Source organism: Methylobacterium sp. UNC300MFChir4.1, assembly GCF_900110155.1.
Lineage (GTDB): Bacteria > Pseudomonadota > Alphaproteobacteria > Rhizobiales > Beijerinckiaceae > Methylobacterium.
The window spans coordinates 54,607-111,194 of the sequence record NZ_FOCS01000003.1 but is presented as its reverse complement, the minus strand read 5'-3'; the positions used below and the strand labels follow the sequence as shown (position 1 = coordinate 111,194).

50 protein-coding genes (2 of these 50 only partly in view) are annotated in these 56,588 nt (G+C 71.4%); 25 read left to right on the top strand and 25 right to left on the bottom strand.

Annotation, left to right across the window (positions count from 1 at the left end; translation table 11 throughout):
- Together BMY19_RS06140 and ureG are read left to right on the top strand one after the other, a co-directional pair.
- On the top strand, positions 1–584 hold the 3' portion of the coding sequence (locus tag BMY19_RS06140) for an urease accessory protein UreF (RefSeq protein WP_244534850.1). The gene continues 127 nt to the left of window position 1, outside the view; 584 of the gene's 711 nt are visible here — the last part of the coding sequence; its start codon lies beyond the left edge, outside the window; its stop codon occupies positions 582–584.
- 9 nt (positions 585–593) lie between these two features.
- Positions 594–1,211 (top strand): urease accessory protein UreG, encoded by a 618-nt coding sequence (gene ureG / locus BMY19_RS06135; protein ID WP_020091939.1) that lies wholly within the window; start codon positions 594–596, stop codon positions 1,209–1,211.
- 39 nt (positions 1,212–1,250) lie between these two features.
- Here the strand turns inward: ureG and BMY19_RS06130 are convergent, their stop codons facing one another.
- A complete protein-coding gene (locus BMY19_RS06130) occupies positions 1,251–1,481 on the bottom strand; it encodes a hypothetical protein (RefSeq protein ID WP_056528533.1) in 231 nt (76 codons plus the stop codon).
- A 198-nt stretch (positions 1,482–1,679) separates the two neighbouring features.
- On the opposite strand from BMY19_RS06130, the gene BMY19_RS06125 reads away from it, so the two are divergent.
- Positions 1,680–1,883 (top strand): DUF3311 domain-containing protein, encoded by a 204-nt coding sequence (locus BMY19_RS06125; protein ID WP_042673517.1) that lies wholly within the window; start codon positions 1,680–1,682, stop codon positions 1,881–1,883.
- Positions 1,880–3,340, top strand: coding sequence for a sodium:solute symporter family protein (locus BMY19_RS06120; RefSeq protein WP_100251184.1), 1,461 nt, complete (start codon positions 1,880–1,882; stop codon positions 3,338–3,340). The genes BMY19_RS06125 and BMY19_RS06120 overlap by 4 nt, the downstream gene beginning before the upstream one ends.
- Positions 3,341–3,347: 7 nt before the next feature.
- Here BMY19_RS06120 and BMY19_RS06115 read toward each other — a convergent pair whose 3' ends face one another.
- From BMY19_RS06115 to BMY19_RS06100, 4 genes are read right to left on the bottom strand one after another with little or no spacing between them, the layout of a single operon-like run.
- The gene (locus BMY19_RS06115; protein ID WP_042673520.1) at positions 3,348–4,121 is read right to left on the bottom strand and encodes an ABC transporter permease subunit; all 774 of its coding nucleotides are present in this window, start codon (positions 4,119–4,121) and stop codon (positions 3,348–3,350) included.
- Positions 4,118–5,089, bottom strand: coding sequence for an ABC transporter permease (locus tag BMY19_RS06110; RefSeq protein WP_042673521.1), 972 nt, complete (start codon positions 5,087–5,089; stop codon positions 4,118–4,120). The genes BMY19_RS06115 and BMY19_RS06110 overlap by 4 nt, the downstream gene beginning before the upstream one ends.
- Entirely contained in the window at positions 5,086–6,144 is a 1,059-nt protein-coding gene (locus BMY19_RS06105) for an ABC transporter ATP-binding protein (protein ID WP_091926614.1), read from the bottom strand. The genes BMY19_RS06110 and BMY19_RS06105 overlap by 4 nt, the downstream gene beginning before the upstream one ends.
- Positions 6,145–6,148: 4 nt before the next feature.
- Positions 6,149–6,835, bottom strand: coding sequence for a Crp/Fnr family transcriptional regulator (locus BMY19_RS06100; RefSeq protein WP_026604752.1), 687 nt, complete (start codon positions 6,833–6,835; stop codon positions 6,149–6,151).
- A gap of 244 nt (positions 6,836–7,079) precedes the next feature.
- Between BMY19_RS06100 and BMY19_RS06095 the strand changes: the two genes are divergently transcribed.
- A complete protein-coding gene (locus tag BMY19_RS06095; RefSeq protein WP_100251183.1) occupies positions 7,080–7,982 on the top strand; it encodes a UDP-3-O-acyl N-acetylglycosamine deacetylase in 903 nt (300 codons plus the stop codon).
- Positions 7,983–7,991: 9 nt separating this feature from the next.
- On the opposite strand, the gene BMY19_RS06090 is transcribed toward BMY19_RS06095, so the two are convergent.
- The gene (locus BMY19_RS06090) at positions 7,992–9,056 is read right to left on the bottom strand and encodes an HD-GYP domain-containing protein (protein ID WP_091677041.1); all 1,065 of its coding nucleotides are present in this window, start codon (positions 9,054–9,056) and stop codon (positions 7,992–7,994) included.
- Positions 9,057–9,321: 265 nt separating this feature from the next.
- Between BMY19_RS06090 and BMY19_RS06085 the strand changes: the two genes are divergently transcribed.
- Positions 9,322–11,187 (top strand): ABC-F family ATP-binding cassette domain-containing protein, encoded by a 1,866-nt coding sequence (locus BMY19_RS06085; protein WP_100251182.1) that lies wholly within the window; start codon positions 9,322–9,324, stop codon positions 11,185–11,187.
- Between the two features lie 10 nt (positions 11,188–11,197).
- Here the strand turns inward: BMY19_RS06085 and BMY19_RS06080 are convergent, their stop codons facing one another.
- Positions 11,198–12,502 carry an aspartate aminotransferase family protein gene (locus tag BMY19_RS06080; RefSeq protein ID WP_100251181.1) on the bottom strand — a complete coding sequence of 435 codons (1,305 nt, stop codon included), beginning with the start codon at positions 12,500–12,502 and terminating at the stop codon, positions 11,198–11,200.
- 92 nt (positions 12,503–12,594) lie between these two features.
- Here BMY19_RS06080 and BMY19_RS06075 point away from each other — a divergent pair, with 92 nt between their 5' ends.
- Positions 12,595–13,449, top strand: coding sequence for a LysR substrate-binding domain-containing protein (locus BMY19_RS06075; protein ID WP_020091927.1), 855 nt, complete (start codon positions 12,595–12,597; stop codon positions 13,447–13,449).
- A gap of 90 nt (positions 13,450–13,539) precedes the next feature.
- Here the strand turns inward: BMY19_RS06075 and BMY19_RS06070 are convergent, their stop codons facing one another.
- Entirely contained in the window at positions 13,540–14,205 is a 666-nt protein-coding gene (locus tag BMY19_RS06070; protein ID WP_244534849.1) for a hypothetical protein, read from the bottom strand.
- A 724-nt stretch (positions 14,206–14,929) separates the two neighbouring features.
- Here BMY19_RS06070 and BMY19_RS06065 point away from each other — a divergent pair.
- From BMY19_RS06065 to BMY19_RS06040, 6 genes are all read left to right on the top strand, one after another.
- The gene (locus BMY19_RS06065; protein ID WP_020091925.1) at positions 14,930–15,994 is read left to right on the top strand and encodes a WcbI family polysaccharide biosynthesis putative acetyltransferase; all 1,065 of its coding nucleotides are present in this window, start codon (positions 14,930–14,932) and stop codon (positions 15,992–15,994) included.
- 80 nt (positions 15,995–16,074) lie between these two features.
- On the top strand, positions 16,075–17,103 hold the full coding sequence (locus BMY19_RS06060) for an alpha/beta fold hydrolase (protein ID WP_100251179.1): 1,029 nt from the start codon (positions 16,075–16,077) through the stop codon (positions 17,101–17,103).
- 185 nt (positions 17,104–17,288) lie between these two features.
- A complete protein-coding gene (locus tag BMY19_RS06055) occupies positions 17,289–17,726 on the top strand; it encodes a GlcG/HbpS family heme-binding protein (protein WP_100251178.1) in 438 nt (145 codons plus the stop codon).
- Positions 17,727–17,728: 2 nt separating this feature from the next.
- Positions 17,729–19,315: a peptide ABC transporter substrate-binding protein gene (locus tag BMY19_RS06050; protein WP_100251177.1), complete on the top strand. Its 1,587-nt coding sequence runs from the start codon at positions 17,729–17,731 to the stop codon at positions 19,313–19,315.
- Positions 19,312–20,235 carry an ABC transporter permease gene (locus BMY19_RS06045; protein ID WP_100251176.1) on the top strand — a complete coding sequence of 308 codons (924 nt, stop codon included), beginning with the start codon at positions 19,312–19,314 and terminating at the stop codon, positions 20,233–20,235. Before BMY19_RS06050 ends, BMY19_RS06045 begins: the two co-directional genes overlap by 4 nt.
- Complete coding sequence (locus BMY19_RS06040) at positions 20,232–21,329, top strand: ABC transporter permease (RefSeq protein WP_100251175.1); 1,098 nt, start codon at positions 20,232–20,234, stop codon at positions 21,327–21,329. The genes BMY19_RS06045 and BMY19_RS06040 overlap by 4 nt, the downstream gene beginning before the upstream one ends.
- Before the next feature lie 26 nt (positions 21,330–21,355).
- On the opposite strand, the gene BMY19_RS06035 is transcribed toward BMY19_RS06040, so the two are convergent.
- From BMY19_RS06035 to ugpC, 6 genes are all read right to left on the bottom strand, one after another.
- Positions 21,356–22,312: a D-2-hydroxyacid dehydrogenase family protein gene (locus BMY19_RS06035; protein ID WP_170855084.1), complete on the bottom strand. Its 957-nt coding sequence runs from the start codon at positions 22,310–22,312 to the stop codon at positions 21,356–21,358.
- A gap of 62 nt (positions 22,313–22,374) precedes the next feature.
- A complete protein-coding gene (locus BMY19_RS06030; RefSeq protein WP_091677066.1) occupies positions 22,375–24,003 on the bottom strand; it encodes a dihydroxyacetone kinase subunit DhaK in 1,629 nt (542 codons plus the stop codon).
- Between the two features lie 199 nt (positions 24,004–24,202).
- Entirely contained in the window at positions 24,203–25,048 is an 846-nt protein-coding gene (locus BMY19_RS06025) for a carbohydrate ABC transporter permease (RefSeq protein ID WP_234082978.1), read from the bottom strand.
- Between the two features lie 89 nt (positions 25,049–25,137).
- Positions 25,138–26,094, bottom strand: a complete 957-nt coding sequence (locus BMY19_RS06020) for a carbohydrate ABC transporter permease (RefSeq protein ID WP_020091916.1) — start codon at positions 26,092–26,094, stop codon at positions 25,138–25,140.
- Positions 26,095–26,117: 23 nt separating this feature from the next.
- A complete protein-coding gene (locus tag BMY19_RS06015) occupies positions 26,118–27,428 on the bottom strand; it encodes an ABC transporter substrate-binding protein (RefSeq protein WP_020091915.1) in 1,311 nt (436 codons plus the stop codon).
- 73 nt (positions 27,429–27,501) lie between these two features.
- Positions 27,502–28,563, bottom strand: a complete 1,062-nt coding sequence (gene ugpC, locus BMY19_RS06010) for an ABC transporter ATP-binding protein (RefSeq protein ID WP_091677069.1) — start codon at positions 28,561–28,563, stop codon at positions 27,502–27,504.
- A 277-nt stretch (positions 28,564–28,840) separates the two neighbouring features.
- Between ugpC and BMY19_RS06005 the strand changes: the two genes are divergently transcribed.
- Genes BMY19_RS06005 through BMY19_RS05995 form a run of 3 tightly spaced genes read left to right on the top strand, consistent with a single transcriptional unit; the run spans position 28,841 to position 31,731 of the window.
- The gene (locus BMY19_RS06005) at positions 28,841–30,034 is read left to right on the top strand and encodes a fumarylacetoacetate hydrolase family protein (protein WP_100251174.1); all 1,194 of its coding nucleotides are present in this window, start codon (positions 28,841–28,843) and stop codon (positions 30,032–30,034) included.
- A 37-nt stretch (positions 30,035–30,071) separates the two neighbouring features.
- Positions 30,072–31,439, top strand: coding sequence for an FAD-binding oxidoreductase (locus tag BMY19_RS06000; RefSeq protein ID WP_244534848.1), 1,368 nt, complete (start codon positions 30,072–30,074; stop codon positions 31,437–31,439).
- A gap of 10 nt (positions 31,440–31,449) precedes the next feature.
- Entirely contained in the window at positions 31,450–31,731 is a 282-nt protein-coding gene (locus BMY19_RS05995) for a DUF167 domain-containing protein (RefSeq protein ID WP_100251172.1), read from the top strand.
- 176 nt (positions 31,732–31,907) lie between these two features.
- On the opposite strand, the gene BMY19_RS05990 is transcribed toward BMY19_RS05995, so the two are convergent.
- From BMY19_RS05990 to BMY19_RS05970, 5 genes are read right to left on the bottom strand one after another with little or no spacing between them, the layout of a single operon-like run.
- Positions 31,908–32,837 carry a 3,5-dioxohexanoate:acetyl-CoA acetone transferase gene (locus BMY19_RS05990; RefSeq protein ID WP_100251171.1) on the bottom strand — a complete coding sequence of 310 codons (930 nt, stop codon included), beginning with the start codon at positions 32,835–32,837 and terminating at the stop codon, positions 31,908–31,910.
- Positions 32,838–32,839: 2 nt separating this feature from the next.
- Positions 32,840–33,763: a 3-hydroxyacyl-CoA dehydrogenase gene (locus tag BMY19_RS05985; protein WP_100251170.1), complete on the bottom strand. Its 924-nt coding sequence runs from the start codon at positions 33,761–33,763 to the stop codon at positions 32,840–32,842.
- Entirely contained in the window at positions 33,760–36,318 is a 2,559-nt protein-coding gene (locus BMY19_RS05980) for a branched-chain amino acid ABC transporter ATP-binding protein/permease (protein ID WP_100251169.1), read from the bottom strand. Before BMY19_RS05980 ends, BMY19_RS05985 begins: the two co-directional genes overlap by 4 nt.
- A gap of 14 nt (positions 36,319–36,332) precedes the next feature.
- Entirely contained in the window at positions 36,333–37,208 is an 876-nt protein-coding gene (locus BMY19_RS05975) for a branched-chain amino acid ABC transporter permease (RefSeq protein WP_056528459.1), read from the bottom strand.
- A 7-nt stretch (positions 37,209–37,215) separates the two neighbouring features.
- On the bottom strand, positions 37,216–38,475 hold the full coding sequence (locus BMY19_RS05970; RefSeq protein WP_100251168.1) for an ABC transporter substrate-binding protein: 1,260 nt from the start codon (positions 38,473–38,475) through the stop codon (positions 37,216–37,218).
- 119 nt (positions 38,476–38,594) lie between these two features.
- On the opposite strand from BMY19_RS05970, the gene BMY19_RS05965 reads away from it, so the two are divergent.
- From BMY19_RS05965 to BMY19_RS05945, 5 genes are all read left to right on the top strand, one after another.
- Complete coding sequence (locus BMY19_RS05965; protein ID WP_100251167.1) at positions 38,595–39,308, top strand: GntR family transcriptional regulator; 714 nt, start codon at positions 38,595–38,597, stop codon at positions 39,306–39,308.
- 2 nt (positions 39,309–39,310) lie between these two features.
- Positions 39,311–40,078 carry an SDR family oxidoreductase gene (locus tag BMY19_RS05960; RefSeq protein WP_091926591.1) on the top strand — a complete coding sequence of 256 codons (768 nt, stop codon included), beginning with the start codon at positions 39,311–39,313 and terminating at the stop codon, positions 40,076–40,078.
- A 156-nt stretch (positions 40,079–40,234) separates the two neighbouring features.
- Positions 40,235–42,040, top strand: coding sequence for an IlvD/Edd family dehydratase (locus tag BMY19_RS05955; RefSeq protein WP_100251166.1), 1,806 nt, complete (start codon positions 40,235–40,237; stop codon positions 42,038–42,040).
- Between the two features lie 208 nt (positions 42,041–42,248).
- Positions 42,249–45,236 (top strand): FAD-binding and (Fe-S)-binding domain-containing protein, encoded by a 2,988-nt coding sequence (locus tag BMY19_RS05950; protein ID WP_100251165.1) that lies wholly within the window; start codon positions 42,249–42,251, stop codon positions 45,234–45,236.
- 21 nt (positions 45,237–45,257) lie between these two features.
- Positions 45,258–45,938, top strand: a complete 681-nt coding sequence (locus tag BMY19_RS05945) for a GntR family transcriptional regulator (RefSeq protein WP_020091901.1) — start codon at positions 45,258–45,260, stop codon at positions 45,936–45,938.
- Between the two features lie 29 nt (positions 45,939–45,967).
- Here BMY19_RS05945 and BMY19_RS05940 read toward each other — a convergent pair whose 3' ends face one another.
- Positions 45,968–46,897, bottom strand: coding sequence for a class I SAM-dependent methyltransferase (locus BMY19_RS05940; RefSeq protein WP_100251164.1), 930 nt, complete (start codon positions 46,895–46,897; stop codon positions 45,968–45,970).
- Between the two features lie 183 nt (positions 46,898–47,080).
- Positions 47,081–47,734 carry a GntR family transcriptional regulator gene (locus BMY19_RS05935; protein ID WP_020091899.1) on the bottom strand — a complete coding sequence of 218 codons (654 nt, stop codon included), beginning with the start codon at positions 47,732–47,734 and terminating at the stop codon, positions 47,081–47,083.
- A 194-nt stretch (positions 47,735–47,928) separates the two neighbouring features.
- Between BMY19_RS05935 and dctP the strand changes: the two genes are divergently transcribed.
- The 4 genes from dctP (at position 47,929) to BMY19_RS05915 (ending at position 51,651) form a co-directional block, all read left to right on the top strand.
- Positions 47,929–48,951 carry a TRAP transporter substrate-binding protein DctP gene (gene dctP, locus BMY19_RS05930; protein ID WP_020091898.1) on the top strand — a complete coding sequence of 341 codons (1,023 nt, stop codon included), beginning with the start codon at positions 47,929–47,931 and terminating at the stop codon, positions 48,949–48,951.
- Positions 48,948–49,640 carry a TRAP transporter small permease gene (locus BMY19_RS05925; protein ID WP_091926587.1) on the top strand — a complete coding sequence of 231 codons (693 nt, stop codon included), beginning with the start codon at positions 48,948–48,950 and terminating at the stop codon, positions 49,638–49,640. Before dctP ends, BMY19_RS05925 begins: the two co-directional genes overlap by 4 nt.
- Positions 49,637–50,989 (top strand): TRAP transporter large permease, encoded by a 1,353-nt coding sequence (locus BMY19_RS05920; RefSeq protein ID WP_020091896.1) that lies wholly within the window; start codon positions 49,637–49,639, stop codon positions 50,987–50,989. Before BMY19_RS05925 ends, BMY19_RS05920 begins: the two co-directional genes overlap by 4 nt.
- A 194-nt stretch (positions 50,990–51,183) precedes the next feature.
- Positions 51,184–51,651: a YbaK/EbsC family protein gene (locus BMY19_RS05915; protein ID WP_100251163.1), complete on the top strand. Its 468-nt coding sequence runs from the start codon at positions 51,184–51,186 to the stop codon at positions 51,649–51,651.
- Between the two features lie 250 nt (positions 51,652–51,901).
- On the opposite strand, the gene BMY19_RS05910 is transcribed toward BMY19_RS05915, so the two are convergent.
- From BMY19_RS05910 to BMY19_RS05895, 4 genes are all read right to left on the bottom strand, one after another.
- On the bottom strand, positions 51,902–52,714 hold the full coding sequence (locus BMY19_RS05910; RefSeq protein ID WP_100251162.1) for an enoyl-CoA hydratase/isomerase family protein: 813 nt from the start codon (positions 52,712–52,714) through the stop codon (positions 51,902–51,904).
- 24 nt (positions 52,715–52,738) lie between these two features.
- A complete protein-coding gene (locus tag BMY19_RS05905; protein ID WP_170862917.1) occupies positions 52,739–53,959 on the bottom strand; it encodes a CaiB/BaiF CoA transferase family protein in 1,221 nt (406 codons plus the stop codon).
- A 6-nt stretch (positions 53,960–53,965) separates the two neighbouring features.
- Positions 53,966–55,258 (bottom strand): MFS transporter, encoded by a 1,293-nt coding sequence (locus BMY19_RS05900; RefSeq protein WP_100251161.1) that lies wholly within the window; start codon positions 55,256–55,258, stop codon positions 53,966–53,968.
- A gap of 225 nt (positions 55,259–55,483) precedes the next feature.
- Positions 55,484–56,588, bottom strand: partial view of a nitrate/nitrite transporter gene (locus BMY19_RS05895; RefSeq protein ID WP_100251160.1) — the 3' portion only. It continues 158 nt past the right edge of the window; 1,105 of the gene's 1,263 nt are visible here — the last part of the coding sequence; its start codon lies beyond the right edge, outside the window; it ends in the stop codon at positions 55,484–55,486.

Below are 56,588 nucleotides of genomic sequence, written 5' to 3'. Positions count from 1 at the left end.
AGGCGGGCGACGTTCGCGACGAGGCGAGCCTGACCGAGTGGCTCCGGGACGTCTGCGAGCGCGGCGCCCTGCGCAACGACCTGATCCTGGCCGCCCATGCCCACGCGGCGGCGCTGTCCGCGGACGGCGCCGCGCTGGTCGCCGTCAACGACCTCGCGCTGGCGCTGGCGCCGTCGCGGGAGCTGCACCTGGAGACGAGCCAGCAGGGCCGCAGCTTCCTCGACGCGACGCGCGGCGCGTGGCCCTGCGACGCCCTCGACGCCCTGGCCGGCAATCTGCCGGGGCCGGTCGCCTACCCGGTCGCGGTCGGCCTCGCGGCCGGCGCGCACGGCATGAATCCGGGGCCCGTGCTCGCCGCCTACGGCCTCGCCTTCCTCCAGAATCTCGTCTCCGCGGCCCTCCGGGCGGCGCCCGTGGGTCAGGCCGCCGGCACGCGGGTCGTGGCAGCGCTCGCGCCGCGCCTCGCCGGGCTCGCCGAGGCAGCCGCCGCGGCGGATCTCGACGCGCTCGGTGCCGCCACCTTCCGCCTGGATCTCGGCTCCTTCCGCCATGAGACCCAGTATTCCCGCATCTTCCGATCCTGAGCCCGCAGCATGACCTCCACGAACGGCCCCCTCCGCGTCGGCATCGGCGGACCTGTCGGTTCCGGCAAGACCGCCCTGATGGAGCAGCTCTGCAAGCGCTTCCGCGACCGCTACGAGATCTGCGCCATCACCAACGACATCTACACGAAGGAGGACGCGCGGATCCTCACCGTCGCGGGCGCCCTGCCGGAGGAGCGCATCCTCGGCGTCGAGACCGGGGGATGCCCGCACACGGCGATCCGGGAGGATGCCTCGATCAATCTCGCCGCCGTCGCCGAGATGAGCCGGCGCTTCCCGAAGCTCGACCTCGTGCTGATCGAGTCCGGCGGCGACAACCTCGCGGCGACGTTCTCGCCGGAACTCGCCGACATCACGCTCTACGTGATCGACGTCGCCGGCGGCGAGAAGATCCCCCGCAAGGGCGGCCCGGGCATCACCCGGTCCGACCTGCTGATCGTCAACAAGACGGACCTCGCGCCGCTCGTCGGCGCCGACCTGTCGGTGATGGAATCCGACACGCAGCGGATGCGCGGCACCCGGCCGTACGTGTTCGCGTCCCTGCGCGAGGGCGCGGGCGCGGACGCGGTGGCGCGTTTCGTGGAGGAGGCGGGCGGCCTCGGCCGCTGAGTCGACGCGCCGGTCCGGGTGGCCGGCGGGTCACGTTTCCTAGCGGCCGGCCTCGGCCGAGCGCGCGCGGACCGACGACCTGCTCGGGGTGCCCATGAGCGCGTCCAGGCGGCTCATCCGCGCGTTGAAATCGTTCAGGACGGTCTGGCGCGCCTTGATCGCGGCGCTGGGCTGCGCCTTGGCGGGGGTGTGCCGCGGGCGGGCCTCCGCCTGGACCGCCGGAACGGCGAGGAGCGCGGCCAGCGCCGCGATGGTCAGAGTGCGGGTCATCGTGAAATCCTTCGGCGCCCGCCGTGTCGGACGGCGCGACGCTGCGCTGAGGATATGCGCGCCCGGAGCGCGGCCGCGTGCGCGAGCGCACAGCACGCAGACGTGATCGGGATGAGCGCCGTTGCGCAATCGCGGCGTTGACAGCGGTCCGTGACTGATTCAACCCGCGATATCGGGGCCTTCTGAACGGTATCGCGCATGCGAAATCTGCGGTGGCTGGCCGCCCTTCCCTTCCTCGGCATCCTGGTCGGCCCGTTCTTCCTGAACCGGGTCGAGCCCTTCGTGTTCGGCTTGCCGCTGCTCCTCGCCTGGCTGGTGTTCTGCGTGATCGGAACCTCGGTCGTGATGGGGGTGATCTACCTGACCGACCCTCAGAACCGCGCGCCGGAGGATCCCCGATGAGCATCGCGCTCGTTATCGTGGCCGCCGGCTTCGCGCTGGCGATCGGCCTCGGACTCTACGCGCGGGTCGGCCGCGAGATGGGGCTGGAGCAGTGGACCGTCGGCGGCCGCGGCTTCGGCACCGCCCTGGTCTTCCTGCTGATGGCCGGGGAGATCTACACGACCTTCACGTTCCTCGGCGGCTCCGGCATCGCCTACGGCAAGGGCGGCCCCGCCTACTACATCCTCTGCTACCTGACGCTCGCCTACGTCACCTCGTACTGGCTGCTGCCCCCGGTCTGGCGCTACGCCAAGCAGCACAACCTCTACACGCAGCCCGACTTCTTCGCGCGCAAGTACGGCAGCCGCGCGCTCGGGATGCTGGTGGCGCTCGTGGGGATCGTCGCCCTCGTTCCCTACCTCGTGCTGCAGTTCAAGGGCCTCGGGATCATCGTCTCGACGGCGTCCTACGGCGCGATCTCGTCGACGACCGCGGTCTGGATCGGCGCGGCCGCGCTCACCGCCTACGTCGTGGTGTCGGGCGTGCACGGCTCCGCCTGGACGGCCGTGATCAAGGACACCAGCATCCTGTTCGTGGTGGTGTTCCTCGGGATCTACCTGCCGGTCCACTATTACGGCGGCTACGAGGGCCTGTTCACGGCGATCGAGGCGGCGAAGCCCGGCTTCCTGGCCCTGCCCGACCGCGGCCAGAGCCCGACCTGGTTCACCACCACGGTCCTGCTGACCGCGCTCGGCGGCTACATGTGGCCCCACACCTTCGCGTCGCTCTACACGGCGCGGGAGCCGGGCGCCTTCCGCCGCAACGCCGTGATCCTGCCGATCTACCAGCTGATCAACCTGTTCGTGTTCGTGATCGGCTTCACCGCCGTGATGCAGGTGCCGGGCCTGACGGGGCCCGACGTCGACCTCTCGCTGTTCAAGCTCTCCCTCGCGACCTTCCCGCCCTGGGTCATCGGGCTGATCGGCGCCACGGGGGTGCTGACCGCCCTCGTCCCGGGCTCCATGATCCTGATCGCCGGCGTCACGCTGGTCGCGAACAACCTCGTCCGGCCGCTGCGTCCCGGCATGGACGACGCCGCGACCGCGCGGCTGTGCAAGATCCTCGTGCCGGTGCTGGCGCTGGTCTGCGTCGGCTTCACCCTGTCGGGCGGCGACACGATCGTGCAGCTCCTGCTCATGGGCTACAACTTCGTGACGCAGCTCTTCCCCTGCTTCATCACCAGCCTGATGCGCCGCAATCCCCTCGACCGCCGCGCCGCCATCGCCGGGATCGTCGCGGGCGTGGCCACCGTGGCGGCGACCGTCCTCTCCGGGTTCAGCCTGGCGAAGCTGCCGGTCCTGGGGCCGCTCCAGGACGTGAATGTCGGCATCGTGGCGCTGGTGGTGAACGTCGTCGTGACGGTCGCCGTGGCGCAGATGGTGCGCGGGGGCGCGACCGCGGCGCAGGCCGCGGAGTGATGCCCGCTCAGCCCTGTCCGCGGCGGGCGGTGAGCCAGGACGCCAGCAGCACCGCGACGCTCACCAGCCCGACGAGGAGGGTCGAGGCCGCGTTGATCTCCGGATTCACGCCGAGGCGGACCTGGCTGTAGAGCCGCATCGGCAGGGTGGTGGAGCCCGGGCCGGAGACGAAGCTCGCGATCACCAGGTCGTCGAGCGACAGGGTGAAGGCGAGGAGCGCGCCGGCCGCGAGGGCGGGCGCGAGCAGCGGCAGCGTCACGGTCATCAGCACGCGCGCCGGCGCCGCCCCGAGATCGGCCGCGGCCTCCTCGAGGGACCGGTCGAGGCCGCGCAGGCGCGCGCCGACCACCACCGCCACGAAGCCGGTGCAGAAGGTCGTGTGCGCGATGACGATCGTCAGGAGGCCGCGGTCCAGCCCGATCCCGATGAACATGAGCAGGAGCGACAGCCCGATCATCACCTCCGGCATCACGATCGGCCCGAAGACGAGACCCGTGAACAGGGCGCGACCGCGGAAGCGGCCCTGCCGCTCCAGGGCGAGCGCGGCCAGCGTCCCCAGGATCGTGGCGAGCAGGCTCGCGAGGAAAGCGACCTTCAGGGAGACCCAGGCGGCCGACAGGAGCGGCGCGTCGGCGAGCAGGGCGCCGTACCAGCGGGTCGAGAACCCGCCCCAGACCGTCACCATCGGCGAGGCGTTGAACGAGTAGACGATCAGCACCGCGATCGGCCCGTAGAGGAAGCCCAGGCCGGCCACCAGGGCGGTGCGGGTCACCCAGCTCACGGCGCTTCGCCCTCGCCCGCGCGCAGGCTGTCCCGGAACAGGACCACCGGTCCGATGACGATGGCTAGGATCAGCACGGCGACCGCCGCGGCCAGCGGCCAGTCGCGGTTCGAGAAGAACTCGCTCCAGAGCACCCGGCCGAGCATCAGCGTCTCCGACCCGCCGAGCAGGTCGGGGATCACGAACTCGCCGACCATCGGGATGAAGCAGAGCCCCGCGCCGGCCGCGATCCCGGGTAGGCTGAGCGGCACGGTCACGGTCCAGAACACCCGGCTCGGCGAGGCGCCGAGATCCGCCGCGGCCTCGCGCAGGGTCGGATCGAGGCGGTTCATCACCGCGTAGAGCGGCAGCACCATGAAGGGCAGGTAGGCGTAGACGAGACCGACGATCACCGCCGCGTCGGTGTTGAGGATCGTCAGCGGCGCGTCGATCAGGCCGAGCCGGCGCAGGGCGAGATTGAGCAGTCCCTCGGGCTTCAGGATCGCGATCCAGGCGTAGATCCGGATCAGGAAGCTCGTCCAGAACGGCACGATCACCAGCGCGACGAGGAGCGGCTGCCAGCGGGACGGCGCCCGCGCCAGGGCGTAGGCGAGCGGCGTCCCGAGAGCGACGAGGATCAGGCTGGCGACGCCCGCGTAGGTCAGGGAGCCCAGGGCGGCGTCGCGGTAGAGGGGGTCGGCGGCGAGCGTGCGGTAATTGTCGAAGTTCAGGGCCTCGAGGAAGGCCGACCAGCCGTCGAGCCCGCCGCGCCAGTCGAGCAGCGGCAGGTAGGGCGGGATCGCCGTGGCCGGCTCCGAGAGGCTGATCTTCAGGGTGATGACGAAGGGCAGCAGGAAGAACGCCGCCAGCCACAGGAAGGGCGGCAGGCGCGCCAGACGGTCGAACACCCGGCCGCGCTTGCGGGCGCGCGCGGACCCGGCCTCCGTTCGCCCGGTCGCGCGGTCGGCCTCCGCTCTGGCGGCCCTCATGCCGGCAGGATCACGGCGACGTCGGCGGGAAAGCTGGCCCGTGCGTCCGAGCCCGGCGCCGCGGCGGCCTCCGCGGGCCGCCCGCTCGCCCGCAGCGTGGCGCCGTCGGGCAGGCGCAGCGTCCGGCGCACCCGGTCGCCCAGGAACACGGCGTCGGCGACGACCACCGGCAGCCCTTCCGTGCCCAGCACCACGTCCTCGGGCCGCACCGCCACCACGACCGCGGCCCCTTCCGCGAGCGCGGCCTCCGCGACGCCCCGCACGGGACCGTGCGCGGTCTCGACCGTGCGGACCGTGTCGGCGCCTCCGGCGCCGACACGGCCGGGGATGAGGTTCACGTCGCCGAGCAGGCCGGCGACGAAGCGGCTCGCCGGGCGCCGGTAGAGATCGGCCGGCGGCCCGACCTGGATCAGGCGGCCCGCTTCCATGACGCCGATCCGGTCGGCGAGCATCATCGCCTCCTCGGGATCGTGCGTGACGACGACGAAGGCGGTGCCGAGGCGGCGCTGGACCGCGCGCAGCTCGCCCTGGGTCTCCTCGCGCAGGCCGCGGTCGAGCGCGCCGAGCGGCTCGTCGAGCAGCAGCAGCTTCGGCTCCCGGGCGAGCGCCCGGGCCAGGGCGACCCGCTGGCGCTGGCCGCCCGAGAGCGTCTCCGGTCGACGGTCGCCGAACCCGTCCAGGCGCACGAGCTTGAGCAGTTCCGACACGCGCTCCGCCGAGGCGGAGCGGCCGAGGCCCTTCAGCCCGTAGCCGATATTGCCGGCCACGCTCATGTGCGGGAACAGGGCGTAGGACTGGAACATCATATTGACCGGCCGCCGATGGGGCGGCAGCGCGGTCAGGTCCTGCGCGCCCAGCAGGATCCGTCCCGAGGTCGGGCTCTCGAAGCCCGCGATCATGCGCAGGAGTGTACTCTTGCCGCATCCGGACGGGCCGAGCAGGCAGAAGAACTCCCCCGCCTCGAGGTCGAGGGACACGGCGTCGACGGCCCGATGTGTGCCGAAGCGCTTGGTCAGCTCCTCCAGCCGCAGGCGCGGCGCCGGCCCCTCGGACAACGGATCAGGAATCCTCGCGCAGCGCCTCGGCCACGCGCGCTTCCAGGAGGTCCGGCCGGCGCAGGACCAGGGCGCCGCGGGTGCGGTCGACCAGTCCCTCCGCCGCCATCGCGGTGAACTCCCGGGTCACCTGCTCGCGGCGGCAGCCGATCCGCGCGGCGAGGACGTGGTGGTAGGGCGGCGGCGAGACCACCCGCTCGCCCGCCGTGCCGGCCCGGGGCACGGAGAGGCGGAGCAGCTCGGCGTAGAGCCGGTGCTTCAGGTCGAGCAGGGCGTGTTCCATGAGCCGCGTGTTCAGCTCGCGCACGCGCTTGGCCAGGAGCCGGAACAGCCGGTCGGCGATCGCCTCGGAGGCGAACACGATCTGCCGGAAGACCGGCGCCGGCACCACGCAGACCTCGCCGCGGGTCAGCGCCGTGACGTTGGCCGAGCGGCCGATCCCGTCGATGGCCGCGAGCTCGCCGAAGAAGGCCCCGCCCCGCATCTCGCCCAGGATGACTTCCTTGCCGGACTGGGTCCGGTTCAGGATGCGGACCTCGCCGGAGGCGATGAAGTACACGTCGGTGGAGATATCGTCGAAGTCGACGAGGACCTCGTTCTCGTCGAAGCGGCGCCAGTGGCAGCGGGGCTCGTAGGGGCTGAGCTCGATGCCGGGATCCTTGAAGAAAGGTATCGTCCCCAACCGCGCCATCGATCGTGTTCCCTCAACTCCGGCCTCCGTCCCTGCCCTGACGGGGGCCGGCCAGCAGATCTGGGGACGGGAGCAGCCCGCACAGTGAAGCCGCGCCCCGCCGGGGCGGTGCTGGATCGATCGGGCGCCGCAATCGTGACGGTCGCGGGCGGGGCGGTCAAGCCGCGTCCCGATGAACAGGAGTTTATTAGCGTGGATCAGGTATCAGGGCTAAATTCCTGGCCCGCCGAGGCGGGCAGTATCGATGCATCAAGACGTACCTTTCCCGCGCTCGACATCCTCCACCGGTCCCCGCCAGCAGGCGACGCTCGCACGCCCCTTCGAGCGTTCGGGCCGCAGCCTCCATTCCGGGCGGCACGCCACGGTCCGCGTCAGCCCCGCCCCGGCCGGCCACGGCATCGTCTTCCGCCGCCACCTGAGGGACGGACGGGCGGTCGACGTGCCCGCCCACTGGCACTACCGGGAATCGCAGCCGCTCTCCTCGGCGCTGCGACGCGACGGCGTCCTCGTGCGCACGATAGAGCACCTGATGGCCTCGCTCAGCGCGCTGCGGATCGACAACGTGCTGGCCGAGATCGACGCCGACGAGTTGCCGATCTTCGACGGGAGCGCGACGCCGTGGTGTGAGGCGATACGGATCGCCGGCCGGCGCGAGCAGAGCCTGCCCTGCCGGGTGATCCGCCTGCTGCGCACGGTGGCGGTCGAGAACGGGCGGCGCCGCCTCGAGATCGAGCCGGGCCCGGGCCTGCACATCACCGGCCACGTCGCGCTGGCGCATTTCGGCTCGATCGACTGGTCGGGCGCGATCACGCCGGAATCCTTCGAGCGGGAGATCGCGCCGGCGCGCAGCTTCGGGCGCTACGCGCGGGCCATGGCGGGCCGCGCCTACGGCTACCTGATGCGGAACGACTTCCTGCAGGGCGTCTCGCCCCGCTCGGCAGCGCTGCTGGTGCGCGGGCACGTCCTGGGCGGGATGCGCGTCCCCGGCGAGCCGGTTCGCCACCGCATCCTCGACCTCGTCGGCGACCTCGCGCTGGCGGGCCACCCGGTCGAGGGCCGGATCTCGGCGTTCCACACGGGGCACGAGCTGAACCACGCCCTCGTCACCGCCCTGATGCGGGACGGCAAGGCCTGGGAACTCGTCTGAGGGTCGGGTTCAGGCGGAGGCGCGGCGGGGCGTCTCGCAGGCGACCGCGACCGCTCCGAAGGCGCGGACGAGGTCCGCATCGAGCTTCGCCCTCATCGATTCGAGGATGGCGTAGGCCTCGCGCGGGGCCTTCGGCGCCTTGTAGGGGCGCGCCTCGATCAGCGCGGCGAAGATGTCGGCGATGGTGATCAGGCGGACGAGGTCGGGGATCTGCTGCCCGCGCAGCCCGTCCGGATAGCCCGACCCGTCGAGATACTCGTGGTGCGAGCGGACCACCGACAGGGTCAGCGCGTCGTAGTCGCCCGTCAGCAGCATCTCGTGTCCGAGCGCCGGGTGGCGAGCCATCTCGGCGCGCTCCGTCGGCGTCAGCGGCGCGGGCTTGTTCAGGATCGCGAGGGGGATCTTGGCCTTCCCGATGTCGTGGAGCAGCGCGCCTTTGACGAGGTAGCGGGAATCCGCCTCGTTGAGCCCCAGGACGCGCGCGAACTCGGCCGCGATTCCGGCCACGCTCAGGCAGTGGCGGTGCGTGACGTCGTCGAAGCTCGCCACGACCCTGAGCCATTCGCGCACCTTGGCCTCGCGGATCGCCTGGTTGACCAAGTCGGCGCCGTTCTCGACCAGCGCGGCCGGGGGCGCCTGATCGGCGCGGAACAGGCTGACGAAGGCCGAGCGGGCCTCGTTCACCTGCTCCTGCCAGTTGCCGGTCTGCGGCGGGGCCTTGGCGGTGCCGATCAGGGTCGCGACCGCGTTCAGCAGCATGGCGCTGACCGCGGCGGCCGGCATCGCGCGGGTCGCGCCGAGGGCGGTGGCCTGGATCTCGCCGCGGCCGAGGTTGCCGTGGATCAGGGCCAGGAACGGGATGCCGGGCCCGCGCGCGGTGGACAGCGCCTGGCGCAGCCGGCGCACGGATTCGGAGGTCAGCGCGCTGACGTCGCTGATGATCAGCCCCGCCCCCCGCGGCGGGACGGCGTCGCCGTAGAGGTCGTGCAGCACAACGGGCGTGACGCCGCCGAGATTGCGCGCGAGCCTCTCGGCGCGCTCGACATCGTCGGTCAGGATCAGGGTCTGGCCCAAGATTCCCCCCTGTGGCTCGCCCCCGCCCGGGCGCTTTTCCGACTCGCGCGACGACGTTCTGGAGCCGATGAACGCACTATCAGCGTCTATTTGCGCAGCACTCGCCACAGGTTTGACGGCATTCCGTTAAAAATCCGACAGCCGAAGCTGATGTTTGAAGCTTAAAATAGGCGTCGCGTTGTGTCGGGGGGCGACACGGGGATGCCGGCCTGCCCGCGCGACGGCGGCGCTTGCCTCGCGGCGTCCGGACCGCCAGAACGCCGGCATGCTGCGCGTCAACGACCTCACCTACCGCATCGGCGACCGTCTGATTCTCGATTCCGCGAGCTTCACGATCCCGGAAGGCGCCCGCGTCGGGCTGGTCGGGCGCAACGGGGCCGGCAAGACCACCCTGTTCAAGGCCATTCTCGGCGACCTCCCGGTCGACGCGAAGTCGGTGGCGCTGCCCAAGGGCATGCGGATCGGCGCCGTCGCCCAGGAGGCGCCGGCAGGACCGGAGACGCTTCACGCGGTCGTGCTCGCCGCCGACACGGAGCGCGCCCGCCTGATGGCGGAGGCCGAGCACGCGGACGGTCTGCGCCGGGCCGAGATCGAGACGCGGCTCGTGGATATCGGCGCCCACTCGGCGCCGGCCCGGGCCGCCGCGATCCTGCACGGGCTGGGCTTCGACGCGGCGGCCCAGGCGCGGCCCTGCGCGGACTTCTCCGGCGGCTGGCGGATGCGCGTGGCGCTCGCCGCCGTCCTGTTCTCGGAGCCGGACCTGCTGCTCCTCGACGAGCCGACCAACTACCTCGACATCGAGGGCACGCTCTGGCTGTACGATTACCTGGAACGCTACCCGCGCACCGCGATCATCATCAGCCACGACCGCGACCTGCTCGACACCAGCGTCGATCACATCCTGCACCTCGACCGCGGCAAGCTGGCGATCTACCGCGGCGGCTACACCAGCTTCGCCAAGCAGCTCTCGGAGAAGCGCGTTCTCCAGGCCAAGGCGAAGGCCAAGCAGGATGTCGAGCGCGCGCACCTGCAGAGCTTCATCGACCGCTTCAAGGCCAAGGCCACCAAGGCGCGGCAGGCCCAGTCGCGGATGAAGCGGCTCGCCAAGATGGAGCCGATCGCCGCGCTCCTCGAGGACGACGTGCCGGTGATCCACCTGCCGAGCCCGGAGAAGCCGCTGTCGCCGCCGATCGTCGCCATGGAGCGCGTCAAGGCCGGCTACGGGGACCGGATCGTCCTGACCGGCCTCGACCTCAGCCTCGCGCCGGACGACCGGGTCGCGCTGCTGGGCGCGAACGGTAACGGCAAGTCGACCTTCTGCAAGCTGATCGGCGGCCGGCTCGGGCCGGTCGCCGGCGAGGTGAAGCGCTCCTCCAAGATGGAGGTCGCCTACTTCGCCCAGCACCAGCTCGACGAGCTGCGCCCCGCCGAGAGCGCCTACGCGCATGTCCGGACCCTGATGCCGGATGTCCCCGAGGCGAAGGTCCGCAGCGCGACGGCGCGGCTCGGATTCGGCGCCAACAAGGCCGACACGCCGGTCGAGAAGCTGTCGGGCGGCGAGAAGGCGCGCCTGCTCATGGGGCTCGCCGCCTTCCACGGCCCGCACCTCCTGATCCTCGACGAGCCGACCAATCACCTCGACATCGAGAGCCGGCAGGCCCTCGTGGAGGCGATCAACGACTACGAGGGCGCCGTCATCCTGGTCTCGCACGACCGGTTCCTCGTCGAGGCCTGCGCCGACCGGCTCTGGCTGGTCGCGGACGGCACGGTGAAGACCTTCGACGGCGACATGGACGATTACCGGCGCTTCGTCCTGTCGGGGCCCGAGCGCGAGGTCGAGCGCGACTCGGAGCCCTCCGGCGGCCAGAAGGCCGAGGCGCGCCGCGCCGGCGTCGAGCGCCGCGCGGCCCTCGCGCCCCTGCGCAAGCGGCTTGAGGCGATCGAGGCACGGATGGCCAAGCTGACCGCGGCGATCCAGAAGATCGACGCCGCCCTGGAGGACGGGTCCGCGTTCCGGGAGAACGCCGCCAAGGCCGGCGAGATCGCCAAGATGCGGTCGGACGCCGCGACCGCGCTCGCCGCCGCCGAGGAGGAGTGGCTGACGGTCAGCGCGGAGATCGAGGCGGCCTGACGGGGCCGCCTCACACCGAGGCTTCGATCGCCCGCTCCAGGATGTCGACCCCGAGGTCGATCTCTGCGTCCGTGGCCGTGAGCGGCGGGGCGATCCGGAACACGCCGCCCATGCCGGGCAGCTGCACGATGTTCATGCTCAAGCCGAGCTCGAGGCAGCGCCGCGTGATCGCGTCGCCGAGTTCCGGGGCCGGCACCTTCGTGTCCCGGTCGGCCACGATCTCCACGCCCTGCAGAAGGCCGCGCCCGCGCACGTCGCCGATGCAGGCGAAGCGCTCCTGCAGCGCCCACAGCCGCGCCGCGAGCCGCGCGCCGGCCGCCTCGGCCCGGCCGACCAGGCCGTCGCGCCGGACGATCTCCAGCACCTTGAGGCCGACCGCGGCGGGCAGCGGGTCGGAGACGTGCGTGGTGTAGAACAGGAAGCCGCGGGCGTGGCAGAGATCCTCGATCTCCGGCGTGGTCAGGACCGCCGCGAGGGGCAGGCCGGCGCCCAGGGTCTTCGACAGGGTGAGGATGTCGGGCACCACCCCGTCGCGCTCGCAGGCGAACATCAGGCCGGTGCGGCCGATGCCGGTCTGGGCCTCGTCGAGGATCAGCAGCATGCCCCGCTCGGTGCATTTGCGCTTCAGCGCCGCGAGGTAGCCGGGCGGGAGTTCGAGGATGCCGCCGGAGCTGAGGATCGGCTCGGCCAGGAAGGCGGCGAGGTTGCCGGTCGACTGCCGGTCCACCAGCGCGAAGGCGTAGTCGAGCTCGGTCTGCCAGTCGGGGGCCCCGTCCCGCGCGAAGGTCGGGCGGTAGACGTTCGGGGCAGGGATCGCGAAGGACCCGACCGGGGCCGGGCCGTAGCCCTTGCGGCCGGCGCTGTAGGTCGCCGAAGCGGCCCCCGCCGTCATGCCGTGCCACGACTGCGCGAAGCTGACGATCTCCCAGCCGCCTGTGGCGAGCTTGGCCATGCGCAGGGCGGCCTCGTTGGCCTCGGCGCCGGTGGTCAGGAGAAGCGCGCGCTCCAGCCCGCCGGGGGCGAGTCTGGCCAGCTCGGTCGCGAGGTCGACCACCGGCCGGCTCAGCATGCCGCTGAACAGGTGATCCAGGCGCCCGACGTGGTCGGCGACGACGGCGGCGATCTCGGGATGCCCGTGACCCAGGATCGCGCTCATCTGGCCGGAGGTGAAGTCGAGGATCTTCCGGCCGTCCGCGTCGTAGACGAAGCTGCCCTCCGCGCGCTCGATGATGACCGGCGCGAAGGCGCCGCCGTAGCGCACGAGGTGCCGGCGCGCGCGCGTCCAGAAGTCGGGGTCGTCGTTCCGCGTCGTCATCGATCCGGGTCCCGTGGCAGGCCCCGCCATGCTAGGACCGCCCGCAACCCCAGAGAAGCTTATAGTTCTGAACCGAGTGTTCAGCGATCCTGATGGCTCAGAGCCTCGACATCGACCTCCTGCGCAGCTTCGCCACGGTGGCGGAGACGGGCGCGCTGAGCCGGGCCGCGGAGCGGGTCGGGCGCAGCCAGGCCGCCCTCAGCATGCAGATGAAGCGGCTGGAGGATCTGGTCGCGCAGCCGCTGCTGCGCCGGACCGGGCGCGGGGTGGTGCTCACGGTGCAGGGCGAGCGGCTCCTCGTCCACGCGCGCCGGATCCTGGCCTCGCATGACGACGCGGTGGCGGAACTGTCCGGCGGCCGCCTCAACGGCACGCTCAGGTTCGGCTGCCCGGACGATTACGCGCAGGCCTTCCTCCCCACCCTGCTGCGCGGCTTCGCGCACCTGCATCCCGACGCGGCGATCGAGGTGGTCTGCGGCGCGACACCCCGTCTGGAGGAGCGGCTCGCCCGCGGCGGGCTCGATCTGGCCCTCGTCTCGGTCCCGCTGGCGGCCGGGCGGGAGATCCTGCGGCGCGAGGACCTCGTCTGGGTGGCGCCGCGCGGCGCCGAAGCGCCATGGCCCGACCCGTTGCCGCTCGCGCTCGGCGACCCCGACACGCTGGACCACCGGGCGGCGCGGGCCGCCCTCGACGCGGGCGGGCGCGCGTACCGGATCGCCTACGCGAGCGGCAGCCTGTCCGGACTGCTGGCGGTGGCGCGCTCCGCCCAGGCGGTCGCGGTCCTCACCCGCGCCGCGGTCCCGCCCGACCTGCGCATCCTGAACCGCGGCAGCGGCCTGCCCGCGCTGCCGCGGATCGGCCTGACGATCCGCCTGGACGAGGCGCACGCCGCGCCGCTGACCCGCGCCTTCGCCGCCCACCTGCGCGCGGTGCTGCCGACGCTCTGACCGGGCGGTCCCGCTGGGCTCCCGTTCGTCCGGGCGGGGTAGCCCCGGTCCGGTCCGGTCGCGGCCGCCCCGAGCCGGTCGGGCCTGTCGCTAGCCCGCCTCGGACGGCTTCCGCCAGACGACGACGATCTCGTCGTTGTCGACGTTGATCCAGTTGATGTGGGTGCGCGGGTGGGCTTGGCGGATCGTCTCGAAATGCGCGCTGTTGCAGAGCAGGTAGATGTCGCTCCCCGTGTCGTCCAACCCGGCCTCCGCGTCGTGCAGGACGGAGCGGAGGCTCGGACCCGGTAATTGCACGGCCCGGAACCGCCGGCCGGCCACGTCCGGAAAGGCCAGGCTCCAGGCCGCCGTGACCCGCGGGCTGTCGTACGCCACGACCGTGTCGGCGCCGACGAGTCGGGACGGGCTGTGATCCAACCGGACATCCTCGCTCCAGTTGCGATTGGCGGCGCCGATCGTCTTCGTCGTCTCCGGCGACACGACCGGGGTCGTCGCCGTGGCCGTCGCCATCGCGGCGGCAGCGACCTGCGTGCCCCGCCGGTCGGTCACGTCGAGCGCGGCGTCGATCACCTGGATGCGGTTCTCGACGAGCGCGAAGACGGCCCCGGCCGCCTCCGGCGTGAGCGTGTAGATCGACCGCGGATCCGGCGCCGCGACGGGATTCACGTCGCGCGCCGGGGTGAGCGCGGTCGCCTCGCCGGGCGGCGCCTTCTGTGCGGCCGCCGCGATCGCGGCCATCGGAGGTACGTAATCCATCGCGCAGTCTCCAGCTTTCGACCCGATGCGGAACCCGGCCTCCGACCCGCGCAGCGCCGTCGCCCGCGCATCGACCGGTTGCCGACGGTCATGCGGGCGTGGATCGACGACCGTCGCGGCGATGCGGAGGAGTGCCACCGCGGGCATGCCGCGGCTGCGCCGTCCCAGCGGCTCGGACCGTGGCCGGTTGTCCAGGCAGGTCGGTCGGAAGCGCCCCGCGCCCGTCGGAGCGGCCGCTGACGCGGAAACACGGCGAGAGAGGGGATCCACCTCGGTCATCGGGGGCCTGCCGGTCCTCATGACCGCGAGCGCCCAGTCCGCGAGCTTCATGCTTCGTTGAATCGGATTTGTATCCAACGACTTGACTCTGTCAACGGCACGCAAGTTGAATCGTCTCCGCGACAGACTTTCATGGCCCGTATATCTGGGCGACATCGTAGGAATTCGGCGGTCCGCTGTACGCGTTGCTTCCGCTGTTTTCAGAGATGGCGGGTGGGGCTCCGAATAATCGGAGATCCCCGAGCGCGTGCTTTCAAGCCTGGGCGATCCACAGGCGGCGCGCGTCGCCGTGTGCTGCGGTTCCGCCGCGCGGGTCGCGCAGTCCGTCCGACGGTCGGCACCGCGAGGGGGCTCCTCCCGATGGGCGCGATCGGCGGTCCCGGCCCGCGGGATCCGCACGGGTGCGGTGTTTGCCCGCGGCCCGCGGACATGCGAGAGAGGCCGGATGTTGACCGTCGATAGCCTCTGGCGCGCGCGGCACCGGCTCGCGCAGTTCGGGAAGAAGCGGACCGGATCGCCGCGCATCCTCGTGATCGGGGTCTGCCAGGCCGGATCCATCGCCAAGACGATGCGCTACCTGCTGCCGCACGCGCAGGTGGATTTCGTCTCGGCCTTCACGGCGTCCCGCCGGTTCCCGCGGCTCGCCGACCTGATGGCGCACGCGGACGGGTACGACCACGTCTTCACCAGCATCTACCTGCCCAAGTTCAAGGGCGGCGGCTCGATCGACACGCTTCGGACGCACCCGAAGGTCCGCCTGATCCCGACCATCGTGTTCAGCGCCTACCATCCCGACCTCGTCCACGTGGGCGTTCAGGATCACGTCACGCTCAACGGCCTGATCTCGGGTCCGATGGGGCACTCGCACTCGGCGATCACGCTGTTCGCCTACCTGTCGGGCTTCTCGCAGGCGCAGGCGCTGCGGCTGTTCTCCGAGCCGGTCTTCGAGCGCCTCGGATACTTCAATCTCTGGGACGAGTCGGTCGCGTACCTGCGCGGCCTCGGCGTCCAGGCCGGGTACGATCTCGACACGCACCTCACGCGCTGGGCGCGTCGGGGCTGCTTCATGCACTCGATCAACCACACGAAGCTCTACGTGGTGGCCGACCTCGCCCGCGGCCTGCTGACCCGGGCCGGCGTGCCCTTCGAGGAATGCGACCTCGACGCATTCCTCCCGGACGATCTCGGCGGCCAGGGCAGCTGGCCGGTCTATCCGGAGATCGCCCAGCATTACGGCGTGCCCGGCAGCGCCCTGTTCTTCAAGGCGGAGACGCGCCGGTCCGGCCCCGCGCGCACGATGAGCCGGCCCGAATTCGTCGCCGCCTCCTACGCGAACTACGACCGGCGCGAGCGGAAGCTCCTGATCTCGCAGCGCGTCCAGGGCTGGCTCAACGACGCGCCGACGGTGGATTTCCTGCGCGAGGCCGCGGGCCGGGGCGACGCGCCGGCGCGGCCGGCGAGCCGGGCCCCGGCGGTGAATGCCGGCAGCCTCGCCGGCCACGCCTCGTAGCGTCCGGAAGGGCACTTCCCCGCGGGCCCGGCGTTGTCGGCCACGGCCCGCCGCCGCGGGAAGGACGTCGAGGTGTTCCGATGAGTTCCGTGTCCCGCCATCGCACCGGTCGCGCCGCGACCGCGGCGGCCCTGACGCTCGCCGGCTCGGCGGCGGCGCTGGTCGGCTGGAGCGCGCTGGCCGTGGACCGGCGGATGACCCTGCCGCCTGCCCTGCCGGGCCGCCACGAGCGGATCCGAACCCGCCGCGCCGGCGCGCTGTCGCTCTACGGCTCCGCTGAGGCCGAGGGCGTGCCGCTCCTGCTGATCCACTCCATCAACGCGGCGGCCAACGCCTACGAGGTCCGGCCGCTGTACCTGCGCTACCGCGGCACGCGCCCGGTCTACGCCCTGGAACTCCCGGGTTTCGGCTTCTCGGAGCGCTCGCGCCGCCGCTACACGCCGCGCCTGATGGTGGAGGCGATCCACGCGGCGGTCGACGAGATCCGGAGCCGGCACGGCGGCTGGGCGATCGACGCCCTCGCCCTGTCGCTCTCGTGCTCGTTCCTGGCGCGGGCGAGCCTGGAGCGGTCCGACGCCTATCGCAGCCTCGCGCTGGTGAGCCCGACGGGGTTCGACGCCCGGCTCTCCGGGGAGGGTCCGCCGGACGGCCATCGCGGCCGCGACTGGCTGCTCCGCGTCCTCGACCGCCCTCCGCTCGGCCGGCCGCTCTTCGACGCGCTGGTCACGCGGCCGAGCATGCGGTTCTTCCTGGAGAAGACCTTCGGCTCCTCCGAGATCGACGAGGGTCTGCTCGCCTACGATCACGCCTCGGCTCACCAGCCCGGCGCCGAGCACGCCCCGTTCTGCTTCATCGCGGGCCACCTGTTCCCCACCGACGCGACCTGCCTCTACGAGCGCCTCCGCCTCCCGGTCTGGATGGTGCACGGGGAGCGCGGCGACTTCGTCGACTACCGGCTGGTGCCGCGGGTCGCCGACCGGCCCAACTGGCGCGTCGACACCCTGCCGACCGGCGCGTTCCCGCATTTCGAGCGGCCGGAGGCGGTCGCGGCCGGCTACGACGCGTTCCTGGCGAGCATCATCCGCCTGCCGGCCGCGCGACCGGCGTGATCCGTTAGCGGGCCCGCGGGACACCGGCGCGCAGGCGCTCGCAGACCGGCGGGTCGAGCTCGCGCCGGCCGCCGAACGTCGAGGTCGTGTGTCGGAGGCCGCAGCGATCCGCGTCGGTGGACCCGGCGCGCCCCCGTCCGTAAGGATGGAGACGCCGCCCGGAGCGGCGTCCGTGTTGGAATCCGATGATCGACCTGACCCTCGAGGCCGCCCGCACCATCGTCGACACCGCCCTGCGGGAGGCGCGAACCCGCAACCTCAAGCCCCTCGCCGTCGTCGTCTACGATGCCCGCGGCGCGCTGAAGGCGGTCGCGGTCGAGGACGGCACGTCCCTGCGCCGGGCCGAGATCGCGAGCGGCAAGGCCAACGGCGCCCTGGCGCTGGGCCTCGGCTCCCGGGCGATCCACGCGCGGGCGGAGCAGCAGCCCTACTTTGTCGCCGCCGTGACTCACCTCGCCGGGCCCGACGCCCTCGTGCCGGTGCCGGGCGGCGTGCTGATCCGCTCCGGCGAGGGACGCCTTCTCGGCGCGGTCGGCATCTCCGGGGACACCTCCGACAACGACGAGATCTGCGCCGTGGCGGGGATCGAGGCGGCCGGCCTGAGGCCGGATACCGGCGCCTGACCGTGCGCCCGCGCCGGCGCGACTGGCTGGCCGGCGCGTTCGCCCTCGCGGCCGTCCGGCCCGCCCGCGCGGCCGACGCACTCTACCGCCGCGGCAACGACGCCGATCCCGAGACGCTGGACCCGCACCGCTCGTCCACGGTCGCGGAGGCGCACATCCTGCGCGACCTCTGCGACGGGCTGCTCACCTACGACAACCGGGGCACGATCATCCCGGGCGCGGCGCGCGCCTGGTCGGTCTCCGAGGACGGGGTGAGCTTGCATTTCGACCTGCGCCCCGACGGCCGCTGGTCGAACGGCGAGCCGGTCACCGCCGACGACTTCGTCTACGCGTTCCGCCGGATGCTCGACCCGGCCACGGCGGCGAAATACGCTGAGATCCTGTTCCCGATCCGCAACGCCGCCGCCGTGAACCGCGGCGAGACGCCGGCCGACGCCCTCGGCGTCGCCGCCGAGGCGCCGCTCCGGCTCGCGATCACGCTGGAACAGCCGACGCCCTACATCCTGGAACTCCTGACCCACCAGACCGCGCTTCCGGTCCACCGCGCCTCGGTGGAGCGCTACGGCGACAGCTTCACCCGGCCGGGGAACCTCGTGACCAACGGACCTTACCGGCTCGCCGACCGCGTGCCGGGCGGCGCGATCACGCTGGAGGCCAACCCGCACCATCCGGACGCCGCGAGCCTCGCGATCCGGCGCGTCGCCTTCCTGCCGACGCCCGACATCGCCGCCGCGGTGCGCCGCTACGCCGCCGGGGAGATCGACTCCCTCTCCGACCTGCCCGTCGACCAGATCACCGACCTGCGCCGCCGCTTCGGGCCGCAGGTGGTGCTCGGCCCCTCGCTGGGGCTCGCGGCGCTGGTGGTGAACACCCGCAAGGCGCCGTTCTCGGACCGCCGCGTCCGCCGGGCACTGTCGCTCGTCATCGACCGCGAGTACCTCGCCGACGGCCTCAACGGCGGCACCATGAGCCCGGCCTACTCCCTGTGCCCGCCCGGCCTCGACAATTACCGCACGCCCCCCGAGACCGAGGGCCGCCTCGGCCTGCCGATCGACCACGAGGCGGAGGCGCGCCGCCTGCTCGCGGAGGCGGGGTTCGGCCCGGACCGACCGCTCACCGTGGAGTACCGGTTCAATATCAGCGACAACAACCGCACCATCGCGGTGGCGCTCGGCGAGATGTGGCGCGACCTCGGAATCGTGACGCGCTACGTCTACACGGACGCGAAGACGCATTTCGCCTACCTGCGCGACGGCGGCGACTTCGACGTCGCCCGCTACAGCTGGATCGCCGACTATTCCGATCCGCAGAACTTCCTGTTCCTGCTCCAGAGCGGGAATGACGGCATGAATGCCGGCCACTGGTCGGACGTCGCCTACGACGCCCTGATGGCGCGGGCCGCCACCGAGCGCGACCTCACCCGCCGGGCCGGCCTGCTCTACGACGCCGAGGCGATCGCCCTGCGCGAGCTGCCGTGGATCCCGCTGATGCACTACCGCTCCAAGGCGCTGATCGCGCCGCGGTTGCACGGCTACCACCCGAACCTGCGCAACGCCGCGCCGACCCGCTTCATGAGGCTCGACGCGTGATCCGCTTCATCCTGCGCCGCCTCCTCCAGGCGGTGCCGACGCTGCTCGCCGTGGTGACCGTCAGCTTCTTCCTGATGCGGCTCGCCCCGGGCGGCCCCTTCGACCTGGAGCGGCCGCTGGCGCCCGCCGCCATGGAGAACCTGCGCCGGGTCTACGGCCTCGACCGGCCGCTGATCGCGCAGTTCGGGAGCTACCTCGCGGCGCTGGCGCGGGGCGACCTCGGTCCGTCCTTCTCGTTCCGCGACCAGAGCGTCCTCGGCCTGATCGCCCGGGGCCTGCCGGTCTCGGCGACGCTGGGCGCCCTCTCCCTCGCGCTCGCCACCGCGCTCGGCGTCGGGCTCGGGATCGTGGCGGCGCTCCGGCGCGGCGGGTTCGTCGACCGGCTCCTCGGCGTCGGGGCCGCCCTGACCCTCTCGCTGCCGAGCTTCGTGGTCGCGCCGCTGCTGCAGATCGCCTTCGGCCTGACCCTGCGCTGGCTGCCGCTCGGCGGCTGGAACGACGGCGCCCCGAGCCACCTCGTCCTGCCGGTGGTGACGCTGGCCCTGCCGCAGGTCGGTGCCCTGGCCCGGCTCACCCGGACCTCGCTGGCCGAGGCCCTGCGGACGCAGCCGGTCCGCACCATGCGCAGCCTCGGCCTTCCGCCGGCCCGCGTCACCCGGCACGCCTTGCGGGGGGCGCTGCTGCCGGTGGTGGCCTATCTCGGGCCGCTGGCGGCGGCCCTGCTCACCGGCTCGGTGGTGGTCGAGACGATCTTCGGGCTTCCGGGGATCGGCCGGTACTTCGTCGAGGGTGCGCTCAACCGCGACTACACGCTGGTGATGGGCACGGTCCTGCTCGTCGCCGGGCTGGTGATCCTGCTCAACCTCGCCGCCGACCTCGCCTGCGCGTGGCTCGACCCGCGCCTCCGGGTGGCGGCGTGACGGCGGTTTCCACGGCGCCGGCCCGGCGCGCCGTCCTCCGGTTCGCGCGGGAGCGGACCGCCGTGGCGGCGCTCGCCGTGCTGGTCCTGATCGCCCTCGCCTGCCTGATCGGCCCGGGCCTCACCGGTCACGACCCCGAGCGCGCCTATCCGGACCTGCGCCAGCTCCCGGCTGGCCTCTCCGCGCAGCCCGACGCCGCGCGTCTCCGGCCGGCGCTCGAGCGTCTGGCCTTCCGGATGCGCGCGCGGCTCGACGCGGTCGAGCGCGACGGCGACACGTTGCGGCTCACCCTCGGCTCCGACGCGGGCGTCGACCGGCGTAGCCTCGTTTACCTGCCGCGCTCGGCCCTGTTCGGGACCCCGACCGTCGTGGACAAGCGGGACGGCGGCCGCGGGCTCGTCGTGGCGGTGCCGGTCCGGCGCCTGCACTTCCCCCTCGGCACCGACATCCAGGGCCGCGACCTGCTGACCCGCTGCCTCGTCGCCGGCCGGATCTCGCTGGCGATCGGGCTCGCGGCCAGCCTCGTCGCCCTGCTCATCGGCGTCGCCTACGGGGCGACGGCGGGCTTCGTCGGGGGCGCCGTCGACGCCGTGATGATGCGCGCCGTCGACGTGCTCTACGCGCTCCCCTTCGTGTTCTTCGTGATCCTGCTGCTGGTCTTCTTCCGCCCGAGCCTGCTGCTCATGCTGGTGGCGATCGCCGCGGTGGAGTGGCTCGACATGGCCCGGGTGGTGCGCGCCGTGACCCTGTCGCTGCGCGAGCGCGACTTCGTCCGCGCCGCGCGGGCGCTCGGCCTCGGAACATCCCGGATCATCCTCCGGCACATCGTGCCGAACACCCTCGGCCCGGTGGCCGTGACCGCGACGCTGCTGGTGCCGCAGGTGATCCTGCTGGAGAGCTTCCTGTCGTTCCTCGGGCTCGGCGTGCAGGAGCCGCAGACCAGTTGGGGCGTCCTGATCGCTGAGGGCGCCCGCTCCATCGAGGCGGCGCCGCACCTGCTCGCGGCCCCGGCCGCGTTCCTGATCGCGACCCTGGTGGCGCTCAACCTGATCGGCGACGGCCTCGCGGACGCGCTGGACCCGCGCCGGGACTGAGCCCGGGTCCGGCAAGCTCCGCGACGTCAGCCCAGTTGCCGAATCGGGGCGCCGGCGAGCCAGGCCTCGATGTCCTCCACCGCCTGGGTGAAGAAGGTCCGGTAGTTGTTGCGCGACACGTAGCCGAGATGCGGCAGCGCCAGCACGTTCGGCAGGCGCCGGAACGGGCTGTCGGCCGGCAGCGGCTCGGTCTCGAACACGTCGAGGCCCGCGCCGGCGATCCAGCCGTCCTTCAGCGCCTGGACCAGCGCGGCCTGATCGATGATCGGCGCGCGCGAGGTGTTCACGAGAAACGCGTCGCGGCGCATGCGGCGCAGCTCGGCCGCGCCCAGGAGGCCGCGGGTCCGGTCGCCCAGCACGAGGTGGATCGTGACGACGTCGCTCGCCTCCAGCAGGGCTTCCTTCGAGGCCGCCCGCTCCACCCCGGCGGCTGCTGCGCGGCCATCGTCGAGGTTCGGGCTCCAGGCGATCACCCGCATGCCGAAGGCGCGCCCGATCTCGGCCACCCGCGTCCCGATCTTCCCCAGGCCCAGAACGCCGAGGGTCGCGCCGGCGAGGTCGGTCCCGATCGTGCTCTGCCAGGGGCCGCCCGCGCGCAGGGTCAGGCTCTCCGGCGCCACGTGTCGGGCCAGTCCGAGGATCAGCGCCCAGGTCAGCTCCGTCGGCGGCGTCGGGCTGGAATCGGTGCCGCAGACGACGACGTTGCGCGCGCGGGCCGCCGCGAGGTCGATGGCGAGGTTGCGCATGCCGCTGGTGACGAGGAGTTCCAGCCGCGGCAGCCTTTCCAGCAGAGCCGCCGGGAACGGCGTCCGCTCCCGCATGATCACGAGGATCTCGGCCTGCGCGATCCGCGCCACGAGGTCGTCCGGATTCGGGATGTGCTGGCTGATCGCGGAGACCGCGACGCGGTCGGAGAGGCGCGCCCAGTCCGCGAGCGCGAGGGCCGCCTGCTGGTAATCGTCGAGGATCAGGCCGGTGCGCATGGGGATGGGGTAGGCCTCGACGGCTGGAGCGTCAACGGATGCCGGGCGACGGCGCGCGGCGCCTACGCCCCGGCCAGGGCCGCGAACGCCGCCGCGACGCCGGCGGCACCGGGATCCTGGACACCGGCGAGGTCCCCGGCGGCCAGGTAGCTGGAGCGGCCCGCGCCGGCGCGATCCATGCCGGCCGTGGCCTCGGCGCCGGCCCGGGCCGCCGCCGCGGCGGCCGCGAGGTCGCCGCCCGTCAGGGCCTCGACGGCGGGGATCAGGGCGTCGAGCAGCGTGCGGTCGCCGGCCCGGGCGCCGCCGTAACCCTGGACGCGCGCCACGCCCTGCCCGAGCGCCTCGGGCCACGCGGCGGCGCCGGCGAGGGCCGAGGCCGTCGCGGCGAAGAAGATCGAGCCGAGCACGCCGCTCGATCCGCCCACCGCGCGCCCGATCCGCTCGGCGAGCGCCCGGCACAGGGCCGCGGGTTCCGCCTGCGGCAGCCGGTCCAGATCTGCCAGGACGGCCCGCGCCGCGCCCGCGAAGGTCGTGCCGGCATCGCCGTCCCCGACCTTGGCATCGAGGCCGTTCAGGGTGTCCTCGGCCCCGATCAGGGCCTCGGCGACGGCCCGGATCCGGGCGGCGGTGACGGCGTCGTGCGACGGCGCGAAGGCCTCGCCCGCGAGTCCCTCGGGCACTGGCCGCAGGATCGGCGGCGCGACCCGCACCGCCGCGGGCCAGGCCGGGACCGGGACGGGCTCCGACAGGGCGCGCTCCAGCGCGTCGTCGATCGGCAGGACCGACAGCGAGGCACCGTGCATGTCGAGCGCCGTCATCAGTGGCGCGGGCCCGAGCAGCAGGCGGACGCGCCGCCCCAGGCCGGTGGCGAGCACGGCGCGGGTGAGGACCTGCATCTCGAGCGCGGAGGCGGAGCCGAGATTGTTCACGAGCAGCGCCAGCCGGTCCGCACCTTCGACGGCCCGCGCGAGACGCTCGGCCATCAGCTCGGCGAGGTCGCTGGCCTTCGGCAGCGCGATGCGCTCCGCGCCGGGCTCGCCGTGGATGCCGAGGCCGAGCTCGGCCTGTCCCTCCGCCAGCCGCTCGCTGCGCGGCGAGCCGGGGATCGTGCAGGTGGAGACCGCGATGCCGAGCGACTTCGCCGCCCCGGCCGCCCGGCGGGCGAGCGACGCCACGGTCTCGAGCGGTTCCCCGGCCTCCGCGGCATGACCCGCCACCTTGTGGACGAACAGCGTCCCGGCGACGCCGCGGGGCTGCTTGGCGTCCGGCAGCGCGATGTCGTCCGCGACGATCACGGTCTCGACCCTGTGGCCGAGCGCCCGGGCGCGCTCGGCGGCGAGCCCGAAATTCAGCCGATCACCCGCGTAGTTCTTGATGACGAGCAGGCACCCCGCCGGCCCCGTCACCGCGAGGATCCCGGCCAGCACCGCGTCGACGCTCGGCGAGGCGAAGACGTCACCGCAGACAGCGGCGCTGAGCAGGCCCGGTCCCACGAAGCCCGCATGGGCCGGCTCGTGGCCGGAGCCGCCGCCGGAGATGACCGCGACCTTCCCGGGATCCGGAGCGGCGCGGAGGACGACGCGGATGCCCGGGTCGCCGTCGAGCCGTGCCAGGCGTCCGCCGCTCGCGGCGACGAGGCCGTCGACGGCGTCGTTGACCAGGGTGGAGCGGGCGTCGATGAAGTGGGCCATGGCGTGACCTTCGATGGGGCCAATCCGCGATTCTGCGTCGGCGGATCCGCGCGCATTGTCCGCCTCGTCGAGCCCTGCTGGCAACGGTCTCCGTCCTCGCGAGCGCAGCGCAGCGATCCGGCCCGCGCCACGCCGACCGAAGTCCCGCCGCCCCGGCACGCTTCGCTGCGCGCGCGACGACGACGGTCCTGCCCGTCCCTTATTCCTTCACGGCGCCGGTGAGGGCGGAGACGTAGTACTCGACGAAGAACGAGTAGAGGATCACCAGCGGCAGCGAGCCGAGCAGCGCGCCGGCCATCAGCGACCCCCACTTGTAGACGTCGCCGTCCACGAACTCGCTCACCACGGCGATGGGCACCGTCTTGTTCTGCGTCGAGGACAGGAAGGTCAGCGCGTAGATGAACTCGTTCCAGCACAGGGTCAGGGAGAAGATCCCCGCCGAGATCAGCCCCGGGAAGGCGAGCGGCAGGATGATCTTGGTGAGGATCTGCCACCGGCTGGCGCCGTCCATCAGCGCGCATTCCTCCAGCTCGTAGGGAATGGTCTTGAAGTAGCCCATCAGGAGCCACGTCGAGAACGGGATCAGGATCGTCGGGTAGGCGAGGATCAGGGCGATCGGCGAGTCGAACAGGCCGTAGGCCTGGATGATGGTGGCGAGCGGGATGAACAGGATCGAGGGCGGCACGAGGTAGGCGAGGAAGATCGCCGCCCCGACCCAGCCGGCGCCCCGGTAGCGCACGCGGACGCAGGCATAGGCGGCGAGCACGCTCGCGAACAGCGACAGCACGGTCGCCGCCACCGACACGTACATCGTGTTCCAGAGCCAGCGCGGATACTGCGTCTCGAAGAGGAGCTTGTTGATGTGCTTGAGCGTCGGATCCACGACCCAGAACGGGTTGAACCGCTCCATGTCGATCAGCTGCTCGTCCGGTTTGATGGCCGTCAGCGCCATCCAGTAGAACGGGAACAGCAGCACGGCGAGGATGAGGAGGAGCGGCAGGTAGGTCGTCACGAGCCGCCGGGGCAGGCGCTCGAGATAGGCCATGCCCTCCGAATTGTCCGTGAGCCCGGCGGGCCGCGCCTCCAATACGGAGTTGAGATGCGGATCGGCGTGGGCGGGCGGTGCGGGCGCGCTCATCGGTCGTTCCCCCCGGATTGCCAGGCCCTGCGCTGCAGGCCGAACCACGAGATGCCGATGGCCGCGAGCAGGAACGGCACCATGGCGGTGGCGATGGCCGCGCCCTCGCCGAGCGTCCCCGAGAGGATGCCGCGCTGGTACGACAGGGTCGCCATCAGGTGGGTGGCGTTCACCGGGCCGCCGCGCGTCATGGCCCAGATCAGCTGGAAGTCGGTGAAGGTGAACAGCACCGAGAAGGTCATCACGACCGCGATGATCGGGGTCAGGAGCGGCAGGGTGATCCGCGAGAAGATCTGCCAGTTGGAGGCGCCGTCCAGCGTCGCGGCCTCGTAGAGCGAGGGCGAGACCGTCTGGAGACCGGCGAGCAGCGTGATGGCGATGAACGGCACGCCCCGCCAGATGTTGGCGAAGATCACGCAGGCTCGCGCCATGGCGGGATCGCCGAGGAAGTCGATGTTGCCGTCGATCACCCCGAGATGGCGCAGCGACCAGGAGATGATCGAGAACTGGCTGTCGAAGATCCACCAGAAGGCGATGGCCGACAGCACGGTCGGCACCACGAACGGGATCAGCACGATCGACCGGATGATAGACTTGAACGGCATGTTCTTGTTGAGCAGCAACGCGAGGTAGAGCCCGACCCCGAACTTCACCACGGATGCCACCGCCGTGTAGAGGCAGGTGTTGAACACCGAGAGCCAGAAGACGTCGTCGTCCCAGAGCCACTCGTAGTTCTCCAGGCCGACGAAGACCCCGTCGCGGCCGATCCGCGCGTTGGTGAAGGACAGCCAGATGCCCTTCAGGAGCGGGTAGGCCAGGAACAGGCCGAGGATCAGCGCCGTCGGGAGCATGAACCAGAACCCCGCCCAGCCGCGGCTCGCGCGCACGCGCTGCCAGGCCGAGCGGGTCGGGATTGCGGCCGGGGCGGGCTGCGTCAGGGCCGTGTGCGCCATGGTCTCGCCTCCGGCGGGTGCGGTCAGGTGTTCCGGAAGATGCGGGTGGCGGCGCGCTCGGCGTTCTTGATGGCGCCCTTCACGTCCTCGCGGCCGGTGCAGTGACTGGCGAACATGTCGACGATCACGAAGTCGGCCAGCACCGCGGCGATCCGCTCGCTCACCGGCGCGAGGCCGCCCGCCGCCAGGGAGCGCCGTCCCGCCTCGGCGAAGACCGCGTTCTTCGGGTCGCTCGTCCAGATCGGGTTCTTCGGATAGTTCGACAGCGGCTCGCAGAGGTAGCCCTGGGCCGCCTCCAGCCAGGGATTGTAGTTCGCCGCCTCCATCATGAAGGCGATGAAGGCCTTACAGGCGTTCGGCGCCTTCGAGTACTTGAAGGCCAGGATCGGGAAGGCGAGCTGGAACTCGGTGGGCTTGCCGACCGGGCCGATCGGCCAGACCGCGTGGTCCATGTCCTCGGCGAGCTTCGGGTTGTCCTTCTTGGCCGCCGCGTAGATCGAGATGCCGTTGTTGGTCAGGTACAGGTCGCCGGCCAGGAACGCCTTGTTGTTCGACGAGTCGTTCCACGACACCGTGCCGGGCACGAAGGTCTCGTACAGCGACTTGACGTATTCGAGCGCCTTGGCGGTCTCGGGCGAGTTGATGACGATCTTCTCGTTGGCGTCGACGAGGTTGCCGCCGTGCGACCAGAGCGCCCAGTGGCACCACGTGTTGCCGTCACCGGTGGCGTGGCCGAGGGCGAAGCCGGCGGGCGTGTTGTTCTTCTTCAGGCCGCGGCAGAGTTCGAGGAAGCCCGCCGTGTCGGTCGGGAACTTGTCGAACCCGGCCTTCTTCATCGCCGAGATGCGGTAGTTCGGATAGCCGCCGTTGAACGCCACGGGGATCGCGATCCACTTGCCCTTGACCTTGCCGTAGGCCTCGGCCGACGGGAACCAGGGGCCGTATTTCTTGCCGAGGGATTCTGCCACGTCCTCGAGCGGCAGGCACTTGTCGGGGAAGAGCGCCGGGAACGAGAACAGACCCCAGACCATGTCGGGCCCTTGGCCCGTATTGGCGGCGACCGACGCCTTGGGCTGGATGTCGTCGAAGGACTCGTTGGTCACCGTGACCTTGACGCCCGTCGCCTTGGTGAAGGCGTCGACGAGCTTCATGAAGGCCTCGTCCTCCGCCGGCACGAAGCGCTTCCAGCGCAGGAGCGACAGGCTCGCCCCCGGCTCGGGCTTCCACTCCGCGTTCTGCGCCCAGGCCTTGGCGAAGCCGAGGAGGTCGCCACCGGCGGCGAGGCCTGTCGCTGCGGCGCCCGCGAGGAGGGACCGGCGATCGAGAACGGACATCGTTACTTCTCCCTCGGTGATCGTGATCCTGGAGGCGCCGCGCGCCTCGAATCCGCGCCGGATCCGACGCGGGTCAGCTCGGCAGGCGACGGCCGGTCTCGGCGTCAAAGAAGTGCACGCGGTTCGGCCGCAGGGAGATCGTCTCGCCCGGCCGCTCGCGCACGCGCTCGCGCAGCACGCAGGTGATGTCCTGGCCCCCGGCCCGCACCGCCAGCATGGTCTCTGAGCCGGTCGGCTCCACGACGACGACCTCCGCGGCGATCCCCTCGGGCGCGAGGTCGAAATGCTCGGGGCGGACGCCCAGGATGAGCGGCCGGCCGTCGACCCCGGAGGGCGCGTCGGCGAGCGGGATCGACAGGCCGGTCTCGGTGGTGAAGGTCAGACGCCCGTTCGCCCGGACCTTGCCGGGCATGAAGTTCATGGCCGGCGAGCCGATGAAGCCGGCAACGAACAGGTTGTCGGGCCGGTCGTAGAGTTCGAGGGGCGGCCCGATCTGCTCCACGACCCCGTCGTGCATCACCACGATCCGGTCGGCCATGGTCATGGCCTCGATCTGGTCGTGGGTGACGTAGATCGTCGTCGTCTTCAGGCGCTGGTGCAGCTCCTTGATCTCGGTGCGCATCGCCACGCGGAGCTTGGCGTCGAGGTTGGAGAGCGGCTCGTCGAACAGGAAGACCTGCGGGTCGCGCACGATCGCCCGGCCCATGGCGACGCGCTGGCGCTGGCCGCCCGAGAGCTGGCGCGGGTAGCGGTCCAGCAGGGGAGCCAGCCCGAGGATCTGGGCGGCCTTGTTGACCCGGAGATCGATCTCGGAGGCCGGCGCCTTCCGGATCCGCATCGAGAACGCCATGTTCTCGCGGACGGTGAGATGCGGATAGAGGGCGTAGTTCTGGAACACCATGGCGATGTCCCGCTCCTTGGGCGGCACATCGTTCACCACGCGCTCGCCGATGCGGATCTCGCCGCCGGAGATGTTCTCGAGCCCGGCGATCATCCGCAGGAGCGTTGATTTCCCGCAGCCCGACGGGCCGACCAGGATCACGAATTCACCGTCCCGGATATCCACCGACACGCCGTGCAGGACATTCGTCGATCCGAAAGCCTTGCGAACCTCGCGGATTCCCACCGAGGCCATGCTTCCTCCCGATCAAGGCCGCTCTGTCGGCGGCTCTAGGGCAGCAGTACAAATGAGGGTTCGCGGGAAAGCAAGCCGGCCTCCTGGCAAAGCTGCAGATATTCTTGGATCTGTCAGGCGAGCCCCCCGGCGCCCGTGACGAGCGCGGCCCGGTGAAACTTCCGGCGGGATGACGGGCGGCGCGGAATGCTATGGGATCGCGCGCCGGCCGCGGTCCCGGAACCTGGCCCGTCGCGCGCGGACATCTCAGGGTCACACATCCAGGGGACATGAGCACATGTCGTTATCGGACCTGACCGCGCGGGAGATCCTGCCCGCCGACGGATGCCGGGGCGCCCTCGTGGGCCGGGTGTGGCGGCCGGACGTGGCCGGTCCGAGCGTCGTGGCGATCCGCGCCGACGCGGACGGTGCGGCCCGAATCGTCGACGTCACCGCCGCCTTCCCCACCGTCAGCGACCTGTGCGAGGCCCGAGACCCCGCCGCCGCCCTGCGCGGCGCCCAGGGCGAGGATCTCGGCAGCCTCGACGCGGTGCTGGCCAACACGCCGCCGGACGCGCGCGACGCCACCAAGCCCTGGCTCCTGGCCCCGGTCGACCTCCAGGCCCTGAAGGCGGCGGGCGTGACCTTCGCCACCTCGATGCTGGAGCGGGTGATCGAGGAGCGCGCACGCGGCGATCTCGCCGCCGCGGCGGCGATCCGCGCCGAGGTCGAGCGCCTGGTCGGGCACGACCTGCGCCGGCTGAAGCCCGGCTCGCCCGAGGCCATGGCCCTCAAGGAGGTGCTGGTCGCGCAGGGCGCCTGGAGCCAGTATCTGGAAGTCGGCATCGGCCCGGACGCCGAGATCTTCACCAAGGCGCAGCCGCTCTCGGCCGTCGGCTGCGGCGCGGATGCGGGGCTGCACCCGGACTCGCACTGGAACAACCCCGAGCCCGAGGTGGCGCTCGCGGTCGCCTCCGACCAGCGGATCATCGGGGCGACGCTCGCCAACGACGTGAACCTGCGCGACTTCGAGGGCCGGTCGGCGCTGCTCCTCGGGAAGGCCAAGGACAACAACGCCTCCTGCGCCGTGGGGCCGTTCCTGCGCCTGTTCGACGACACGTTCGGCCTCGACGACGTCCGCCGCACGACCGTGACCCTCGAGGTGACCGGCACGGACGGCTTCCGGCTGGAGGGCACCTCGCCGCTCTCCGAGATCAGCCGCGACCCGGAGGAGCTGGCGGAGGCGCTGATGGGGCGGACGCACGACTACCCCGACGGCGCCCTCCTCCTCCTCGGCACCATGTTCGCGCCGATCCAGGACCGGCACGGGCCGGGCCTCGGCTTCACCCACGCCGACGGCGACCGCGTCGCGGTGGCGAGCCCGGAGCTCGGCTGCCTCGTCAACCGCATGCGCCCCTGCGACGCCTGCGAGCCCTGGACCTTCGGTGCCCGTGCGCTCATGCGAAACCTCGCGGCGCGCGGGATTCTGTGACAGAGCGGCGACCGGACCGAGCCCCGAGATGATGCCGATGACCGACACCGCCTTCCTCGACCGCCTCGCCGCGATCGTCGGACCGTCCGGTCTCGTCACCGGTGCGGAGCTGCGGGGACGCTCGGCCAACTGGACGCGCCCGACTGAGCCCTGCGCCGCCCTGGCCCTGGTCCGCCCGCGCAGCACGGAGGAGACCGGCGCCGTCATGGCCGCCTGCCACGCGGCGGGCGTCGCGGTGGTCCCGCGGGGCGGCGCCACCGGCCTCGTCGACGGCACGCTCTGCCAGCCCGACGAGATCACCCTGTCGACCGAGCGCATGACCGGCATCGAGCCGGTGGACCCGCTCGGCATGACGGTGGTGGTCGGCACCGGCGCGACGCTCGAGAGCGTGCAGGACGCGGCGTCCGCGGCGGGCCTGTTCTTCCCCCTCGATCTCGGGGCCCGCGGCTCGGCGACGATCGGCGGCGCGATCTCCACCAACGCGGGCGGCCTGCGGGTGCTGCGCTACGGCATGATGCGCGAGATGGTGCTCGGCCTGGAGGCGGTGCTCGCCGACGGCACGATCGTGTCGTCGATGCGGCCGCTCATCAAGAACAACACCGGGCTCGACCTCAAGCAGCTCTTCCTCGGCACCGAGGGCACGATGGGCATCGTCACGCGGGCGGTCATCCGCCTGCGGCCGGAGCCCGCCGGCTACGCGACGGCGCTGATCGCGTGCCCCGGAGTCGACGACGGCGCGCGGGTGCTGCGGGCGGCGCAGAGCGCCTTCCAGGGGCGTGTCTCCTCGTTCGAGGGCCTATGGCCGGACTTCTACCGGCTGATGACGGCACCCGGGCGCGCGACCCCGCCGCTCGGTCCGGACTACCCGTTCTACGCGATCATCGAGGTCGAGTGCGTCCCCGAGGAATCGGACCGGTTCCTCGGTCTGCTGGAAGGGCTGATGGGAGACGGCACGATCCTCGACGCCGTGGTCGCCGCCTCGGAGGAGCAGCGCCGCGGCATGTGGCGGATCCGCGACCGCGTCGAGCACCTGAACGCCGACGGGATCGACCGGGCCTTCGACGTGAGCGTGCCGCTCGCGCGGATGGACGGCTACGTCCGCGGCGCGCTCGACCGGCTCGCGGCGATCCCGGGCTGCCGGGCGGTCGTCTACGGGCATATCGGCGACAACAACCTCCACTGGAACACCACCCGCCTCGACGCCGCCGGCAACGCGGCGATCGACGCGGCGATCTACGAGCCGCTGGCGGAGCTGAACGGCTCCGTCTCGGCGGAGCACGGGATCGGGCTCGAGAAGCGGGCCAAGCTGAAGCTGTCGCGCTCGCCCGAGGAGATCGCCGTCATGCGGCTCGTGAAGCGAGCGCTCGATCCGGACAACCGGCTGAATCCGGGCAAGATCTTCTGAGGGCTCCGCCGTGGCGATCCGCTTGGCGGTGCGCCTCACGCCGCGCGGGGGCCGCGACGCCGCGGAGGGCTGGGCCCGGGACGAGAAGGGGCAGCCCTACCTGAAGGTCCGCGTCGCCGCCCCGCCGGTTGAGGGCGCGGCCAATGAGGCGCTCGTCGCGCTGATCGCCAAGGCGCTGAAGGTCAGCCGCGGCTCGGTCCGCATCGTGACTGGCGAGCAGAGCCGGCTGAAGATCCTGGAGATCGACGGCGCCGCGCAGGCGGATCTGGATCGCGTGTTCGGTTCGCCGTGAGCGGTCGCCTACGTCTTTGCGAGCGCAGCGAAGCAATCCAGTGTTGCGCGCGATCGGAGGCCTGAGGCGCGCCTGGATTGCTTCGCTACGCTCGCAAGGACGGAAGAGCCTGAACGTCAGCCGCTCTCGGACGATGCGTCCCACCTTCCGCGACGCATCGTCCATCGACTGATCGATCAGAACGCGACCTTGTCGCCGCCCTTCAGCGCAAGCATCTCGCGCGCCTCGTCGGGCGAGGCGACCGCGAGGCCCAGCCCCTCGATGATCGCGCGCACCCGCCGGACCTGCGCGGCGTTGGTCTCGGCCAGCTTGCCCGGACCGTCCCAGAGGCTGTCCTCGAGCCCGACGCGGACGTTGCCGCCCATCGCGGCCGCCATGGCGGCGATGTTCATCTGGTTGCGGCCCGCGCCGAGCACCGACCAGCGGTACTGATCGCCGAACAGACGGTCGGCGGTGCGCTTCATGTGCATAACGTCGTCCGGATGCGCGCCGATCCCGCCCTGCAGGCCGAAGACCGTCTGGATGAACAGCGGCGCCTGCACCAGCCCGCGGTCGAAGAAGTATTTCAGGTTGTAGAGATGCGCGGTGTCGTAGCACTCGAACTCGAACTTCGTCCCGTTCGGGCCGCAGGTCGTCAGGATGTGCTCGATCTGGCCGAACGTGTTGCGGAAGATGATGTCCTTGTGGCCGAGATAGTCCCGCTCCCACTGGTGCTTCAGGTCCTTGAAGCGGTCGAGCATGCCGAACAGGCCGAAGTTCATCGAGCCGAGGTTCAGCGAGGCGACCTCCGGCTGGAAGGTCGCGGCCGGGCGCACACGCTCCTCGATCGACATGGTCGGCGCGCCGCCGGTGGTGATGTTCACCACGCAGTTCGAGCGCTGCTTGATCACCGGCAGGAACTTGGCGAAGGCCTCGGGTGTCTGGTCGGGCTGGCCGTTCTCCGGGTTGCGGGCGTGCAGGTGCACGATGGCGGCGCCGGCCTCGGCGGCGCCGATGGCGGCGTCGGCGATCTCCTCGGGCGTTACGGGCAGGTGCGGCGACATGCTGGGCGTGTGGATCGCGCCCGTCACCGCGCAGGTGATGATGACTTTCCGCTGTGAGGCCATGCTCAGTCCTTCCGTGAAGCCTTGTGGGCGCGGAGCGCCGCCAGCCGCGCGTCGCGGCGGTTCATGCGTGCGGGCAGATCGGTCGGCGGTTGCCACTTGGCCAGGATCGCCTCGGTGGCCGGCGCCTCGTAGACTGAGGGCCGCGCCGGGTCGGCGGCGAGGCTCTTGTAGAAACCGGTGTAGCGCGCGCAGTAATCGGAGATGCCGCCGGGCGCGTTGAGCTCGATCGTCTCGAACGGGCCCATGAAGCTCCAGCGCAGGCCGAGGCCGTCCGCCACGGTCTTGTCGAGGTCCTGCGGGGTCACGTAGCCCTCCGAGGCGAGGCGGAACGCCTCCGCCAACAGGGCGCCCTGGAGCCGGTTGAGGATGAAGCCCTCGATCTCCTTCAGCACGGTGATCGGGACCTGCCCGATCTGCTCGTAGACCTGACGGGCCCGCACCAGCGCCTCGGGCGCCGTCCACGGCGCGCCGGAGATCTCCACCAGCGGGATCAGGTGCGGCGGATTCACCGGATGGCCGACCAGGCACCGGGCCCGACCGGGCAGATCCTCGGTGAACAGGGAGCAGCGGATCGCCGAGGAGGACGAGGCGATGACGGCCTCCCGCGGCGTCGCGGCGTCGAGGTCCGCGAACAGGCTTCGCTTCACCTCCAGCCGCTCCGGTCCGTTCTCCTGCACGAAGGCGACCCCGTCGAGGGCGGCCGCGAGGGTGCCGGCCGCGCGGATGCGCGCCGCAGCACCCTCGGGATCCGCGCAGAGGTCGTTCGCCGCCAGCGTCCGCAGCCCCTCGGCGCAGAGCGGGATCGCGGCCTCGGCGACGCCCGCTGCGGGATCGAACAGGCGCACATCCCAGCCGGCACGGGCGAAGATCATCGCCCAGGCCCGGCCGATCAGGCCGGCTCCGACGATCGCGACGCTCTCGGTCATAGCCACAGCACCTTCCGCCTCAACTCCTGATCCTCGCGCAGGAGACGCGACTCGCCCGTCCACTGCACGCTGCCGCGCTCCAGGGCGACGGTGCGGTCGGACAGCGCCAGGGCGAGGTCGAGGTGGTGGTCCACCAGGATGATCGCGATCTCCCGGCGCAGCCGGTCGAAGGCCTCGAACAGCTCCTCCGTCACGGCCGGCGACAGGCCCTCGAAGGGCTCGTCGAGGAGGAGGAGCCGCGTGTCGCCCGAGAGGGCGCGGGCCACCGCCACCATCTGCTGCTCGCCGCCGGACAGGCGGGCCGCGTCGACGGTCCAGCGCTCCTTCAGGCGCGGGAAGAACTCGAGGACCTTCTCCTCGTCCCAGTGGATGCCGGCGCCGGTGAGCCGCCGCAGGCGGCCGAGGCCCAGATTCTCCGCGACGGTCATGCCGGCGAACAGCGCCCGCCCCTGCGGGACGTAGCCGATCCCGAGCCGGGCGATCCGGTCGGGCGACAGGCCGGCGATGTCCTTGCCGGCGAGCACGATCCGGCCGGTGGCCGGCGGCGCGGTGCCGATCAGGGTCTTGAGCAGAGTCGACTTGCCGGCCCCGTTGCGTCCGAGGAGCGCCACGACCTCGCCCCGGCGCACCGCCAGGTTCACCCCGTTCAGGATGTGCGACTTGCCGTAGAAGGTGTCGACGCCCTCCATGGCGAGCAGCGTCTCGGCCTCGGCGGCGCTGGCGCGCGGCTTCGCGGCGATCGCCGCCGTGCCCGAGCCGAGATAGACCGCCTGCACCCGCTCGTCGTCCCGGGCGTCCGCGACCGAGCCGTCGACCAGCACGGCGCCGTCGGCCATCACGGTGACGCGGTCGGCGAGGCGGAAGACGCGGTCGATGTCGTGCTCGACGAGGAGCACCGGGATGTCGGCCGAGAGCGCCTTGATCAGGTCGCCGACCCGCTCGCGCTCGGCGGCCGCCAGCCCGGCGAGGGGCTCGTCGAGCAGCAGCACGCGCGGCCGAGTGGCCAGCGCCAGCCCCATGTCGAGGAGCCGCTGGCCGCCGTAGGACAGGCTGCCGGCCTCGGCCCGCTCGATGCCGGACAGGCCGGTCCAGCGCAGCAGCTCGGCGGTGTCGTCGGCAATCTCCCGGACGGCCAGCGCGTCCCGCCAGGGGCTGAAATGCGCGGTGTGCCGGGCCTGCACCGCGAGGCGAACGTTCTCCTCCACGGAGAGGCCCGGGAACAGGTTGGTGATCTGGAACGACCGGCCGATCCCGGCCCGGGTGATGGCGTGCGGCTCCAAGCCGGCGATCTCGCTTCCGTCGAGGCGGATGCTGCCGCCGCTCGGGCGGAACATCCCGGACAGCAGGTTGAAGGCGGTGGTCTTGCCGGCGCCGTTCGGTCCGATCAGGGCGTGGAGCGTCCGGTCAGCCACCGCGAAGGACACGCCGCGCACCGCCTTCACGGGCCCGAAGCTCTTCCGGATCTCGTCGGCGACCAGCACCGGGCCGTCGCCGCGCCCCTCCGCGATGAAGCGGGCCGGGACGCGGCCCGAGGCGCCGGCGCGGCGGGCCGACATGGCCGCGCCCTCGGTCGGGACGCGCCGGAACGGCTTGAGCAGCCGCGCCGCGATGCCGACGAGCCCGTCCGGCGAGAACACGATGAAGGCGACGAACAACAGGCCGAAATACAGCAGCCAATCGGCGGTGTAGATCGACAGGAACTCGCGGAAGAGGATGTAGAACAGCGCGCCGAGCGCCGGCCCGAGGAACGAGCGCATCCCGCCGATCACCACCATGGCGAGCAGCTCGCCCGAGAAGGCGATGGAGATCGGGTCGGCCGAGGTGAAGCGGTGACTGTAGGCCGCGAGCGCGCCCGCCAGCCCGGTGATCGTCGCCGAGATCACGAAGGCCGCGAGCTTGTAGCGGTTGGTGGCGTAGCCGAGGAATCCCGCGCGCTGCTCGTTCTCGCGGATCGCCACCAGGACGGTGCCCATGGGCGAGCGCCGGAAGCGCCACAGGGCGATCAGGACCGCGAAGGCGATTCCGGACACCGCGGCGTAGTAGGCGCCGGGCTCCTGCAGCGCCGCCCACCGGTGCAGGTTTCCGATGCCGTTCTCGCCACCGGTGAGGTCGGTCCAGCGGAACGCGATGGCGTAGAGCATCGCCGTGAAGGCGAGGGTCAGGAGCGAGAAGTAGACGCCCCGCCGCCGGAGGATCAGGCCGCCGGCGGCGAGGGCCGCGAGCCCGGTGATCGCCAGGGCGCCGAGGAGCGGCAGGGCCATGTCGGCGGGGAAGAGGCGCGTCTGGAGGATCGCCACCGCGTAGGCGCCGATCCCGAACCACGCCCCGTGGCCGAACGAGGTGAGCCCGGTCCAGCCGACCAGGATGTTGAGGCCGAGCACCGCCAGGGCGAAGATCACCACGTCGGTGGCAGTGATCAGCGTCAGGCCGATCGCGTCGAGGGCGAAGGGCAGGACGATCAGGGCGGCGAGCGCCGCCCAGAGCTGGCGGCTCTCGCGCAGGATCAGGCCGCGCTGCGGCAGGGCGAGCGGCAGCGGCTCGGCGGTTCCGGACATGGGACGCTCTCCGCTCACTCGAACCGGGCGATGTGCTCGCCGAACAGGCCGCGCGGGCGCAGCAGCAGGACGAGCACCATGAGGGCGTAGACGGCGGCCTCGGTGGCCGGCGGGTAGGCGTAGGCGGTGAGGCCCCGGACCACGCCGACGATCAGCGCGGCGAGCACCACGCCCCAGAAGGAGCCCAGACCGCCGATCACCACGACCACGAAGGCGAAGGTCAGGATCTCGGCGCCCATGGCGGGCTGCACGCCCGTGACCGGCGCCATCATGGTCCCGGCGAGCGCCGCGAGCCCGACCGCGATCGTCACCACGGCGGTCATGTAGGGCCGGAGCGAGATGCCGAGCGCCGCGACCATGTCGGGATTCTGCACGCCGGCCCGGACCACGCGTCCGAAGCTCGTCCGTGTCAGGAGCAGCCACAGGCCGGCGACGCAGGCGAGGGCCACGACGAGGATCGAGAGCCGGTAGCGTGAGTAGATCAGGTCGCCGATGAAGACCTGCCCGCGCAGCCACAGCGGGATCCCGAAGGGCACCGGCGCCGCCCCGAAGGCCATGCGCAGCGCCTGCTCCGCCACCATCGCGAGCCCGAAGGTGAGGAGCAGGCCGAGCGTCGGGTCGCCGCGGTAAAAGCGCCGGAGCAGGAACCGCTCGATCAGGAGGCCGAGCACCGCCACCGCGAGCGGCGAGGCGATGAGGGCGCCGCCGAAGCCGATGGTCGGCGTCAGCAGCACGGTCATGTAGGCGCCGATCGCGTAGAAGGCGCCGTGGGCGAGGTTCACGATCCCGCCGAGGCTGAAGATCAGCGACAAACCCAGCGCGATCAGCAGGTACTGCACGCCGATCAGCAGGCCGTTGAGCACCTGCTCCAGGATGAAGACGAGCTGCATGGACGCCTCACGCCGGGAAGGTGCAGGCGTTCTCGTCGCGGGTGGTGGCGAGCACTTCCAGGCTCTCGCCGGGACCGGGCAGCGGCCCGGTCGAGGTGAAGATGTCGTAGGGGTTCTTGACCTGATCGGCCGGCAGGGCGGTGATCGCGAACATCTCCTGCATCAGCTCGTGGTCCCAGGGGCGGAAATAGCCCTCGCGGACCTTGGCGATGTCGAACTTCGCGCCCGATTCCAGGTGCTCCACGACCTTGATCGACTCGGTCGATTTGAGCTCGTTCATGGACTGCGCGACGATCTTCATCGCCGTGTAGTCGCCCCAGCCCTGGTTCTCCGGCGGCTTCTTGTACTTGGCCTTGAAGGCGGCGACGAACTTCTTCGCCGAGGGCGAGTCGATCTGGTGGTGCCAGATCACCGGCCAGGTGCCGAGGAAGTTCCCCGGCCCGGCGCCCCAGGCCAGCGCCGTGTCGAAGCCGAAGCCGGCGACCGGGAACGGCAGGCCGAACTCGCTGTACTGTTTCAGGAAGTTGGTGATCTGCGCGCCCGCGAGGTTGCAGATCACGAGGTCCGGCTTGGCCTGACGGAGCTTGAGCAGGAACGGTGAGAAGTCGGTGAGCTCGGTCGGGATCAGATCCTCGCCGACGAGGGTGGCGTCATTGGCCGCGAAGTACTTCTTCGCCTGCTTCAGAAGATCGTGGCCGAAGGCGTAGTCGGCGGTGAGCGCGTAGACCTTGCGCCCCTTGATCAGGCCCCGGTCGAGCAGTGCTCGGCCGCAGGCCCGCACCATCATGGTGTTCTGCGATTCGACGTGGAACATGAACCGCTTGCAGTCGGAGCCGCGCAGCGCGTCCGAGTTGGCGCCGGTGTTGATGAACAGGATCTTCTCGCGCTGGGCGACCTGGCTGATCGCCAGCGCCGAAGCGGAGTTGATCTCGCCGACGAGGCAGGCGACGCGGTCACGCTGGACCATGCGCTCGGCCTTGGCCGAGGCGGTCTGCGGGTTGACGCTGTCCTCCGACACGAGCTCGACCTTCCGGCCCGCGATGCCGCCGGCCGCGTTGATCTCCTCCACCGCGAGTTGAGCCGCCTGCACGGCGAACTCGCCGAGCGGCCCGAGGAAGCCGGTCCGCGGCGTGAGGTGACCGATCCGGATCACCTCGGACTGTCCCTGGGAGAGCGCCGGGCTCGCGAGGGCCGGCGCGAGGAGCGCCGCGCCGCCGGCGCGCAGGAGGCTGCGGCGAGAAAGGGAATTCCCGTACCGGTCCGTCATCGTTCCGCTCCCGTGCGTGTCCTCCAGCCGGGTTGTTGTGGCGGGCTCTGACGGCCCTCACCCGAACTGTGATCACAGATCACTAGCGTGATAGTGCCGGATCCGTCTAGTGTCGGCATATGAATTCCACTTTGGCGCTGGCCGACCTGCCCCAGCTCGAGCGGCGGACCCTGTCCGACACCGTCTACGAGGCCCTGTCGGATCTGCTCGCCTCGGGGCGGCTGGCGCCGGGCGACCGGCTGTCCCTCCGGCAGAGTGCGGCGGCCCTCGGCGTCTCGGTCATGCCGGTGCGCGAGGCGGTGAGCCGGCTCGCGGCGGACGGCGTGCTGGAAGTGGCGCCGAATCGGGTGATCCGGGTGCCGGTCATGGGCGCGGCCGCGTTCCGGGCCCTGGTCGAGACCCGCATCGCGGTCGAGGGGATCGCGGTGGCGCGGGCGGCCGAGCGGCGGACGGGGGCCGAGCTCGCGGCGATCCGGAGCGCCGTGACGGCCTTCCGGGCCGAGGCCGAGGCGGCGGAGCCCGACAGGGCGCGCGCCGTCCAGCTCAACCGCGACTTGCATTTCGCCATCTACGGCGCCTGCGGGCTGGCACCCCTGCAGGAGATCATCGCGCGGCTCTGGCTGAAGGCCGGCCCGGTGATCAACCTGGATCTGCGCGCCCACCCGGAGCGCCTCCTCCAGGGCTTCGCTCTGCGCCGGCACGCCGAGGCCGTGGCGGCCATCGAGATCCGGGACGGCGCGGCGGCCGCGGCCGCGATCGCCGCCGACATCCGGGAAGCCGCGGAGTTCATCTTGACCCGCGGCGGATTGCGGGACGTTCAGGGAGAGGATTGATCATGGATCTGGGGATTGCCGGCCTGCGCGTCCTGGTGACGGCGGGCGCTGCCGGAATCGGTCGCGAGATCGTCGACGCCTTCCTGGACGAAGGCGCGCGCGTCTTCGCCTGCGATATCGACGCCGAGGCCTTGGCCGCGCTGCCGGACACCGTCGGGCGCAGCCGGACCGACGTCGCCGACCGCGACGCCGTCGCCGCGATGATGGACCAGGCGGTCGAGTTCCTCGGCGGCCTCGACGTGCTCGTCAACAATGCCGGGATCGCCGGCCCGACCGGTCGGGTCGAGGAGATCGCGCCCGAGGAGTGGGATCGCTGCCTCACGGTCTGCTTGACCAGCCAGTTCAACTGCGCGCGCCTGGCGGTGCCGCACCTGCGCCAGAGCGCCAACGCCTCGATCGTCAATCTCTCCTCGGCCGCGGGCAAGTTCGGCTTCGCCCTGCGCAGCCCCTACGCGGCCGCCAAGTGGGGGGTGATCGGCTTCACCAAGTCCCTGGCGATCGAGCTCGGCGGCGCGGGGATCCGGGTGAACGCGATCCTCCCGGGTCTCGTCGCCGGGGATCGCCAGCGCCGGGTGCTCGAATCGAAGGCCCAGCAGCAGGGCACGAGCTTCGCCGACATGGAGGCGCGGGCGTTCTCGTTCGTGTCGGTGAAGGAGTACGTCACGGCGCGGCAGCTCGCCGACCAGATCCTGCTGCTCTGCTCGCCGCGTGGCCGGACGATCTCGGGGCAGGCCATTTCCATCGATGGTGACACCCGGATGCTGTCCTGAAATTAATCCAGCGCCGGAGATGCTGCGGCGGATCAATCCTCAGAGTATTGCAAGATCGAGCTCAGGGCGCCGCGACCGCGGCCGCGACGCCCGCCGCGGTAGCGGAAGACACGAGCCGGACCGCCAGCGCCGGCCCCAGGATGCGAGGAAGCGACCATGAGCGACAAACGCCGGATCACGCCCCCCGACCTGCGCTCGAAGGCCTGGTTCGACAACCCGCACAACCCGGGCATGACCGCCCTCTACCTGGAGCGCTACCTCAATTACGGGCTGACGCCGGAGGAGCTGCGGTCGGGCAAGCCCCTGATCGGCATCGCCCAGACGGGTTCCGACCTGTCGCCCTGCAACCGCCATCACGTCGAGCTCGCCAAGCGGGTGCGGGACGGCATCACGGCGGCCGGCGGCGTCGCCTTCGAGTTTCCCTGCCACCCGATCCAGGAGACCGGGAAGCGGCCGACCGCGTCGCTCGACCGGAACCTCGCCTACCTGTCGCTGGTCGAGGTGCTGTACGGCTACCCGCTCGACGGCGTCGTGCTGCTGACCGGCTGCGACAAGACCATGCCGGCCTGTCTGATGGCGGCGGCCACCGTCAACATCCCGGCGATCTCGCTGAACGTCGGACCGATGCTCAACGGTTACTTCCAGAAGGAGCTGACCGGGTCCGGCACGATCGTCTGGAAGACGCGCGAGCGGCATGCCGCCGGCGATATCGACTTCCAGCAGTTCATGGACATCGTCGGGTCGTCGGCACCGTCCACGGGCCACTGCAACACGATGGGCACGGCCTCGACAATGAACGCCCTCGCCGAGGCGCTCGGCCTCGCGCTGCCCGGCTCGGCGGCGATCCCGGCGCCCTACCGCGAGCGCGGCCAGGCGGCCTACGCCACCGGCCAGCGGATCGTCGAGATGGTCTGGGAAGACCTCAAGCCCTCTGACATCCTGACCCGCGAGGCCTTCGAGAACGCGATCGTGGCCAACGCCGCGATCGGCGGTTCGACCAACGCGCCGATCCACATCAACGCCATCGCCAAGCATATCGGCGTGCCGCTGAGCTGCGACGACTGGGAACGGGTCGGGTTCGAGATCCCGCTGCTCGTGGACATGCAACCCGCCGGCCGCTGGCTCGGCGAGGAGTATTTCCGCGCGGGCGGCCTGCCGGCGGTCTTCGCCGAGCTGATCGAGGCCGGGAAGGTCCACGAGGGTGCCCTGACCTGCAACGGCCGGACCGTCGGCGAGAACTACCGCGGGCGGCACAGCTGGAACCGCGACGTGATCCGCGCCTACGGCGAGCCGCTGATGGAGCGCGCCGGCTTCCTCAATCTCAAGGGGAGCCTGTTCGATTCCGCGATCATGAAGACCTGCGTGATCTCGGAGGAATTCGCCGCCCGCTACCTGCGCAATCCGAACGATCCGATGGCCTTCGAGGGGCGGGTGATCGTGTTCGACGGGCCCGAGGACTACCACACGCGGATCGACGACCCGGCGCTCGACGTCGACGAGAACACGATCCTGATCATGCGCGGGGCCGGTCCGATCGGCTATCCCGGCGCCGCCGAGGTGGTGAATATGCAGCCGCCCGGCGCCCTGATCCGGCGCGGCGTCACCTCGCTGCCCTGCATCGGCGACGGCCGGCAATCCGGCACCTCCGGCACGCCCGCCATCCTGAACGCGTCTCCCGAGGCGGCCGCGGGCGGCGGGCTGGCCCTGTTGCAAAGCGGCGACCGTATCCGGATCGACCTCAACCGCCGGAGCGCCGACATCCTGCTCCCGGCCGAGGAGATCGCGCGCCGGCGCGCGGATCTGGCGGCGCGCGGCGGATACCCCTACCCGGCGACGCAGACGCCCTGGCAGGAGATCTACCGCGATCAGGTCGACCAGCTCGATCAAGGCATGGTGCTGAAGGGCGCGGTGAAGTTCCAGAAGGTCGCGCAGGCCTCCGGGGTGCCGCGGGACAACCACTGAGGCCGTTACCAGAACCCGCCCGACGGGCGGACGCGGGGCTGCGACGGCCCGCGCGCCGGGCGAGGTTCGCGGCAGCCCGCGAGGCCGACCGCGGAACCGGGCCCCGGCAGCCCGTTACCAGCGTGACACCGCGGCCGATTTGCGCCGCAGTGAATTTTGAATACATTTCCCCGCGGGTGGGCGCGTCCCATCTCGGGAGGGATCGATCGTGACGGAAGCGAGGGCGGATGCCCCGGCGCCGCGTGCAGCGGCGCGCCTCGAGGCCGGTTTGCCGCGCCGGCTGGCGGAGCAGCTCCAGGGTGAGGCGCGCTTCGACGCCTTCACGCGCGGACGCTACAGCACCGATGCGTCGATCTACCAGATCATGCCCGCCGGCGTGGTGCTGCCGCGCTCCGCCGCCGACATCGCCGCGACCTTGCGCATCGCCGCCGAGCACGGCGCCCCGGTAATCCTGCGTGGCGGCGGCACCTCGCAGAACGGCCAGCCGATCGGGTCCGGCCTCGTCGTCGACTGCTCGCGGTACTTCAACGGCGTCCTGGCCTTCGACGCGGAGGCCGGCACGATCACCGTCGAGCCCGGCATGGTGCTGGAGCGCCTGAACACCCGGGTGAAGGCCGACGGCTGGTTCTTCCCGGTCGAGCCCTCGACGGCCACCCGCTGCACCATCGGCGGCATGGCGGGCAACAATTCCTGCGGGGCCCGCTCCCTGCGCTACGGGAAGATGAGCGACAACGTCCTCGCGATCGAGGCGCTGCTCCACGACGGCGAGGCCTTCGGCTTCGGCCTGACCGGAAACACGCATCCGGGCGTGAACGGGTCGGATCGGGCCGCGGCGCTCGCCGCGCGGATGCGCGGCCTCGCCGAGGACCACCGCGCCGAGATCGAGGCGCACTACCCGAAGGTTCAGCGCCGCGTGGGCGGCTACAACCTCGATTCGCTGATCGAGGCCCAGCCGAACCTTGCGCACCTGCTCGTCGGGTCCGAGGGCACGCTGGCCGCGACCACCGCGGTGACGCTGAAGCTCTCGCGCCTACCGACACACCGCGTGATGGGCGTGTGCCACTTCCCGTCCTTCCGGGCGGCCATGGAGACGACGCGGCACATCGTCGGCCTGGACCCGGTGGCGGTCGAGCTGGTCGACAACAACGTCCTCGTGCTCGGCGCCGATATCCCGCTGTTCCGCACGACGCTCGCCGACATCACCAAGGGCAAGCCGAACTGCCTTCTGCTGACGGAGTTCGCCGGCGACGACCTCGCGTCGCTCCGGCGCGACCTGAAGCGCCTCGACGCCTGCATGGCCGATCACGGCTTCCCGGACGCCGTCGTGGAGGTCGTCGAGCCCGCGCGCCAGAAATCCGTCTGGGAGGTGCGCGAGGCCTGCCTCAACATCATGATGTCGATGAAGGGCGACGCGAAGCCGGTCTCGTTCATCGAGGATTGCGCCGTCCCGCTGGAGCACCTCGCCGACTACACCGACGCGGTGACGGAGGTCTTCACCAAGCACGGCACCCGCGGCACGTGGTACGCCCACGCGTCTGTCGGCTGCCTGCATGTCCGCCCGATCCTCGACATGAAGGAGGCCGGTGACGTCCGGCGGATGCGGGCGATCGCGGAGGAGACCGCCGAGCTGGTGCGCCGCTACAAGGGCTCGTATTCCGGCGAGCACGGCGACGGCCTCTCGCGCTCGGAATTCGTCGAGCCGCTGTTCGGCGCGACGCTCACCCGCGCCTTCGAGACCGTGAAGGACGCCTTCGACCCGGACAACCGGCTCAACCCCGGCAAGATCGTGCGGGCGCCGAAGTTCGACGATCGCAGCCTGTTCCGCTTCAAGCCGGACTACGCCGTGTCGGCGCCGATGAAGACCGCCCTCGACTGGTCGGACTGGGGCGGCTTCGGCTCCGCCGTCGAGATGTGCAACAACAACGGCACCTGCCGGAAGCTCGTCGGCGGCGCCATGTGCCCCTCCTTCCGGGCAACCCGGGAGGAGCAGCACCTGACCCGGGGCCGGGCCAATTCCCTGCGGCTCGCGATCTCGGGCCAGCTCGGCAAGGACGCCTTCACCAGCCCGGAGATGAAGCGCACCCTCGATCTCTGCGTCTCCTGCAAGGCCTGCCGCCGCGAGTGCCCGACCGGCGTCGACATGGCCAAAATGAAGATCGAGTTCCTGCACCATTACCACGCCCGCCACGGGCTGCCGCTGAGGGAGCGCCTGATCGCGACGATGCCGCTCTACGCCGGGGCCGCCGCGCGGCTGGCGCCGCTCCTCAACCTGCGGGACCGGTACCCGGCCCTCGCCGCTCTCTCGGAGCGCGTCGCCGGCCTCTCGGCCAAGCGCTCGCTGCCGCGCTGGCGCCGGCCCTGGAGCGAGCAGGGCGAGCCCGCCCACGCGCAGGACGTCGCGGGCGATTTCCGCGACGTGATCCTGTTCGGCGACACCTTCAACCGGGCCTTCGAGCGGGAGAATCTCGAGGCGGCCGAGCGGGTGCTACAGGCGGCCGGCTACCGGCTGCACCGGGTCTACCCGTCCCGCGGCCGGCGCCCCCTCTGCTGCGGCCGGACCTGGCTCTCCGCCGGCCAGACCGACCGGGCGCGCCAGGAGGCGCGCCGCACCCTCGACGCGCTGCTGCCGTTCCTGCGCGCGGGGGCACGGGTCGTCGGCCTGGAGCCGTCCTGCCTGCTCACCTTCCGGGACGAGTTCGCGGCGCTCCTGCCCGGCGAAGAGGCTGCGCTGCTGGCCAAGCAGTCGTTCCTGTTCGAGGAGTTGCTGGCCGCCGACCTGACGGCCGGACGCATCGCGCTGCCCTTGGCCGATCAGGGCGGCCGGGTCGCGCACCTGCACGGCCACTGCCATCAGAAATCCTTCGGCGTCATGGGCTCGGTCGAGACGGTGCTCCGGGCGGTGCCGGGGCTCGACCTGCGGGTCATCGAGTCGAGCTGCTGCGGGATGGCGGGCGCCTTCGGCTACCGGCCGGAATCGATCGAGACGTCCTTCGCCATGGCGGAGCTGTCGCTGTTCCCGGCGCTGCGCGCCGCAGGGCCCGACGACCTCGTGGTGGCCGACGGGACGAGCTGCCGTCACCAGATCCACGACGGGCTGGGTCTCCAGGCGGAACATGTGGCCCGCGTGCTGGATCGGGCCCTCGTGCCTCGACACTCCATTGCCGGGCACCTACACATAGACCACAGGTCGCACTGACCTGACGTGTGTCGGGGGACCATGAACAAAATCGAGCCCGGGATCGGCATCAGCCGCCGCTACCTCCACGATGAGGTCGCCGAGCGCATGCGCGAACTGATCCGGTCCGGCGAGATGGAGCCGAAGGCGCGGATCAACGAGAGCGAGCTGACCGAGCGCTTCGGGATCTCGCGGACGCCGCTCCGCGAGGCGATCAAGATCCTGGCGACGGAGGGACTGCTCGAACTGCTCCCGAATCGCGGGGCGCGCGTCGCCAGCATCTCGGACGGCGAACTCGAGGAGATGATGGAGGTGATCGCCGGCCTCGAGGCGACGGCCGGTGACCTCGCCTGCCGCACGATCACCGACGCCGACATCGACGCCCTGGTGGTCGACCACGACGCGATGGTCGAGGCCTGGAAATCGGGCGACGAGGCCGGTTACTTCAGCCACAACCGGCGCATCCACGAGGGGATCATGGCGGCGAGCCGCAACACGATCCTCGCCAACATCTACGAGAGCCTGTCCGGCCGGATCCAGCGGTCGCGCTACTCCGCCCACCAGACCCCAGAGCAGTGGGCCCGCGCCGTCTCCGAGCACGAGCGCATGATCGCGCTGCTGCGCGCCCGGGACGGTGCGGCGCTGGCCGTCCTGATGCGCGAGCACATCCGCGGGAAGAAGTCGGTGATCGCCGCCAATTACGGTGCGGCGGAGACCGCCTGAGCCTCAGCCGCGATAGACCGCGCCCGCGATCAGCCGGGCGTCCCGGTCATCTCGAACCAGAACGACGCGCCCGGCGTGCGGGAATCGTTCGCGTAGAGAAACGGGATGTCGGGGCCGGTGCCGCGGGCGGCGAAGACCGTCTTGACCCGAGCGCTCATCGCCGGGTCCTGGCAGATATACATCACCGGCACGGTCACCCGGAACGGCGGCGCGCCGCACAGCAGCATCGCCGCCAGAAGGTACTGCTCGTTGTACAATCGGCAGTTCCAGGCGGACGGGTAGTCGTCCGGGATGAAGATGTCGTGGATCTGCACGATCACGCCCGGTGCGAGGCGCGGCATCACCTCGAAGAAGAACACCGTCACATCCGAGTTCGCGAAGGAGCGGTGCGAACCGTCGAAGAAGAGGATGTCGCCCGCCTTCAGCTCCTCGAAGATCTTCAGATCGCAGGACTCGAGCGGGCTGCGCACGGTCCAGTCGCAGAGCGCGTCGATCTCGCGGCGGGGCATCGGATCGATCGAGGTGATCCGCGTCGGAAGGTTCAGGGTGTCGATCGCGTGCCGCGCGAAGCAGGTCGAGCAGCCCGAGCCGATCTCGAAGAAGCGAGACGGGCGCTTCCAGGCCAGCATCGTCATCAGGGCGGCGCCGTCGAGGGCGGTGAACCACGTGTTGTTCCAGTGGGGTATCGCCCCGCCGGTCACGGGCGCGTCGTGCGGGACGCTGTGCAGCAGGTCCGCCCGCGTCTCGAGTTCCGTGAGGAAGCTGTCGTAGGCCGCGTGCGACCGGGCGAGCACCGCCTTGAGCTGGCCGTGCGGCGCTCGGCCCGGCGACCAGCGCGCGGACGGCACGACGGGATAGTAGTCGTGGACCGTGTGGCTCCAGCGGAACGCTTCCCGGCTGGCCCGGAAGATATCCACCCCCGCGCGACGGCCCGCGCTCCTGACGACGTCCTTCAGCATGATCGATCCCCGGCTCCGGATCGACAATGCCGGGACTGCAACTTATGGTCGAGTCGGGCGGAACACCTACGCAGTCCGACCTGCCGGCAGGGTTAGGGCGGGATGAAGGAACGATCCCCGGGCCGGGCCCGGATTCGGACAGGCCGTCGACACAATTATCGCGGGCGACGCGCCCCCCGCCGCTCAGGCAGCGCTCGGCGCCCGCAGTCCGGCCACCAGATCGGTGAAGCGGTCGCCCTGGACGATCACGTGGCCCCGGAGGGCCTCCGCGGCGCCGGCCTCGTCGCCCGCGATGATCGCGGCGACGATCGCCTCGTGCTCGGCCAGCGATTGCGGCAGGCGCTGGCGCACGCGCAGCTGCAGCCGGCGATACGGGGCCAAGCGGCGGTGGAGTGACAGCGCCTGCTCCGCCAGGAAGGCGTTCCGGCTCGCCCGGTACACGACGGTGTGGAACACGTAGTTCTCGGCGTAGTAGGCCTCGGTGTCCTCGGTGGCCAGGGCGGCGCGGCAGCCCTCCAGCGCGGCGCGCAGCGCGGCGGCGTCCTCGGGGACGAGCCGGCGCGCCGCGAGACGGCCGCAGGCCGCCTCGATCTCCGCCATCGTCTCGAACATGGCGAGCAGCAGGTGCGGCTCGGGCGCGCTGACGATCGCTCCCCGCCGGGGCTTCGTCTGCACAAGGCCGGTGACGGCGAGCTGCAGCAGCGCCTCCCGGATGGGCGTGCGCGAGACCCCGAAGCGGGCCGCGAGCTGGTTCTCGTCGAGTCGCGATCCCAAGGCGAGCTCGCCGGAGACGATCTCATCCTCGATTCGCTGCCGCAGCCGCTGCGCGTGGCTCATGCCGCCGTTCCCTCCCCCGATGAACGGGTCGCGCGCCGCCCCGCCGTTTAAGGCCGGCGGATGTTCGGCGCGCGCGAACATTATGCTGGAGCATTGACAAAATATACAAGCCGGTTTTCCATGCATACAACGAGGCGCCGCACTATTGCAGCGCACAAAATTACGCCGCGTTGTTTGCGGTGCGGGAGAGCTCCATGACGCCAACTCGTCGATCGCTGATCGCGGCCACGCTCGCGGCACCGGCCATCCTGCGGTTCGGCCTGAACAGTGCGCAGGCGGCCACGACGCTGAAGCTGTCCCACCAGTTCCCCGGCGGCACGATCGACGAGGGCGATTTCCGCGACCGCATGTGCCGGAAGTTCGCCAAGATGGTCGGCGAGCGCTCGAAGGGCGCCCTGGACGTCCAGGTCTACCCGGGCTCCTCGCTGATGAAGACGAACGCCCAGTTCGGCGCCATGCGCAAGGGCGCGCTCGACATGTCGCTCTACCCGAGCCCCTACGCGGGCGGCGAGATTCCGGAACTCAATATCGGCCTGATGCCCGCCCTCGTGACGTCCTACGCGCAGGCCGTGGCGTGGAAGGCGGCCCCGGTCGGCCGCAAGCTCACCGAGATCCTGGACGCGAAGGGCATCATCCTGGTCTCCTGGGTCTGGCAGGCCGGCGGCGTCGCGAGCCGGGAGCGCGCCCTCGTGGCGCCGGCCGACGCCAAGGGGATGAAGGTCCGCGGCGGCTCGCGCGAGATGGACATGATGATGAAGGAGGCCGGCGCGGCCACCCTCTCGATCCCGTCGAACGAGTCCTACGCGGCGATGCAGACCGGCGCCTGCGACGCGGTGATCACCTCCTCCACCAGCCTGATCTCCTTCCGCCTGGAGGAGCTGTCCAAGGCGCTGACCTCGGGGCGCGAGCGCTCCTACTGGTTCATGCTCGAGCCGATCATGATGTCCAAGATCGTGTTCTCGGGCCTGCCGAAGGAGCAGCAGGACCTGATCATGGCGGTCGGCACGGAGCTCGAGGCCTTCGGCCAGGCCGGCGCGAAGGAGGACGACACCCGCGTCGAGGAGATCTTCGCCAAGGCCGGCGCCAAGGTCGTCCAGGTCGACGAGAAGTCCCTCGGCCAGTGGCGGGATCTCGCCCGCAGCACGGCCTGGAAGGACTACGCCGCCAAGAACGCGAACTGCGCGGAACTGCTGAAGCTCGCGGAGCAGGTCGCGTGAGCCACGGCTTCGACGCGGCCACGGCCGCTCCGGAGGCGCGCGGGGCCGAGGAACCGCGCCTTCCGGGCCTCCTCGGCACCTTCGATCGGGGCATGCGCCTCCTGAACAAGGTGATCCTGGCCGTCGGCGGCCTCTGCCTGGTGGCAGCCTGCCTCGTCCTCACCCACAGCGTCGTCGTCCGCTACCTCCTGAAGGAGCCGACGGAGTGGCAGGACGAGATGGCGGTGTACCTCATCATCGGGGCCACCTTCCTGTCGGCGGCCGGCGTGCAGGCCAAGCGCGGGCACGTCGCGATCGAGGCCCTGACCGGCCTCCTCCCGCCCGCCGCCAACCGGGTCCGGCTCCTGCTGGCCGACGTCGTCAGCCTCGCCTTCTGCCTGTTCTTCGCCTGGAAGAGCTGGTCCCTCGATCACGAGGCGTGGGTCGACGGGCAGGTCTCGCAGTCGACCTGGGGGCCGCCCCTCTGGATCCCCTACACGCTGATGTCGGTCGGCATGAGCCTGCTGTGCGTCCAGTTCGTCCTCCAGATCGCCGAGGCCCTCGCCTACGGGCCCCGGGCCGCCGGCTGGGCGCAGCCCAAGATCGGGCTCGGGGCCGACGTGAATCGCGACATGCACGGGGCGGCCGAGGTCGCGCCCCGGGGACCGGACCCGATGGGTCAGACCGTTTCCGCGAAGGTTGAACGATGAGCACGGCCGCGATCGGCTTCCTGTACGCGGGCGCGACCCTCGGGGCGATGCTCTCGGGCATCCCCATCGCCTTCGCGCTGGGCTTCGTGGCGCTCGCCTTCATGGTGGCGTTCATGCCCGGCGCCTCCCTCGATACGGTGGCGCAGAACGTCTACGAGGAGATGGCCTCCATCACCCTGCTGTCGATCCCGCTCTTCATCCTGAAGGGCGCGGCCATCGGGCGGTCCAAGGCGGGCCAGGATCTCTACACGGCCATGCACGCCTGGATGCACCGCATCCCGGGCGGCCTGGGCATCGCCAACGTCTTCGCCTGCGCGCTGTTCGCCGCCATGGCGGGCTCCAGCCCGGCGACCTGCTCGGCGATCGGCTCGGCCGGCATCCCGGAGATGCGCAAGCGCGGCTACTCGCCGGGCTTCGCGGCCGGGATCATCGCGGCGGGCGGCACGCTCGGCATCCTGCTGCCGCCCTCGATCACCATGATCCTGTACGCGGTGGCGGCCGAGCAGTCGCTCGGGCGGCTGTTCCTCGCGGGCATCGGGCCGGGACTCCTGCTCGTGGGCCTGTTCGCCGCGTGGTCGATGGTGCGCTTCCGCTCGGAATACGCCGCCGCGAAGGTGGCCCTGGAGCGCGGCGGGCCGGCCTCGCCGATCCTGGCGGACGAGCAGTACAGCATGGCGCAGCGCTTCTCGACGCTGCCGCGGGTCCTGCCCTTCGTGGTCCTGCTCACCGGCGTCATGGTCGCGCTCTACGGCGGCTACGCCACGCCGTCCGAGACCGCGGGCCTCGGCGGGCTGATGGCCCTGGCGCTGATCGCCGCGATCTACGGCGTCTGGCGGTTCCGCGACGTCACGCCGATCCTGACGGCGACGCTGCGGGAATCGACCATGCTGATGCTCATCATCGGCATGTCGCTGCTCTACGCCTACGTGATGAGCTACCTGCACATCTCGCAGTCGGCCGCCGCCGCGATCGTCGCGATGCAGCTCTCGCCGTGGGTGCTGCTGGTGACCATCCTGGCGCTGGTGATCGCGCTCGGCTTCTTCCTGCCGCCGGTCTCGATCATCCTGATGACGGCGCCGATCATCCTGCCGCCGCTCAAGGCCGCCGGGTTCGACCTCGTGTGGTTCGGCGTGGTGATGACCATCACCATGGAGATGGGCCTGATCCACCCGCCGGTGGGCCTCAACATCTTCGTCATCAAGAACATCGCCCCGGACATCCCGCTCTCGGACATCATCTGGGGCACCCTGCCCTTCGTGATCCTGATGGCGGTGGCGATCCTGATCCTGTGCCTCGTGCCGGGCATCGCGATGTGGCTGCCGGACCTGCTGCTGACGACGACGCGGTAGGTCGATCCACCCGGCCCGTGCGAGGCAGGCCCCTCTCCGCCCGGAGAGGGGCCTGTCGCGCGTGGGGACGCGGTCGCGCGAGCGCCGCGTCCCGCGCAGCGGCGGCCCGCGTCGGCGCGCTGGCCGGCGCGACCGGAGCCGCCTATGGCAGCGCGCGCGCCGCCCCGCCCCGATCCCGAGCTTCGGACCGAACCATGAGCCTCGCCTCCGTGCGCGCCTTCTTCGCCGAGAAGGCGCCCGACATCGCGGTCATCGTGCTGGAGACCAGCACCGCGACCGTCGCCGAGGCGGCGGAGGGCCACGGCGTCGCCCCGGCCCAGATCGCCAAGACGCTCTCGATCCGGGTCGGCGATCAGGTCGCCCTGGTAGTGACGCGCGGCGACGCGCGGCTCGACAACCGGAAGGCCAAGGCCGCCTTCGGCGGCAAGGTGCGGATGCTCGACCTCGGCGAGGTCGAGGCGCTCACCGGTCATCCGGTGGGCGGCGTCTGCCCCTTCGGCCTGCTGACGCCGCTGCCGGTCTACTGCGACGTCTCGCTGCGGGCGTTCGACGAGGTGGTGCCGGCGGCCGGCAGCACCCACAGCTCGGTGCGGATCGCGCCGGCGCGGATGGCCGAGCTGACCGGCGCCGCCTGGGTCGATGTCTGCGCGCTGCCGGGCTGAGCGGCGCGGCCAGCGCCATTCCTGCTCCGCACGAGGCGCGGATCCCCTCTCCCGCGCGGGAGAGGGACCGGGTAAGGGATCAGGTCTCTCCGGACGAGGCGCGTCGTCGACGGAGGATCGCGCGCTTGATCCTGAACGTTCTCGTCCCTCACCCCAACCCTCTCCCGCCCGGGAAAGGGGGCATGGCGCCTCTGTCTCGACACCGAAGACGCCTTCCCTCCGGACCGTCGCAACACCCTCCGGTGCGGCCCTAGCGCCCGGTCCAGTTGGGCGGGCGCTTGCCGAGGAACGCCTCCATGCCCTCGCGGAAATCCTGGCTCATGTAGCACATGAGGATCAGGTCATCGCCGGGATGCGGCGCGCCCTCGGCGCCGGCCTCCTCCTCGGCGAGCCGCCGCAGCCCCTCCTTGGTCGCCTGCATGGTCAGCGGCGCGTGGTTGGCCAAGAGCTGGGCCAGCGTATCGACCCGCTCCGTGAGCGCGATCCGATCGTCGACCACCTCGCCCACGAGGCCGATGGCGAGCGCCTCCTCGGCGCCGACGAGGCGGGCGGTGAAGATGATGTCCTTGACCCGCGCCGGGCCGATCAGGCCGGAGAGCCGCTTGAGATTGCCCTGGCTCAGGCAGTTGCCGAGGGTGCGGGCGATCGGGAAGCCGAAGCGGGCGTCGCGCGTGGCGATGCGCAGGTCGCAGGCGGCCGCGATGGCCGCGCCGCCGCCGGTGCAGGCCCCGGCGATCGCCGCGATGGTCGGCACCCGCAGCCGCTCCAGGGAGCCCAGCACCCTGTCCATGAAGCGCTCGTAGCCCAGCGCGTCCTCGGCGGTGCTGAAGTCGCGGAACTGGGCGATGTCGGTCCCGGCCGCGAAGGCCTTGTCGCCCGCGCCGGTGATGATCAGCGCCTTGACCGCCGGGTTCGCGGCGATCGCCTCGCAGCAGGTGATCAGGCCCTGATACATCGCGAAGGTCAGCGCGTTGCGCGCCTGCGGACGGTTCAGGACGATGCGGGCGATGCCGGCCTCGTCGGTGGTGAACAGCAACTCGTCGGTCGCGGGCTTGGCGGTCATGCGCGGCGTCTCCGGGTGGCGGCGTCAGGCCGCGGTCTCGCGGACCACGCCCCGCGCGATCAGCGCGTCGATCTCGGCCGGCGCGTAGCCGGCCTCCGCCAGGATCGCCCGGGAATGCTCGCCGAGCAACGGGGCCGGCCCGTGCACGCGTCCCGGCGTCTCGGAGAACTTCACCGGCAGGCCGAGCGTCTTCATGCGGCCGACCCGCGGGTGATCGACCTCGACCACCATCTCGCGGGCGAGGGTCTGCGGGTCCCGGTGCATCGCGTTCACGTCGAGGACCGGGCCGGCCGGGACGCCGCCGGCTTCCAGCCGGGCGAGCCACTCGGCCGAGCCGTGGGCCCGGAAGATCGGCGCGAGGGTCGCGGCGAGCGCGTGCCGGTTGGCCATCCGGTCGCGGTTGACCGCGAAGCGCGGATCCTCCGCGAGGTCGTCGGCGCCGATGGCCTTGAGCAGGCGCAGCCAGTTGGTCTGGTTGGCCGCGCCGATCGTGATCCAGCCGTCGGCGGTCTCGAAGGCCTCGTAGGGGGCGTTCAGCGGATGGGCCGAGCCCATCGGCCCGGGCGCGATCCCGGTCGCCATGGCGATGGCCGACTGCCAGTAGGTGTGGGTGATGCCGGCCTCGAACAGCGACGTGTCGACCGCCTGGCCCCGGCCCGTGCGGAGCCGGTTCGCGTAGGCGGCGAGGATGCCCATGGCGGCCAGGATGCCCGCGGTGATGTCGGTGACCGGCGGCCCGCACTTCATCGGCGGCCGCCCGGGCCCCTCCCCGGTCACCGACATGAGGCCGCTCATGCCCTGCGCCACGAGGTCGAACCCGGCCCGGTCGGCGTAGGGACCGGTGCGGCCGAAGCCGGAGAGCGAGCAGTAGACCAGCTCCGGGAACTCGACCTTGAGGGTCTCGTACCCGATCCCGAGGCGCTCCATCGTGCCGCCGCGGTAGTTCTCGATCAGGGCGTCCGCGCCCTTGAGCAGGCGCCGCAGGACCGCGACGCCGTCCGGATCCTTCAGGTCGAGGCTGAGTCCGCGCTTGCCGCGGTTCATCATCATGTAGGCTGCGCTCTCGCCCTCGAGGGCGGGCGGGACGGTGCGACGGGTGTCGTCGCCCTCCCTCTTCTCGACCTTGATCACCTCCGCACCCATGTCGGCGAGCATCAGCCCGCAGACCGGCCCGGCCATAATGTGGGCGAGCTCGATCACCCGCATCCCGGCGAGCGGACCGGACCGCTTCATCGTCTCCGCCATCGCGCGCTACTCCCCGGCCGGGACGGTGGCCGCGGGGCCGACCGGCGGCGTGACGGGATCCACGAATTCCCGCTCGGGGTGCATGGTGAAGGCAAGCGCGGCGCCGAGCAGGCACAGGCCGATCGAGCCGACGAAGGGCAGCGTCCAGCTCCCGGTCACGTCGACGATGACGCCGAAGACGATCGGCGAGACGATCGCCGCCACGGCGGAGCCGGTGTTCATCAGGCCGCTGGCGGTGCCGGCGTATTTCGGCGCGATGTCCATCGGCACCGACCAGATCGGTCCGATCACCAGTTCCGCGAAGAAGAAGCCGGAGGACAGGAGCAGCGCCACGAGGGTCAGGTCCCGGGTCATGAACACGCCCGCGAGGCTCGCGGCCGCCCCGAGGAAGCCGATCACGATCACCGACAGGCGCGCGAGCTTCACCTTGCCGGTGCGGTGCAGGATCGAGTCGCTGAGCAGGCCGCCGACCGTGTCGCCGACGACGCCGGCGAAGAACACGCCCGAGGCGAACAGGGCCGAATTCTTCAGGTCGAGGCTGTAGTTCTCCTTGAAGAAGCTCGGCAGCCAGCCGAGGAAGAGCCATAGCGTCCAGCCGTAGCAGAAATACGTGACGGTGACCGGCAGCATCCGGCGCGTCAGGGCGCCCCACGGCACGCTCTGCTTCGCGCCGACCTGGCGGGGCGGCGGCAGCGTCGCGAGCTCGGCCTCGGTGATCGCCGGATGCTCGGACGGGTCGTCGCGGAAGTACAGCCACCAGATCGCGACCCAGACGAAGCTCACCGCGCCGAGGATGACGAAGCTCGTCCGCCAGCCGAAATGGTAGATCAGGAACGCCACGATCGGGGGCGCCACCGCGTTGCCGAGCCGCGCGAAGGCGTGGGTGATGCCCTGCGCGAAGCCGCGCCGGCCGGGCGCCGTCCAGTTCTGCATGGCGCGGGTGGCGGTCGGGAAGGTCGCGCCCTCGCCGAAGCCGAGCAGGACGCGCGCCAGGAACAGGCTGACGAGGCCGCCGACCATGCCGGTCAGGATGGTCGCCGAGGCCCAGATCACCCCGCAGGCGAGCAGCGTGCGCCGGGCGCCGAACTTGTCGCCGACCGAGCCGCCGATCACCTGGAAGATCGCGTAGGGGTACGCGAAGGCCGACAGGATCAGACCGAAATCGGTCTTCGACATGCCGAAATCGCGCATGATCTCCGCACCGGCCGTGGCGATGTTCACCCGGTCCAGGTACGTGATGAAGTACATCAGACAGAGCAGGCCGAGCACGCCGTTCGTGGCGCTGAAGCGCTTCGACATCGACCGTTCCTCCCATGGGGGCGCCGCCTCGCGCGGTCGCCGGGCACCTCGGCTCTCGGACCGGGCGCTCTTTCGTAATGCATTATTCAAACGCGTCGCGCGGCGGAACGCAACCGCCGACGTGCATCCGGCACGTGAATTCATTCCACGGGGTGCAACTGAAAACGGGGGCCGCCCGGGCCCCCGTCTCGTGTCGGTCGCGGCCGGCAGGCGCCGCGGCGCCGATCAGGCCGTCGCGGGCCGGAGCTGACCCTGCTCGGCCTCGGTCGGGGCGCCGATCGCCTTGCCGAGCGCCTTGCCGCGCGGTCCGACCCAGCTCCCGACCCATTTGCGCTGCCAGAGGGCGAGGCAACCGAGCACGATCGCGGTGAAGATGGCGTAGCCGACGAAGCCCAGCGAGAACGAGCCGGTATACTGCTTCGACAGGCCCATGACGTTCGGCAGGATCGCGCCGCCGAGCGCGCCGATCTCGCCGATCATCGAGCCGGCCACCGCCGTGTTGGTGGGCCAGCGCAGTGGGACGAGCTGGAACAGCGCGCCGTTGCCGGCGCCGAGCGCCGCGAAGCACAGCATGAACAGGAGCGTCGTGAGCGCCAGCGACGGAGTCGCGGTCAGCGAGAGCAGGGTCGCGATCGCCGCCAGCAGCACCACCGACAGCACCGCGATGCCGCCCATGCGGTCGGCGAAGTAGCCGCCGACGATCCGGATGCCGGAGCCCATGAAGGCCGCCAGCATCGTCAGCCGCCCGGCCTCGACCTTCGTCACCGCGAACTGCTCGTAGAAGAAGGTCGGCAGGAAGTTCGACAGGCCGATGAAGCCGCCGAAGGTGATGACGTAGATCAGCGAGAACGCCCAGCCGTCCTTCGTGAACAGGCAGGAGACGTGCTCCTTGAAGGACTGGTGCTCGCAATCCGGCGGCTCCTTGGCGAGCACGATCATGACCGCCAGCGGCAGCAGCATCACGAGGCCCGCGAAGGCGTAGGTGGTCTGCCAGCCGTAGGCCTGGGCCAGCGGCGGGGCGAACAGCACGGCCAGCACGGTGCCGGAATTGCCGGCGCCCGCGATGCCCATCGCCAGCCCCTTGTGTTCCGGCGGGAACCAGCCGGAGCCGAGGGAGAGCGCGACGCCGAAGGACGCGCCGGCGATGCCGAGCAGCACGCCCATGGCGAGCACGTCGTTGTAGGAGGAGACGAACAGATAGCCGTAGGCCATCGCCAGCATGATCACGACCATCTCGGTGATCGCGGCGTTCTTGCGGCCGATATACTGGGCCAAGACGCCGAGCGGGAAGCGCATCAGCGCACCGGCGAGGATCGGTAGCGAGATCATG

Excerpts from the sequence above, each read along its gene's own strand:
- dctP (WP_020091898.1), top strand. The coding sequence starts at position 47,929 with ATGACGCCAACTCGTCGATCGCTGATCGCGGCCACGCTCGCGGCACCG.
- BMY19_RS05940 (WP_100251164.1), bottom strand. The coding sequence starts at position 46,897 with ATGCTGAAGGACGTCGTCAGGAGCGCGGGCCGTCGCGCGGGGGTGGAT.
- BMY19_RS06095 (WP_100251183.1), top strand. The coding sequence starts at position 7,080 with ATGCATCAAGACGTACCTTTCCCGCGCTCGACATCCTCCACCGGTCCC.
- BMY19_RS06110 (WP_042673521.1), bottom strand. The coding sequence starts at position 5,089 with ATGAGGGCCGCCAGAGCGGAGGCCGACCGCGCGACCGGGCGAACGGAG.
- BMY19_RS06100 (WP_026604752.1), bottom strand. The coding sequence starts at position 6,835 with ATGGCGCGGTTGGGGACGATACCTTTCTTCAAGGATCCCGGCATCGAG.
- BMY19_RS05965 (WP_100251167.1), top strand. The coding sequence starts at position 38,595 with ATGAATTCCACTTTGGCGCTGGCCGACCTGCCCCAGCTCGAGCGGCGG.
- BMY19_RS05910 (WP_100251162.1), bottom strand. The coding sequence starts at position 52,714 with ATGACCGCCAAGCCCGCGACCGACGAGTTGCTGTTCACCACCGACGAG.
- ugpC (WP_091677069.1), bottom strand. The coding sequence starts at position 28,563 with ATGGCCTCGGTGGGAATCCGCGAGGTTCGCAAGGCTTTCGGATCGACG.
- BMY19_RS05900 (WP_100251161.1), bottom strand. The coding sequence starts at position 55,258 with ATGTCGAAGCGCTTCAGCGCCACGAACGGCGTGCTCGGCCTGCTCTGT.
- BMY19_RS06070 (WP_244534849.1), bottom strand. The coding sequence starts at position 14,205 with ATGGATTACGTACCTCCGATGGCCGCGATCGCGGCGGCCGCACAGAAG.
- BMY19_RS05955 (WP_100251166.1), top strand. The coding sequence starts at position 40,235 with ATGAGCGACAAACGCCGGATCACGCCCCCCGACCTGCGCTCGAAGGCC.
- BMY19_RS06035 (WP_170855084.1), bottom strand. The coding sequence starts at position 22,312 with ATGCGCACCGGCCTGATCCTCGACGATTACCAGCAGGCGGCCCTCGCG.
- BMY19_RS05970 (WP_100251168.1), bottom strand. The coding sequence starts at position 38,475 with ATGACGGACCGGTACGGGAATTCCCTTTCTCGCCGCAGCCTCCTGCGC.
- BMY19_RS05985 (WP_100251170.1), bottom strand. The coding sequence starts at position 33,763 with ATGACCGAGAGCGTCGCGATCGTCGGAGCCGGCCTGATCGGCCGGGCC.
- BMY19_RS06120 (WP_100251184.1), top strand. The coding sequence starts at position 1,880 with ATGAGCATCGCGCTCGTTATCGTGGCCGCCGGCTTCGCGCTGGCGATC.
- BMY19_RS06015 (WP_020091915.1), bottom strand. The coding sequence starts at position 27,428 with ATGTCCGTTCTCGATCGCCGGTCCCTCCTCGCGGGCGCCGCAGCGACA.
- BMY19_RS05975 (WP_056528459.1), bottom strand. The coding sequence starts at position 37,208 with ATGCAGCTCGTCTTCATCCTGGAGCAGGTGCTCAACGGCCTGCTGATC.
- BMY19_RS05945 (WP_020091901.1), top strand. The coding sequence starts at position 45,258 with ATGAACAAAATCGAGCCCGGGATCGGCATCAGCCGCCGCTACCTCCAC.
- BMY19_RS06005 (WP_100251174.1), top strand. The coding sequence starts at position 28,841 with ATGTCGTTATCGGACCTGACCGCGCGGGAGATCCTGCCCGCCGACGGA.
- BMY19_RS06055 (WP_100251178.1), top strand. The coding sequence starts at position 17,289 with ATGATCGACCTGACCCTCGAGGCCGCCCGCACCATCGTCGACACCGCC.
- BMY19_RS06130 (WP_056528533.1), bottom strand. The coding sequence starts at position 1,481 with ATGACCCGCACTCTGACCATCGCGGCGCTGGCCGCGCTCCTCGCCGTT.
- BMY19_RS06075 (WP_020091927.1), top strand. The coding sequence starts at position 12,595 with ATGGCTCAGAGCCTCGACATCGACCTCCTGCGCAGCTTCGCCACGGTG.
- BMY19_RS05935 (WP_020091899.1), bottom strand. The coding sequence starts at position 47,734 with ATGAGCCACGCGCAGCGGCTGCGGCAGCGAATCGAGGATGAGATCGTC.
- BMY19_RS06025 (WP_234082978.1), bottom strand. The coding sequence starts at position 25,048 with ATGGCCTATCTCGAGCGCCTGCCCCGGCGGCTCGTGACGACCTACCTG.
- BMY19_RS06060 (WP_100251179.1), top strand. The coding sequence starts at position 16,075 with ATGAGTTCCGTGTCCCGCCATCGCACCGGTCGCGCCGCGACCGCGGCG.
- BMY19_RS05980 (WP_100251169.1), bottom strand. The coding sequence starts at position 36,318 with ATGTCCGGAACCGCCGAGCCGCTGCCGCTCGCCCTGCCGCAGCGCGGC.
- BMY19_RS05905 (WP_170862917.1), bottom strand. The coding sequence starts at position 53,959 with ATGGCGGAGACGATGAAGCGGTCCGGTCCGCTCGCCGGGATGCGGGTG.
- BMY19_RS06000 (WP_244534848.1), top strand. The coding sequence starts at position 30,072 with ATGACCGACACCGCCTTCCTCGACCGCCTCGCCGCGATCGTCGGACCG.
- BMY19_RS06065 (WP_020091925.1), top strand. The coding sequence starts at position 14,930 with ATGTTGACCGTCGATAGCCTCTGGCGCGCGCGGCACCGGCTCGCGCAG.
- BMY19_RS06085 (WP_100251182.1), top strand. The coding sequence starts at position 9,322 with ATGCTGCGCGTCAACGACCTCACCTACCGCATCGGCGACCGTCTGATT.
- BMY19_RS06020 (WP_020091916.1), bottom strand. The coding sequence starts at position 26,094 with ATGGCGCACACGGCCCTGACGCAGCCCGCCCCGGCCGCAATCCCGACC.
- BMY19_RS05915 (WP_100251163.1), top strand. The coding sequence starts at position 51,184 with ATGAGCCTCGCCTCCGTGCGCGCCTTCTTCGCCGAGAAGGCGCCCGAC.
- BMY19_RS06030 (WP_091677066.1), bottom strand. The coding sequence starts at position 24,003 with ATGGCCCACTTCATCGACGCCCGCTCCACCCTGGTCAACGACGCCGTC.
- ureG (WP_020091939.1), top strand. The coding sequence starts at position 594 with ATGACCTCCACGAACGGCCCCCTCCGCGTCGGCATCGGCGGACCTGTC.
- BMY19_RS05990 (WP_100251171.1), bottom strand. The coding sequence starts at position 32,837 with ATGGCCTCACAGCGGAAAGTCATCATCACCTGCGCGGTGACGGGCGCG.
- BMY19_RS06080 (WP_100251181.1), bottom strand. The coding sequence starts at position 12,502 with ATGACGACGCGGAACGACGACCCCGACTTCTGGACGCGCGCGCGCCGG.
- BMY19_RS06125 (WP_042673517.1), top strand. The coding sequence starts at position 1,680 with ATGCGAAATCTGCGGTGGCTGGCCGCCCTTCCCTTCCTCGGCATCCTG.
- BMY19_RS05960 (WP_091926591.1), top strand. The coding sequence starts at position 39,311 with ATGGATCTGGGGATTGCCGGCCTGCGCGTCCTGGTGACGGCGGGCGCT.
- BMY19_RS05920 (WP_020091896.1), top strand. The coding sequence starts at position 49,637 with ATGAGCACGGCCGCGATCGGCTTCCTGTACGCGGGCGCGACCCTCGGG.